At 44.7% G+C, this 49016-nt stretch carries 36 protein-coding genes and 1 tRNA gene; 10 read left to right on the forward strand and 27 right to left on the reverse strand.

Translation table 11 applies throughout. The features are described from left to right. The 8 genes from AC1MDJ_RS00795 to AC1MDJ_RS00830 all read right to left on the reverse strand — a co-directional run. Positions 1–1416: MutS-related protein (locus AC1MDJ_RS00795; RefSeq protein ID WP_479689049.1), on the reverse strand; the 1416-nt coding region annotated here is incomplete at its 3' end. 72 nt (positions 1417–1488) lie between these two features. Beyond that, positions 1489–2112, reverse strand: a complete 624-nt coding sequence (locus tag AC1MDJ_RS00800; protein ID WP_479689050.1) for a class II aldolase/adducin family protein — start codon at positions 2110–2112, stop codon at positions 1489–1491. A 5-nt stretch (positions 2113–2117) separates the two neighbouring features. Continuing rightward, a complete protein-coding gene (locus AC1MDJ_RS00805) occupies positions 2118–3122 on the reverse strand; it encodes a DHH family phosphoesterase (RefSeq protein ID WP_479689051.1) in 1005 nt (334 codons plus the stop codon). A 37-nt stretch (positions 3123–3159) separates the two neighbouring features. Continuing rightward, positions 3160–4206: a flagellin N-terminal helical domain-containing protein gene (locus AC1MDJ_RS00810; protein WP_479689052.1), complete on the reverse strand. Its 1047-nt coding sequence runs from the start codon at positions 4204–4206 to the stop codon at positions 3160–3162. Positions 4207–4622: 416 nt separating this feature from the next. Next, positions 4623–5210: a toxin-antitoxin system YwqK family antitoxin gene (locus AC1MDJ_RS00815; protein WP_479689053.1), complete on the reverse strand. Its 588-nt coding sequence runs from the start codon at positions 5208–5210 to the stop codon at positions 4623–4625. Positions 5211–5896: 686 nt separating this feature from the next. Beyond that, on the reverse strand, positions 5897–6817 hold the full coding sequence (locus tag AC1MDJ_RS00820) for an FkbM family methyltransferase (RefSeq protein ID WP_479689054.1): 921 nt from the start codon (positions 6815–6817) through the stop codon (positions 5897–5899). Between the two features lie 201 nt (positions 6818–7018). Further along, positions 7019–7681, reverse strand: coding sequence for a DedA family protein (locus AC1MDJ_RS00825; protein ID WP_479689055.1), 663 nt, complete (start codon positions 7679–7681; stop codon positions 7019–7021). Positions 7682–8254: 573 nt separating this feature from the next. Further along, complete coding sequence (locus tag AC1MDJ_RS00830; protein WP_479689056.1) at positions 8255–13213, reverse strand: type ISP restriction/modification enzyme; 4959 nt, start codon at positions 13211–13213, stop codon at positions 8255–8257. Between the two features lie 484 nt (positions 13214–13697). Between AC1MDJ_RS00830 and AC1MDJ_RS00835 the strand changes: the two genes are divergently transcribed. Next, positions 13698–14831 carry a hypothetical protein gene (locus AC1MDJ_RS00835; protein WP_479689057.1) on the forward strand — a complete coding sequence of 378 codons (1134 nt, stop codon included), beginning with the start codon at positions 13698–13700 and terminating at the stop codon, positions 14829–14831. 55 nt (positions 14832–14886) lie between these two features. Here the strand turns inward: AC1MDJ_RS00835 and AC1MDJ_RS00840 are convergent, their stop codons facing one another. From AC1MDJ_RS00840 to AC1MDJ_RS00890, 11 genes are all read right to left on the reverse strand, one after another. After that, positions 14887–16119: a M16 family metallopeptidase gene (locus AC1MDJ_RS00840; RefSeq protein WP_479689058.1), complete on the reverse strand. Its 1233-nt coding sequence runs from the start codon at positions 16117–16119 to the stop codon at positions 14887–14889. Positions 16120–16196: 77 nt separating this feature from the next. Next, complete coding sequence (locus AC1MDJ_RS00845) at positions 16197–18323, reverse strand: sulfatase-like hydrolase/transferase (protein ID WP_479689059.1); 2127 nt, start codon at positions 18321–18323, stop codon at positions 16197–16199. An 11-nt stretch (positions 18324–18334) separates the two neighbouring features. Further along, the gene (gene rpoC / locus AC1MDJ_RS00850; RefSeq protein WP_479689082.1) at positions 18335–22522 is read right to left on the reverse strand and encodes a DNA-directed RNA polymerase subunit beta'; all 4188 of its coding nucleotides are present in this window, start codon (positions 22520–22522) and stop codon (positions 18335–18337) included. A gap of 77 nt (positions 22523–22599) precedes the next feature. After that, positions 22600–26751, reverse strand: coding sequence for a DNA-directed RNA polymerase subunit beta (gene rpoB, locus AC1MDJ_RS00855; RefSeq protein ID WP_479689060.1), 4152 nt, complete (start codon positions 26749–26751; stop codon positions 22600–22602). 130 nt (positions 26752–26881) lie between these two features. Further along, positions 26882–27259 (reverse strand): 50S ribosomal protein L7/L12, encoded by a 378-nt coding sequence (rplL, locus tag AC1MDJ_RS00860; protein ID WP_479689061.1) that lies wholly within the window; start codon positions 27257–27259, stop codon positions 26882–26884. A gap of 33 nt (positions 27260–27292) precedes the next feature. Further along, positions 27293–27805 carry a 50S ribosomal protein L10 gene (gene rplJ, locus AC1MDJ_RS00865; RefSeq protein ID WP_479689062.1) on the reverse strand — a complete coding sequence of 171 codons (513 nt, stop codon included), beginning with the start codon at positions 27803–27805 and terminating at the stop codon, positions 27293–27295. A gap of 110 nt (positions 27806–27915) precedes the next feature. Continuing rightward, positions 27916–28617 (reverse strand): 50S ribosomal protein L1, encoded by a 702-nt coding sequence (gene rplA / locus AC1MDJ_RS00870; protein WP_479689063.1) that lies wholly within the window; start codon positions 28615–28617, stop codon positions 27916–27918. Between the two features lie 235 nt (positions 28618–28852). Next, positions 28853–29560, reverse strand: a complete 708-nt coding sequence (locus AC1MDJ_RS00875) for a hypothetical protein (RefSeq protein ID WP_479689064.1) — start codon at positions 29558–29560, stop codon at positions 28853–28855. 102 nt (positions 29561–29662) lie between these two features. Further along, positions 29663–31003, reverse strand: coding sequence for an urease accessory protein UreH domain-containing protein (locus AC1MDJ_RS00880; protein WP_479689065.1), 1341 nt, complete (start codon positions 31001–31003; stop codon positions 29663–29665). Between the two features lie 67 nt (positions 31004–31070). Further along, a complete protein-coding gene (locus tag AC1MDJ_RS00885) occupies positions 31071–32483 on the reverse strand; it encodes a sensor histidine kinase (RefSeq protein ID WP_479689066.1) in 1413 nt (470 codons plus the stop codon). Then, positions 32476–33174, reverse strand: coding sequence for a response regulator transcription factor (locus AC1MDJ_RS00890; protein WP_479689067.1), 699 nt, complete (start codon positions 33172–33174; stop codon positions 32476–32478). The genes AC1MDJ_RS00885 and AC1MDJ_RS00890 overlap by 8 nt, the downstream gene beginning before the upstream one ends. A gap of 144 nt (positions 33175–33318) precedes the next feature. Between AC1MDJ_RS00890 and AC1MDJ_RS00895 the strand changes: the two genes are divergently transcribed. From AC1MDJ_RS00895 to AC1MDJ_RS00910, 4 genes are all read left to right on the forward strand, one after another. Next, a complete protein-coding gene (locus AC1MDJ_RS00895; RefSeq protein WP_479689068.1) occupies positions 33319–34338 on the forward strand; it encodes an ABC transporter permease in 1020 nt (339 codons plus the stop codon). Next, the gene (locus AC1MDJ_RS00900) at positions 34332–35126 is read left to right on the forward strand and encodes an ABC transporter ATP-binding protein (protein ID WP_479689069.1); all 795 of its coding nucleotides are present in this window, start codon (positions 34332–34334) and stop codon (positions 35124–35126) included. Before AC1MDJ_RS00895 ends, AC1MDJ_RS00900 begins: the two co-directional genes overlap by 7 nt. A gap of 36 nt (positions 35127–35162) precedes the next feature. After that, the gene (locus AC1MDJ_RS00905; protein WP_479689070.1) at positions 35163–36191 is read left to right on the forward strand and encodes an ABC transporter substrate-binding protein; all 1029 of its coding nucleotides are present in this window, start codon (positions 35163–35165) and stop codon (positions 36189–36191) included. A gap of 146 nt (positions 36192–36337) precedes the next feature. Continuing rightward, positions 36338–38431: a sulfatase-like hydrolase/transferase gene (locus AC1MDJ_RS00910; RefSeq protein ID WP_479689071.1), complete on the forward strand. Its 2094-nt coding sequence runs from the start codon at positions 36338–36340 to the stop codon at positions 38429–38431. Positions 38432–38492: 61 nt separating this feature from the next. Here AC1MDJ_RS00910 and rplT read toward each other — a convergent pair whose 3' ends face one another. The 8 genes from rplT to AC1MDJ_RS00950 form a co-directional block, all read right to left on the reverse strand. Continuing rightward, entirely contained in the window at positions 38493–38837 is a 345-nt protein-coding gene (gene rplT, locus AC1MDJ_RS00915) for a 50S ribosomal protein L20 (RefSeq protein WP_479689072.1), read from the reverse strand. Between the two features lie 30 nt (positions 38838–38867). Next, entirely contained in the window at positions 38868–39077 is a 210-nt protein-coding gene (gene rpmI, locus AC1MDJ_RS00920) for a 50S ribosomal protein L35 (protein ID WP_479689073.1), read from the reverse strand. After that, the gene (gene infC / locus AC1MDJ_RS00925; RefSeq protein ID WP_479689083.1) at positions 39043–39630 is read right to left on the reverse strand and encodes a translation initiation factor IF-3; all 588 of its coding nucleotides are present in this window, start codon (positions 39628–39630) and stop codon (positions 39043–39045) included. Before infC ends, rpmI begins: the two co-directional genes overlap by 35 nt. A 3-nt stretch (positions 39631–39633) precedes the next feature. After that, the gene (thrS, locus tag AC1MDJ_RS00930) at positions 39634–41565 is read right to left on the reverse strand and encodes a threonine--tRNA ligase (protein WP_479689074.1); all 1932 of its coding nucleotides are present in this window, start codon (positions 41563–41565) and stop codon (positions 39634–39636) included. A 20-nt stretch (positions 41566–41585) separates the two neighbouring features. Continuing rightward, the gene (locus AC1MDJ_RS00935) at positions 41586–42461 is read right to left on the reverse strand and encodes a M23 family metallopeptidase (protein ID WP_479689075.1); all 876 of its coding nucleotides are present in this window, start codon (positions 42459–42461) and stop codon (positions 41586–41588) included. 33 nt (positions 42462–42494) lie between these two features. Next, positions 42495–42568, reverse strand: a tRNA-Arg gene (locus tag AC1MDJ_RS00940). 88 nt (positions 42569–42656) lie between these two features. Continuing rightward, positions 42657–43211, reverse strand: a complete 555-nt coding sequence (locus AC1MDJ_RS00945; protein ID WP_479689076.1) for a hypothetical protein — start codon at positions 43209–43211, stop codon at positions 42657–42659. A 67-nt stretch (positions 43212–43278) separates the two neighbouring features. Further along, positions 43279–44661, reverse strand: coding sequence for an anaerobic C4-dicarboxylate transporter (locus AC1MDJ_RS00950; protein WP_479689084.1), 1383 nt, complete (start codon positions 44659–44661; stop codon positions 43279–43281). A gap of 174 nt (positions 44662–44835) precedes the next feature. On the opposite strand from AC1MDJ_RS00950, the gene AC1MDJ_RS00955 reads away from it, so the two are divergent. The 5 genes from AC1MDJ_RS00955 to AC1MDJ_RS00975 form a co-directional block, all read left to right on the forward strand. Next, positions 44836–45138 carry a hypothetical protein gene (locus AC1MDJ_RS00955; RefSeq protein ID WP_479689077.1) on the forward strand — a complete coding sequence of 101 codons (303 nt, stop codon included), beginning with the start codon at positions 44836–44838 and terminating at the stop codon, positions 45136–45138. Between the two features lie 14 nt (positions 45139–45152). Further along, positions 45153–46412, forward strand: a complete 1260-nt coding sequence (gene hisS / locus AC1MDJ_RS00960) for a histidine--tRNA ligase (protein ID WP_479689078.1) — start codon at positions 45153–45155, stop codon at positions 46410–46412. Positions 46413–46419: 7 nt separating this feature from the next. Next, on the forward strand, positions 46420–48207 hold the full coding sequence (gene aspS, locus AC1MDJ_RS00965; RefSeq protein WP_479689079.1) for an aspartate--tRNA ligase: 1788 nt from the start codon (positions 46420–46422) through the stop codon (positions 48205–48207). A 22-nt stretch (positions 48208–48229) separates the two neighbouring features. Next, positions 48230–48706, forward strand: coding sequence for a hypothetical protein (locus AC1MDJ_RS00970; protein ID WP_479689080.1), 477 nt, complete (start codon positions 48230–48232; stop codon positions 48704–48706). After that, the coding region (locus AC1MDJ_RS00975; RefSeq protein WP_479689081.1) for a hypothetical protein at positions 48703–49016 on the forward strand (314 nt) is incomplete at its 3' end. The genes AC1MDJ_RS00970 and AC1MDJ_RS00975, both read left to right, overlap by 4 nt.

Consider the following 49016-nt stretch of genomic DNA (forward strand, 5'->3'; position numbering starts at 1 on the left):
ATAATCAAAATCCACAGCATATATTTTAGCGGCAGGGTGCTCTAGTGCATAGCCCTTTACTTCAGAAAAGTGTGTTGTTATAACGGCTTTTGCTCCGCCGTCTGCGATGTGCTCCAGCACAGCTTGTGCCAATGCCGCCCCCTCGCGCGGGTCTGTTCCAGTGCCAAGCTCATCGCAAAGCAACAGAGTCTTGCCCGATATACTCTCTAACATCCGCTTTATATTGGCAACATGTGCCGAAAATGTGCTCAAATCCATTATCAACGACTGATTGTCTCCGATGTCTGCTAGTAGCGTGTCTAAGTATAATAATTCCGCCTCAACTCCAAATAGCGGCAATCCGCACATACCTATGATATGATTCAGCCCTATAGATTTTAACGCCGCACTCTTGCCACCTGTGTTAGGACCGCTTATGACGATTAAATTATCGTCAATGTCCATAAATAAATCTAATGGAATGGATGCATTACTCTTTCTGATTAAAATTAGCGGGTGATGAATACTCTTAAAGCGTATTTCATCTCCGAATGTTGGGAATGTATAATCATTTAGATTATAAAACTTCTGCAGCTCAATCAACATCGCTAAATAGCTATAAGCCCCAGTGGTAGTGTGTAGCTCATGAATGTGTTCTCGTAGCTGAGCGGCGAGGGCTGCTAATATTTTTGTGATTTCTGCACTCTCGGCTAGCAGTTTATCTTGTAGCTCATTGCCTGCGGACACTGCACTGGTAGGCTCTACATATAGCGTCTGTCCGCTGGCTGAGCGGTCGTGAATATAGCCCTCTATATATTTGTTGAAATTAGCTTTGCAGGGTAGCGTGTATCTGCCGCCCCGCATAACAAGCATATATTCTTGAATGAATTTGTCAGCATTAGCACTCCTCAACACAGCTTGCAAACTGCGCTGCACCCTATCGTGGGCGACTTTTAGTGCTCTGCGAAGCTCCTTCAGTTCGCTGGTTGCACCGTCCCTAATGCTACCGTCCTCCTCAAACGTGGACTGTATGCGCAACAGCAGTTCTTCATCAGGCTTTAAGTTGTCAAGTTCAGCCGTTAATGGTGCTAAATGCCTCCTGTGGCTCTCCAAATGCCGTTTTAACGCCAGCAGACTTATTATAAAGCGAGCTATTATAAGATAGTCGCCTGCCTCTGGTGAGAATAACTTCATATTTTCTGCTGAGAGCTTGGCATAGATGGCAAAAAAATCACCATCATTTTCCAGCATGTATGCGGGAACGCTATGGTATAGCTCAAATATGGAGCGCAAGTCTTTCTGAAATGAATGTATTTCGGTCAAGCTTTGTTTCGGCTCTAGCCTATCAAACTCGCGGGCAGCGAACTTTGAGGCAAATGTGCCACAGACTTCACCCTTAAATAGCGGAAACTCAAGCGTCTGATAGTCTATATTCATATTATTCTGCGATTATTATATCATAAATCTATGCTATTGTCCCTTTCCAAAATCTCTATTCTTAATAAAACCTTACTTCCTAGCTAACAACTCTTTTAAGAATGATACTTTCTCATCGGGTATATCTTTGCCCCTGCCGAGCAGATGGGCGAGAAACTGCGTCTTGGCTGATAGTTCCAAGCTCTCCATAGTGAAATACGCCTCGTCAAGGCTAGTCCCCCAGCTGAGTGCACCATGATTAGCAAGCAATATTGCTTTGTGTCCTGCTATTAGTGGGGCAATACTAGCTGGCACCTCATCAGTTGAGGGCGTGGCATACTCTGCCAGCGGCACAACTCCCAGCGAGGTAATCGTTTCTACTAGAATATACCTGTTAAGGGCGATATGTGCTGACGCATAAGCGGTAGCGTAGGGCGGATGACTATGCACTACCGCTAACGCATTGCTTTTAGCATAGACCATAAGGTGCATCTTCAGTTCAGACGATGGGTTGTCACCAACCAGCACCTTGCCCGACAGGTCAGTGCAAACTAGCATTTCGGGTGTGAGGTATCCCTTGCACACTCCAGAGGGGGTAGTCCAAACCTCATCGCTTATACGGGCGGAGATATTGCCATCGTAGGCAACAAGCAAGCCCTTGTCGTAGAGCCGTTTGCCGATTTCACAAATTTTATCTTTTAAGTGAGTGTTTGACATAGCGACTATATAGGTTTGCCTTCACTGTTCTCTCTGCTGATACCTAGTGCTTTAAGCAAGCGTTCTTTAGTAATCAAAACTACATCTTCATAAGCCCTATCTTCTAGTATTATCTGCCCGCCAGCTGATTTAATGTGCCCGCCGCCATAGCCTATCCCAGCTACTATTTTAAGTGCAACTTTAGACAGCGGCGGTTTGATGTTCCCCGACTTAGCCCGTAACGAAAATATTGCTACTTTGTCATATACGCCAATTACAAACACATGTTTAACTTCGCGCATACGTAGCAGATAGTCGGCAAGTTCTGCCGTAATATCGGTGGTTTTAATAGCACCCATGTCGCAGAATGCTAGGCTACCTACCAAGCGCGTGCTGTCAATTGCCTTGCGCATCAAGGTGAACTGATAACGTGGCAAGTCAGGCGAACTGACCGCTGCTATCTTTCTGAGCGATACATAGGGGTAGATGAAACCGAGCATATTTTGGTCTGCTTTGTCAGAGTCGCGTCCTCTGCCGATAGCATCCGTCATAATGCCATAGCATAGAGCGGTAGCAACGCGGACATCTGGCACGACACCTAACTCTTTGTAATATTCTGTAACTATTGTACTGGTGCTACCGTAGCGAGGGCGGATGTCTGTGAGAAGCCCCTTAGTTTTAGGCAGACGTTTTCTTATATTGTGGTGGTCTATTATCAAGTTGACGGAGAAACCATAAGGGATATGTACATTACCCGCTTGCGGTTGCGTATCAACCACAACTACGTAGCTGAACGACTTGAAACGTATGTCAGTTGACTGTTTCAAATCAACCTTACACTGGCGCACAAACTCGCGGTTTTCCAGCCTGCCGAGCACACCCATATATGCAATGGTGGACTTAATCTTTTTCAGAGCAAGCAATCCTTTTAGTCCTACTGCAGCACCTATAGCATCTGGGTCTGGATTGTTGTGTGTGAGTATCAGCACACGTCTCTTGCCAGCAAGAGATTCAAAAATTTCATTTATCATCTACGCAAAGGTAGCATATATTAAAAATAATTGCAAATTAACTGTTCCTGTTCATTAACCAGTTAATTCTCACGCCCATATCGCCGCGCAGACTATTCACTGAACCTAATGCCTTGTTCAGTTTTGTAACGGCGATTTGTGCATCACTCTGCGTAACGATATATGAATCGTCTATATCAAGTGCGCTAGTGCTAAGGTCCCCCGTAAGGGCACTTTTAGCATTTTTCGCTATATTGCTATCGCCTACACCTTGTATTTGCATTATTCCAAGTTCATTGAGCAGCTGTTCTGAACCTGCAAAACGTAGTTCAGATTGCTTACCAGCAAGCCCTGATTGTATTATTATGTTGGCACCAGCCTCGCCTGTCTGAACTAGGCGGACAATATCGCTCGGTTGTTGTTCTGGCGTTCCCGTATTCAAGCCGTTAACTATAGCTTGTGATATGTTATTTATGAAGTCTTGAAGCGTGTCTTCGCCGTTTACGTACACTGATGAGCTATTGCCGTTGCCGTATATTGTCAGGTGCATAGTGTTGCCGAGCGACAGCACGGATAACTGCTCTAAATCCATTAGGCGCACCTGCGATATGTCTCCCGTCTGTGCTGTTTTGTCAACTGGGCTAAAGGTATTGCTCTTATATACTGCACTCTGCCCTGCCTCCGCTGACTGCACGTTGATATCCGCACCATCAGGCAATGTGTTAGGGTTAAATTCGTAGGCATTTGCGATGTAGTTAAGCTGATGTTTTAACTCCTCAAACTCGTGCTGTCCTAGCTCCCTGTCGTTAGCGGATGCCGTTGGGTTGCTTGCTTGTATAGCAAGCTCACGCATACGTTGTAAAATATCTCCCACAATGCCGACACTGCTTTCGGCATTGAGCAGTAACGTATCGGGACCGAGTTCGCTTTGGAGCTTGTCAGAGGCGGCGAGTTCAGCTGTATCGTTCGGCGTGCGGTTAATATGCACCTCCGTATCCGTAGGCATGTATTCAGCGGAACGAGACATGGCATTAACGCTGACAGCGGCGTCAATGTTAGCTTTCGTCGTATTGGCGAACACGTTAGTATTGATGGCTAGCGACATACTTCATCCTCCATATTTTGATGAACAGACATAAACAAAAAAGACTGGAAACCATTGCAAACGCAGAGCGAATATCGCTTACGTGTGCCCAGCCCAGCCTAAATGTCTTAGTGCTAATTAAATTGTTAGCATAATTTGTAGCATAGAAAAAATTGCTTGTCAAGCAAAAAATACAGCATACCTTTAACACCTAAATAGGGGCATTTTAACTGTGGCATTACAGAGATGCTCATAAATTTAAGATATATTACACGCAGTATAGGACAGTCTCAAAAATATCTTTAGTCTATTGCCTTATAACTCAATACCAGATAGCCTACCATTCCCCAAGCACAGGGCTTTCACTTGCCAAGTTAAAAGAACTACAAAACGATATTGTTGTATAATAAAATAGGTATAGCCCCCCATATTCTGCGTCAGTAGCATTCCACATTCAAGCCATTCATAAGATTAGTCAATTCTGCAAACGTTAAGGCTCTACCATTGGCACAAGCACCGCTTACAGCCCTATAATTTTTGTAGGTAATTTTCATAATTATTCTGCCATTCTCAGCGTAGCACGTAGACACCCCTTGTCGCTTGCCATTCACATAGGGATGTGTCCACCATAATCGTCCGTTCTCGTAATAGGTTTTCTCAGTGCCTTCTGGCACGCCGTTCTTGTAGTGAGCTTCCATATATAAACTACCGTCTTCATAATAGAATTTTTCAGTGCCTTCTAACACACCGTTCTTGAATGGAATTTCCACATATAAACTACCGCTGGGATAATATGCCCATCCAAACGTAATTAACCCATTTTTAACTTGCCATACAACCGGATAGCCATCATCCCTTACAAAACGAACAATCCCCGTTATGCGCTTGTTATCGCCATCCCTGATGATGCCTTTATCATAAAAGGCGTCTACCTCCAAGGTATATTCATTACCCTGTGCTATGGCGAATACTCCGCCACAAGCCATAAAGCACACCAACAAAAACAGGACAAAAGGCTTTTTCATATACAAACCATCCTTTTTATTTTCTCAAACTAACCAAGGTTATTTTTACACGTTTTTTACTCGTATAGCACGATTATTTTCACTTGTCAAAAGAAAACTGCAAGAACAGCCATACCTCAGCTACTCCAGCCCTGCCCGTTCACGAGGTTGCCCCCTTACCCCCTCTGCACATGCAGATACAGGGGGAAGAACGACAAGCAGTTGTCGTTCTTGGGGAGGGAGATATCCTCTCATAACTTTCTAAAAATAACCTTGGTTAAATTTACAAACTTTTTTATTGGCTTACAATCTATTGCTGGAGCATATTTGTTCTGCTTTCGTCAAGCATAATTTACTTGTTTCTAGTCCAGTTGAGTGTATAGCAATCTACTTTATCCTTGACAATATTGTAGCCTACAAGATACAATAAAGTATGTTCACAGTTGAAATGACTGACGAATTCAAGGACTGGTGGCTTGGGTTAAGGGATAAACGAGCCTCCGATGCCATAGCGCGCCACTTAAGTACGAACGTGTTATAGTGCTGTTGTGTGGCGGGGACAAGTCCACGCAAGCAGGGGATATTGAAAAGGCTAAAGAGCAGAGAGTTTTTAGAGGCGAACTCTAAGGAGCTGATAAATTATGCTGACATCAGAGTTTAGCACTGAAAGAGCACAAAGAGTGTGGTATAAAGCTAATTAAGATATATTACACGCAGTATAGGACAGTATCATAGACGTCAGCCGTATAATGGCGAATATACATTTTGTAGTCTGGAACTAAACTTAGTATATATGGCGGGATAGCTAGGCAATCATCAGGTTTGTGATATATACTTATAGCCAATTTTGGCTTATACCGCTTAATAGTAGTCTCCATACCGTATAGCGATTCTAGCTCGGCACCCTCAATATCTAGTTTTATAAAAGTAACTGGTTCCCCTGCAAGCATTTCATCAAGTGACATTACATTTATTTTGCTGTTTCCGTTATCATCTACACGAGATGACATACTGCCACGAGAATCAAATCGTAGAATCCCATTGCTACTCCATAAACCAGCATTATATATCTTACTCTTGCCAGCTAAACGTTCATCTCCGTTGGCAACATCTAAACATTTCTCATAAAAGGCATACTCAGGCTCAAATGCGTATATATGCTTATGCGTGTTGTTGCACCACCTGCAAAACTCCACACTACTATTCATATCATAACTGCCACCATCAACAAATATCTCGTCTTTGCTAGGTTTCATGATAGCATCATCAAAATATACGCCGGGCACCGTCTTGTCCAGCAACAAAACGTTAGCATCATCTCTTATAATTTTCCTAAACCGAAGAGATACCAGCCTACGTGGACTATCAGTTATAATAGTAGGGGCATGTATTTGTTCGAGTTCTTGTGCGGAGATTATTTGTGTTTGAGACGTGCTATAATCAGCCTTATCATTACTCTCTAAATATAAGCAGACATTTTCCACTTCAAACCATTTGCAAGCTTGCAATAGAAACCCCATACGCCAAAACGAACCGGGTTTAGATAGATGAAAAACAACAGTGCTTGGCGGTTTGCCATAAAACATTGATATGAAAGTTCCCCGCCATATATCTTTTGGATAACGCATCAATGACGCATAAAACGGAGCGTCATGCCCAGCAAGCAGACTTCCCAAACGTCCTAAAAACAATGTTTTTGATATATTATCTTGTAGAGCCGCTAAAATTCGCCGAATATCGGAACTGAATCCTGAAAATCCGTCCAGTATTGCATTTTCGTGGGGGGGGGGGATTTAATGGCTGTCAATTCTTTGTTTGCGTTCATAACATCAAGCTTGATTATCCTTGTTCTCTATAGGTTTGCGCCGTTGCATTAGCACATATATGATAATACCTATTACTATAACAGGTGCCATTATCAGCACGATTGTGTGTGAATACTGTTTGATTAGCTCTATATTTGTGCCGACTGCTCGCCCTATGACCAGCAGTATGGTGACCCATATCAGAGAGCCTATCGTTGTGTAGAAAGCAAATGTTCTATAGTCCATTCGGGCTAGCCCAGCAGGGAATGAAATGAATTGGCGCACCACAGGGATAAGCCTGCCGATTAGCGTGGTAATTTCCCCGTGCTTATTAAAGAAAGCATCCATTTTGGCGAGTTTTTCTGGCGGTAAGAATAGATATTTGCCATATTTTAGCAAGAAAGTTCTGCCGAGTCTAAGCCCTAAATAGTAGTTGAGCGTAGCACCTAGAACCGACCCCATGACACCACAGGTTATTACAGAATAAACGTTCATTTTATATGCCGCACCTGTAATGCTGGTTGGCAGGGTTAAATAGCCCGCAGGCGGAATAACAACCTCGCTAGGGAACGGGATAAACGAACTTTCCACTGCCATCAGCAATATAATGCCAAGATAGCCCAGCGAACCCACAACGTTCACAAGCCATGTCACAAACAAAGCGAAAAAGTTAATCAGTGTCTGCATAGGGGGCTATGCTAACATAGATTTAAGCAAAAAGCAATCATTTTTCCGGTGACCTATATACTTGACTGGACTAAAAGGCTGTAAGGCTCACATTTCATAGTTCTTTACGAAGAAACTGCTTCCAATCCTTATTGAAACCTAACCAAGAACTGGTGCAGGTCAAATATTTCTCTGCTTAGGATATTATTCACGGCACAGGGCAAAAATGCCGATAGCAAGCAAATATGATAATGGCGAAATATCCCTTGTGGAGGTCATAAAGACTGAATAAAAAGGAACTGATGTCAATCTAGCAGTTCAAATGGTGCAGATGCATTTCAGAACAAGTTTGATTGCTCAATGCTCTTTAGTAATGATAGCGATATGACGTATTCAGTTCAAATCAGTACAGAGATATGCAAAAAGCACGTTGGGCTATATATAGACAAAAAGGCTACAACAACAAAGATTTTGCAGAAGTATGCCAGCTATACTAAGCGGATAAGTCAAACTATGTTAGCCACTAATCAGCTACCAGCAACTATAAAAACATCATTTAGTCATACAATAACAAAACCAAAAAATTGGTAGTCGCTAACCCTTGCCCACCCCGAACTCCACCTTTGGCAGCCTGTTGACTATGCCCACTGTTTTCACGCTGATGGTTATCACTGCTAGCAATAAATCAACTATATAGCTTGGGTTGTTCTGCTCCGCTAGCCACAGGTTGGGGTCGTTGGTTATGCCAGTGGGTTTATCAGTGCTAACTTGCCACCTATCAATCAACCACTCTATAGCACTCCTGCCATTGAGGACGTATTCATAAGCCACCAGCGGGATGCCCGTTATAGTGATATTCTCGTTATACTTGATAACAGACTTATCTTCTTTATTAGGAAAACTCATCTTCCCTATACGATATAATGAATATAAATCTAACTTATCAGTTGTTTTCCCCTCCTTTATCTCTACTTTAACAGCGGGGTATTTGTCCGCCTGTTCGTAGTTCAGGTGCAACCCTGCAAGCTCCCTGCCCGCCTTGCTAAATACCCAGAAGTCCTCAACACTCTTTAACAGCGGTAGTCGTGCGAGCACCTTTTTCAGGTCTGCACTAAACTGCTTTATATAGTCACGTGAATGCAACAACCCGTAAACGTAGTAAAATATATCCTCTTTCTTGACACTTTTCCCATAAAGCCCCTGTGCCTCAGTTAGGATATAGTCCGTTATGCCGTCTAGCCTGTCATACTGCCCTATAACGCTTGTGCCATCATTGTTTGTGTGTTCTATATAGTAATATAACGGGAAACACTGTGAATGTCCCTGTATTTCTAAATCGGGCAGTGCATCAGTAATGATTGTGCTAAAATCTTTAGGTGTTCCTGTGCCAACAATACATATCACCACATTTTTATGCTCTGGTGTAGGGAAGAGTTTGGGCATTTGTCCTGTTCTGTGGTTCATATCCCTATGGAAATAACACCACTGCTTATTAAATGGACGATAGCTAGCAAGCACAATATTGTCCTCTGAAAATGTTATGCTTTCGCCTCGTGCAAACTTTGCAACAGTTGAACTGGGTAATGCTAATTTTGTGGCATCTTTTGTTATAAACTTCTCAACGTCAGCAACTTTCCCCTTTTGTGTCTTGTAGTCTGCTAGTTGTTCACTATAAAAGCCTATTGTCTTTTGCATATTCTTTATAAGCTCCGCCCGTGAGAAGTTGTAGCACCAAGCGTCCCTGTTAGTGTTTAACCCTAGTGAATAAATAGGTTCAAAGAATGACTGCTCACCAGTCTTTTTATTCTTTTTATCCCCTAGTGGGATAAAGGTTTGGAATAAATCGTTTCGTTGGTTTAGCCAGTCGCCCTCTTTGTTTGGGGTGATTTCCTGCCAAGCAATGTCCGCACTAGTAATATCATTTAGTTCCTTTAAGAGCTTTAATTTGTCAGCTTTCTTTAGGTAATCGTCCATTTGCTTATAATGAATAGCACATCCTTTGCTTTCGCCCGCCTGTCCACCCCGCACCAGCACCACGATAGCAACACCCGCCATTATATCAAAAACATTCTCCCCTTCCCGCTTTGCTGTGTCACCTGACTTGCCCCGAATACCACCGCGCAGGTTAAAGATATATATGGCGTTAAAGTCTTCTGTTAGGCACTTACGAAAGCCGTCCATAGATGTGCCGTCTATCCAGCCACTATTAGTGATAAAGGCAATAACGCCACCACCAGAGCCATTAGTCACAAGCCTATCAGTAGCCCAGCGAAAGGCTTTTATATAACTATCAGATAGTTTGTTTTTATTACTAGCCGTGCCACTTTTTGCATAAGTTTCTGTTATACGTGAGTCCAGTTTAGGGTATTTTTGATTTTTAGTGTCATCATTCGCACTTTTCTGTCCTACTGAGTAGGGTGGGTTGCCGATAATTACATTTATAGGGGCTTTCTGTTGCTTTGTTATGCGTTCAGAGTTCTCCTCGTTCGTTTCGTGCTTTTCATAAGTTTCCCCCATTTGGAATGTATCTGTCCAGCAGATTCCCTCAAAGGGGATATAGCGCATACCCGCATAACCTGCATAGCCTGCATTGTTATCAGCACTTCTGTCGTCACTGCCAGCCCCCCACATAGTAGCGTGAAAGGCATTTTCTATATTGATTGTTGCTATGTAGTAAGCCAGTAGCACAAGTTCATTAGCATGCAACTCCTGCTGATATTTGCGCTTTAGTGCGTCTTTGTCTATCAGCCCTGTTTGTATCAGCCTAGCTATGAATGTGCCCGTGCCTGTGAACGGGTCTAAAATATGCACCTGTTCGTCTGACAACGTCCTGCCAAAATCCCGCTCTAAAACCTTTGCCACAGAGCTATTGATAAAATCCACCACCTCTACTGGTGTATAGACTATGCCTAGTTTGTCTTGTATTTTAGGCATAGCCACCTTAAAGAACTTGTCATATAGTTCTATGATAACCTTTTGCCTATCCTCTGCACTCGTCAGCCCCGCCACACGTTGCTTGACTGATTCATAAAACCGAGTGAGCTTTATATTATCCTCATTGTCTTTATTGACATCCGCACCCTCTAACCGCTCAATCATCTTTTGTAATGACTTAGATACAGGGTTATTCTTAACAAATGCATAGTCCTCAAACAACGCCTCAAACACTGGCTTGCTGATAAGGTGCTGTGCTAACATCTCCACCAAACCTGCCTCCGTTAAAGACGGATTTATAGCGGTGCGCATATTTTCTAAAAACTTCTCAAAAGCTGCCCTGTGCTGCCCCTGCCCCGCTAGCAACTCATTTATACGCACCTTGTAGTTATCCGCTATCTTGGCAACGTCCTTTGCCCAGTCTTCCCAGTAACGTTTATTGCCAACCTTTTCCACAATGCGGGCGGTTAGATAGTCGGCAAACTTCCACTTATCTGTCACCTCGTCAGGGTCAAGGGTCGTATCCACAAGGGTCGTATCCGTTCCACCTACCGTTATATGCCCATCACGTTTGCCTAATGATAGCATGTTGACGATAGAGTCAAATCTGTCATCGTGCGCCCGCAGTGCGTTCAGGACAGTCCACACCACACGGTATCGGTTAGAGTCTTCATTCAACGCATCCTCTGGTGTTGTATCAGAGGGGAACACTACGGGGATAATTATATAGCCATATTTCTTGCCCTCTGCTTTTCTCATTACCCTACCGACTGACTGCACCACCTCTATGGGGGAGTTTTTAGCCGATAAGAATAGCACTGCGTCAAGGCTAGGCACGTCCACCCCCTCTGACAGACAGCGGACGTTGCAAACAACACGGCATTCGTCATCTTGCTCTTCCCTGAGCCAGTCTAGTTCGGAGTCACGTTCGGATGCATTCATTCCCCCGTCTATGTGGGTTGCATGCACATTCACTAGCTCGTTGTTACCACGAATTTCTTTCTTAAAATACTCATTTATCTTGTTAAATGAGTTCTGGATAGCCCTAGAAGTCTTTATATTCTGACAGAATGCCACAGCCTTACGCATAGGCTTGTTAAACTCATTAGAGTCATCATCAGTCTGCTTGTCGTCAATAAGAATATTTGTTGTAATCTTTTTAGACAATGCGCGCACACAGCCCCCTAGCTTGTCTATATCGTCAGTTGCTATTGCGCCATCACTCCCCGCCACTAGTTCACTACGTAGAGTAGCTGGCAAGTCTTTCTCATTCACAGAAAACACTAGCACCTTGTAGTCAGACAATAGCCCATTATCCACCGCCTCACCAAAACCTAGCCGATAGATTTCTTTCCCGAACAGCTTTTCATCGTCCATAGAATAGAGCACGAGGTTCTTTTCTTCTGCCTGTTTCTGCGCACCCTCTCCGTAAATGCGGGGCGTAGCAGTCATATATAGCCGTTTATGCCCTTTAATAATAGCGTTGTCATGCACCATTACAAATGCATGGCTATCGTCACCTTCCTGTTTATGCCCCGTTGTGCGGTGTGCCTCATCACAGATAATCAAATCAAAGGTTAAATCTGCTTGCTTTTGTGCCTCTGAAACAACCCCGATAGAGTGATAGGTAGAGAACACAACAGTCATCTCTTTGCCGACTGCTTTTTTAGCCTCTTTTAGTTGTTTTGCTACACTAGCGGCATCGGTATTAGCGGGGTATGCTAAATCCTCTAGCTTAAAGCCCGTGTCTTCATCGCTAAACTTCTTTTTTGACACGGTAGCGTCAGAGCATACGCAGATTGCTTTGATAGCAAGCTCTGCATCAACTTTCCATTCACGTAGCGTCTGCCCCAATAGGGCTATAGACGGCACTAAAAACAGAACAAAGCCACCATTCGGCAGTTCCTTTTCTGCTATCTTTAGCGATGTAAATGTTTTGCCCGTGCCACAAGCCATTATCAGCTTGCCTCTTTTGCCAGCACCAGTAGCATTAGCAATATTAGCAAAGTATTTGTGGGCGTTGTCAATAGCTGTCCGCTGGTGGGGGCGAGTCCCTTTTTTAGGAAGACGTGCTACAACGCCCGACTTCCCCTCTAATAAAACCTGCCAGTCCACATTGGCGTCTTGTAGCTCTCGCAGGCTTAGACGTATAAAAGCAGGCTGTTGCCCTGCTATGGCTTCATCCGCATGGGAAGAGAACTTATTAGTAGTGCTTATCCAGAAGCGCTGAGCAAAACGAACCTTAACGCCATTGTCATCGGTGAACTCTTTACCCGAAGCGGATATAAAGCTATCAACAGCCGCTTTAGTTATTTCTGTCTTTTCATCATAGCATTTACACTGAATCGCCCAGTAATCACCATCAAATGTAAGTGCGACTAAATCTATACCCGTATCAACGTTGCTAATGCTACCCCTATAAGGGAACTCGTCCCATAGCCAAATATCCTTGAACATCCCCTCATAGACGCGGTAGGTTTTAAGAAACCCCTTTATTAAAAGCTCAAAACGAGTGCCCTTGTCTCGCTCTGATAAACTAATATCCCTAAAATGCACTAGCACGTTATCAAAACTATTGAACTTTTTATGTGCCGTGCTATTACTATGAATGCTATTCATAGCGCACCTGCACTTGCGCTAGCACTGGCACTTGTGCTAGCGAAATTAAATTGTTTAGATTGTGGGAGACTACTAGCCCATAAGAAACTGACTCGTGAGAGCCTAGACTGGCATAATTCTTGCTGTGTGTGTGTGTGTGTGTGTTAGTGACATCACGTCAAATACTCCTTAAATATTATTAGTTGGGCATTGTGCAATAAAAATTAAGAGGGTGTCAAGGGGAAAGTGGAAAATGTAATTGCACAAGTTAAGGAGTCTTCCCTCCACCTTGGCGGGGGAGGAAAAACTGTCTTTGCGAGCACACAGCATTTCTCTAGTCCAGTCAAGTATATAGTCCCCATTTTTCCACCTAATCTATTTACCAGTTGTAGTGCTGTAAATATTCTACACGCCCCTCCCCTTTTTTCTGGGGAGATTCTCTTTCAAGTTGAGCAAACAGGTGAACCCCCTTGACTGTTCAATATAAAAGAAGTATAAGATATGTATGAAAAATGTATTGACATATTTACGCGGGTTAATAGGGCTATTAAGCCTACTTGCCACCCTATCACTGCTACTAGCTATCCCCTGTGGGCAGGTACTGGCACAGGAGCAGGAACAGTCCAACTATAGTTTCCCGCGCAATACCAGCCCTTACATCGCCTCACTCGTTAAGCCTAACTACAAGTACACATGGCAAGATTATGCCAAGATGTCCATCTGGGCATCGCAAACTGGCGGACGCACTATAAACGAACAAGAGATACTCGCCTACACTGCCACCATAGAAAATGCTGTGCATGAACTACTCCCCGCCCTGCCACAAAACGACCAGAAAACACAGGCAGAGTTCATACTGCGATACATACACAATAAATTCTTAAAAACTTACGAACCTAAACAAACACGCCTTGACGTGCTACTCGCCACAGGCACATACAACTGCGTATCGTCCGCTAACCTGTATATGCTGTTAACACAAGCCGCAGGCATTCAAACTGTTGGCGTCATCACAAAAGACCACGCATTTATCAGCGTCCTGGCTGGTGGACAGGCTATAGACGTGGAGACAACTAACCGATACGGATTTGACCCCGGCAGTAAAAAAGAGTTTAAGGACGAGTTTGGCTCTAGCACCGGTTTTGCCTACGTGCCACAAGGCAACTACCACGATAGGCGCGATATTAGCCCCCTAGAGCTTATATCTCTTATTATGTCCAACCGCCTTGCAGACGCTAATCAAGGTAGCCACGATGAGGTAATACCACTGGCTATTGACAGGGCAACCCTGCTAAAAGGGCGGGCAAACCCTATATCATCACCACTATTTATAGATGCTGATAACGATGCCGCTGTCCGTGTGTATAACTATGGTGTATTTCTGCTAAACAGTGGCAGAGAACGGGCAGCTATCGCATGGACAGAGCAAGCAACAAAACTATACCCCGACTACCCGCCATACAAAAAATTGCTTGATACCGCAAAACATAACATCGGCGTAGAATACCACAATAAATTCGTCAAACTATACAACAGCAGGGATTTTCTCGCTGCAAAACAGGTAGTTCAAGAAGGACTTACCGAAGTGCCACAAGACGAACAGTTGCTGAAAGACATAGAATTGTTACAGGACAAATAAAGACAATTACATAACAGCTATTTTTTGCTCAGCCACTCCATACTTAGTTTTTTCCCTACTTTTTGCTTGGGCTTAATATAAATATCGTGTGTTTTTCGCCAAATATGTTTTTGCCGACCCGCTTTATATCTGCTATCTTGGCAGCCCGCACAGCTTTAATATACGCATCGGAATAGTCAAACCCTAGCCCTAACGACTCATAGAATGCCGCAAACCATGCAGAGCGCGCATTTGCCTCCATATCCATAATACGCTCGCCAACTATATGGTTTTTCGCAGCCGCTAATTCACTTGCTTTCAATTTGTCTGCAAAGCCAGCATTCAACTGCTGCATAGTCTTAATCGCATCCTCAATATTCTCCACCTGCAAACCAATATGCCCTATCATACGCGAATCAGCCAGCCGCGACGGATACATCATCCCAACCGAATATGCATAACCCTTGTTCTTGCGCAATGTAGAGAAATACGGCGAACTCATCCCCCCGCCCAACAAATCGCTGATAATTTTAGCATAGACGTAGTCCTCACTAGACGCTGACGGCGCAGTGTATGCCAAAAAAACCTTCGCCTGCTGGATACGCGAATCGGTGCCCTCCCTGCGGGCAACCTCCACAATAGACGCATTGTCTAAACTAACATTACACTTAACACCAGCGGGAACTTGCTTAAATATAGCCTTCATCTCATTCAACTGCGCCACGCTATACCTGCCTGACACAGCTACCACCATATCAGCACCTGTTAGGATACCTTTTAAGTGCCGTTCTACATCTCCAAGTTTCAGTTTAGATACGCTCTTGGTTGTGGGGTGCAGTGCATACGGGTGGCTACCATAAGTCGTCTCCATAAATTTATCAAAGGCGACAGAGTTCGGGTCATCCTCCATAGCTTCAATAGCGCGCAATAACAAATCTTTCTCTTTATTAAACAGCTTGCTCGTAATCTCTGGCTCTAATAGTTGTTTCTTAAACTCGGGTAGCACAGACGACAGCGTATCGGTCGGCACTGATAGCAGTATTACATGGAAGTCGGGCAAACTGCTAGTTGCATCAATATGTCCGCCGATACCCTCTAACAACTCTAATAGCTTGCCACCCTTAGCCCATACGTTCATCGCCAGTGCACCTATGCCACTGTTCGCCGCTGTCTCACGGAATATGCCGCCCTTTATAAACACCGCAATAGATGTAGTCGCAGTGTAGCTACGTTGAACACTGTAAAACCGCACGCCGTTAGTAAAGCCCTCGCCATGCTCCGCTACAACCGCCGATGCAGATGCTCCCATAAAAGTCGCCCCCAATGTAAAAGACAAAACCAAGCAGATAAATGTCCGCATAATACCCAAAACTATAGATTAGCCAGTTATTGTTTCGTCAGCTTGAGCATTAACAGCATCACATACCTACCAGCATCATTACGTAACTTTATAGTCACTAGACCATCCTTGTCAGACTGGATTGGTAGCTGATATGTAAGTGGATACGGAATCCTTCCTTTTCCCATTACAGGGTCATCAGATGCCCGTTCAAACGGCTGACTTATAGACTCCAACTCAGATGACACCGTTAGAATACCAGCTCCAGTGGCACCAAACTTACTTTCACCATCAAGATAGCCCAGTACGTTTAAGGCAAGAGTCAGCGAGTACTTGGTATTAGAGGATGACACTCTAAACTTAATATATGCATCATCGTATACTGTATATACCTGCCAATTAGAGGCTACCGTTTCATATTCTAAATCTACTGGTGGCTGGTGTGTATCCCACAATTCATATTTGATGCCAGCCACAAGCGGTTTCAAGGTTCTTCCCTCAGCAATTGGATTGTCTGATATTTTTGTTGTTTTGTAATTTGCATCTGTTAAATATACCCCATTCCGTTTACCGTAAGCTGTTCCAGCATTAACTACTAACTTACGAACATCTTGACGTAATGATGTGGCAATCTGCTCACGGCTCATACTAAAACCAGACCCAACGTATTCTTTCAAGAACTTATTTACATTGATATTGCTGATAGGAGTATTATCATTTACTACGCCCCCGTCAGCACCGCGGGGCTTAAATGCTAAAAACGGGTAGCCATTAAGCTCTTCCAAGTCTCCCCTAGATTTACTTTTAATGTTCATACTATGGTCAGCAAGCATAAGTATTGTCGCATTATCATATAGTCCCCTATTCTTTAGAACCTGCAAAATATCTGCCACGCCTTTTAGTGCACAACGAGCTTGATAATAGTAATTTTCATAAGTGTATGCTTTAGGATGTTTATCATCAGCAGAACAATCAATATTTGTTATTAGCGGAACGTGTCCACCGTTGAAGTGATGATACTGAAATGTAGGCTGTTCTGACATCCCTGCCGTTTCTAGCATATAGCGAACTTCGTCTAACGTATCATTTTGCGGATATTTTCTGCTTATATTGCTGAAATCTATACCATTATCGCTATAGTCAGCATAACGCCTAGATGAGTAGTGAAGAATAGCTTTTTGCTTAAACAAATATGGTGCACGCATAACGTTTGTGAGCCTATCAAGCCTGATATTTAGAAATCCATTAGTATATAAAGACTTCTTATTGTCGGCAAAATCGTCAGACGGGTTATGGGGAGCAAAGAATAGATATAACCCCTTAGAAATAAACATCCATTTGTAATTTAGCTTATTAAAATAATTCAAAAGCGACTCGTCCTCATTTAATATGCGAGCCTTATGAATTTCAGAGTGTGGAACATCGTCAAATAATCCAGTCATTATTGACGGCACAGCATGCATCGTCCCCCCCCCCGTGCCAATATTATTCGTAAATTGTATAAACCCGCTAAACTTAGCGGCAAGCTCTGGATTTCTGCTAAACACATCTTCCGTTACCTCAGAAGATGTAGCGTCAACTAAAAACATAAATACGTTATTCTGTTTGTGCAACTTGACTTGCTTATACGCATAAGCTTGCGATACGTTCGTTACTTGCGCAACGGGCATCCGTAAAGCGACGAAAAAGGCGTCTGCAAGACAAGTCAACCCGTAGATAAATAGCCCTATAACGACATACTTAGCATACTGACATAATATTTTCCGAAAATATACAGCTCCACAAATCGCCGCTAGCCATATCAAACTATCCCAGACACGCCTTGATGGTAAAGCCCAGCTATTAAAGTCGCCGTTAAGTTCAGAAAGCCCCTTTGACAATAGACCAAGCTCCAACAAAGAAAGCAGACACAGGGCTGACAACAGAGCAAAGGTAAGCTTGCTTAGCTTTGGAAAATAAAGTAATACTGCAAATACAACAGCTAAAAATAGCAGATGATGCAGTTTATACGTCACTGCCATAAGATACGTAGCGTTGAACTGGTCAAAAAAACGCACATACGTTATCAGCTTTTCCAGTGGCGCTAGTATAACAGCAAACGCCAAGGCATACACACAAGCCTTTAACACTCTGCTCTTATCCAGTTCATCTACAAACTTATTAAACAAACTCATTTTAACTCCATTTAGTTAGTTTCTGCTAACTCTGCTGTAGCGTCCTCTGGTTTATCTTCATATACACGTTTCCTGTCATCTTGGAAACGGAAACGCTCCGCTAACAAATGCTTGCTACCAGTGCCAGCAGGTATTAGTCTGCCCATAATGACATTCTCTTTCAGCCCCCGCAGATAGTCAACCTTGCCCGAACAAGCCGCACTAGTCAACACCTTAGACGTCTCCTGAAACGATGCCGCTGAAATAAAACTTTCAGTGTTGACCGCAGCCTTCGTTATCCCCTGCACTATCAACTTGCCTCTCGGAGCTTGCTTGCCATCATGCCCTAGTTTGTTGACCTCCTCGTCAAACCGTCTCCTATAGACCTCTTCTTGCGGTAAAAATTCCTTAGATTCCCCCTCATCGTCCACACGCACCTTGCGCAACATCTGACGCACAATCACCTCAATATGCTTATCGTTAATAGGCACACCCTGCCCACGATATACCGCCTGTATCTCTTGCAACATATAATCCCACAACGCCTGTTGCCCCCGAATACGCAATATATCCACTGGGTCGTCCTGCCCATCAACCAGCGGCTCACCCGCCTTTATAATATCGCCATCACGCACATTCAAATACCTTTGCGCCGCAATTCTCTTATACTTCTGCTCGTCCTTATCACGGTCCTTAGACCTGCGCGCCGCAATCTTATACTCCTGCTTCTCGCCAAACTCATTGGCAATAGTCAGCTCATCATAGCCTTGCTTGTTCTCAATGTGAACAGCACCACTAATTTCTGCCAACATAGACGGCTCTTTCGGACGGCGCGCTTCAAATATCTCAATAACACGCGATAAGCCCGTAGTAATATCCACATTCTTCTGCGTCCTCAATATCTTCGCTAAAACATCGCCTGCCTCAACATCAGCCCCATTCTCAACCGATAGAATAGACCCCTGCGGCAACGGATAGCTACCAAGCTCATTGCCATTAGCATCTTTAACCAATATGCGCGGATTACGTTTCTTGCTACTACCGCCCTCAACACCCTTCCTATTGCGCTCCTTATTGACAGCACTAGGCATAGTAACTATCTTCTGCGTGATGTGCGTGGTCGGGTCAGTCTCCTCCTTAAAGGTTTCGCCCCACACCAAGTCACTATAGCTAACAACGCCAGCTACCTCGCTCATCATATCATCAACATACGGGTCCCACTCGGCTAACTTAACACCAACGCCTACTTTTGTGCCATCCGCTACCAATAGCTTAGAGCCACGCTTCAGACTCTGTTCGTCAACTACCTTGCCACTGGCATCCTTTATACGTATATTACCATTACGATTTAACACAACAAAATCGTCCCCACGCTTAGCTGTGCGCACATTTGCTAGCTCAACATCGCCACCAAGCTTAGCACTCAGACTTGACACCGCATTACTTGTGCTGGCAATACCACCTTGGTGGAACGTCCTCATCGTCAGCTGCGTGCCCGGCTCACCGATAGACTGTGCCGCAATAGTCCCCACCGCAACACCTACCTCTATCAACCTGCGCGTAGAAAGGTCCATTCCATAACAGTGCCTGCAAACACCAAATTCAGTATCACAAGTAAGCACCGACCGCACGCAAACCTTATCCACAGCAGCTTTCTCTATCGCATTTATCTCATCATCGCCGAGCATCACATTATCAGCCACTACCACAGCCCCAGTTTCAGGGTGCAATACATCGCCTGCAGTGAACCTGCCACGAATGCCATCCGCCAGACTAACCTCAACCTTGCCATCCTTCAACTGTGCCGTCACATCACGCCCACGTATGGTGCCGCAATCTTCTTCACTGATAATAACATCTTGCGCCACATCCACCAGCCTACGCGTTAGATAACCAGCATTCGCCGTCTTTAACGCCGTATCAATCAGCCCCTTGCGCGCACCGTGCGTGGAGTCAAAGTATTCTAGCACCGTCAGCCCCTCGCGGAAGTTTGACGTCACAGGTGCTTCAATAATATTACCACTAGGGTCTGACATTAGCCCACGCATACCTCCCAGCTGCGAAATCTGCGACTGAGAGCCACGCGCACCACTATCGGCAAACACATATATCGGATTATACCATTTATCACGCTTGCTAGTCTTAGATGCATCACCGCCACGAGCTTTAATAGTGTTCATAAGCGCAGTCGTTATCTTAGTGTTGGCAGTATTCCACTTTTCAACCAACTGATTGTGTTTCTCCTCCGCCGTCAAAGCACCCTCACGATAGCTCAATTCAATGCTATGAACATCCTTATAGGTGTCCTCAACTATCTTATCCTTATCAACAGGCACTAATACGTCATCTAAACATATAGAATAGCCCGCTTGCGTAGAATACTTAAACCCTAAATCTTTTAAGTCATCTAAAAACTGCGCGCAATCATAGCTACCCAGCTTGATACTAACAGTATTCACCAGCTTGCCTATATCTTTCTTGCCTAACACTTTATTTACTTCATGAAAACTAATGCCATCAGGCAATATCTTCCCTATAATAATCCTGCCCGGTGTCGTTTCAATAAGCTGATGCACGCCGTCAATCTCCATGCGCACCTTGATAACCGCTTGCAGTGAGAGCTTGCCATGGTCATGAGCTATCACCACCTCTTCAGGCGAACTATAACTCTTGCCCGACCCATTAGCATTCCTCATCTCCCGTGTCAGATAATACACGCCAAGCACCATATCTTGCGTAGGCACAGCCAATGCATTACCGCTCGCAGGCGATAAGATATTATAAGACGATAACATAAGCGTCCTCGCCTCTAACTGCGCCTCCATAGATAGCGGCACATGCACAGCCATCTGGTCGCCGTCAAAGTCGGCATTGAACGCAGGGCAAACCAATGGATGCAATTGTATCGCTTTCCCCTCAACTAACTGCGGTTCAAATGCTTGTATGCCAAGCCTGTGCAACGTAGGCGCACGATTCAACATAACAGGGTGCTCCTTGATAACCTCTTCCAGCACACCCCACACCTCTGGCGCACGCTCGTCAACCATACGCTTAGCCTGTTTAATCGTTTGGACTAAACCAAGCTCCTTTTCCAGTTTATAATAAACAAATGGCTTAAATAACTCCAACGCCATAGTCTTTGGTATCCCACACTGGTGCATCTTCAAATGAGGTCCCGCAACAATAACCGAACGCCCTGAATAGTCAACACGCTTGCCGAGCAAGTTCTGACGGAACCGCCCCTGCTTGCCCTTTATTATCTCAGAGAGCGATTTCAACGTGTGCCTGTCATTCGCCCTAGCCGTCTTGCCCATGCCACGCTTAGTGTTGTCAAAGAGAGAATCCACCGCACGTTGCAATATGCGTTTCTCATTGCGCAATATAATATCGGGTGTTGAGCGGTCTAGCCATTTACGCAACCTATTATTGCAATTGATAACGTTGCGGTATAAATCATTCAAATCACTCTTGGCAAAACTGCCACCATCTAGCTGCACCAACGGACGCAACTCAGGCGGTATCACAGGTAACACATCCAATATCATCCAATCAGGCTTATTGCCATTCTCAGCATCATGTAGCCTGTCGTTAGCAAGTGCATTGACTACGCGCAGACGCTTAGACAGCTTTAACTTCTTCTGCACTGATGTGGTGCTCTTAATCTCTTCCCGCAACTCAACTTCAAGCATATTGATGTCAAGGTTCTTTAACAGTTCCTTGATAGCTTCAGCACCCATACCAGCCACGAAACCTGTCAAACCAAAATCTTCCTGCGCCTTGCGGTAATTATCATCGGTCAATATCTGATGCTTTTTAAGGTCAGTCTCTTTAGGGTCTATCACAACCCAAGATTCAAAGTATATGACACGCTCTAAGTCTTTCACCGACATATCAAGCAGATAACCCATAGGAGACGGCGTGTTCTTGAAGAACCATATATGAGCCACCGGTGAAGCAAGCTCTATATGCCCCATACGCTCACGACGCACACTAGATTCAATAACTTCAACACCACACTTTTCGCAGACTACGCCACGATGCTTCATACGCTTATATTTGCCACACAAACATTCCCAGTCCTTCACAGGACCAAAAATCTTGGCGCAAAACAATCCGTCCCGCTCAGGCTTGAACGTGCGGTAGTTTATAGTTTCAGGTTTCGTAATTTCGCCATGCGACCACTTACGTATCTTATCAGGACTTGCTATCCTAATACGCATAGCCTTAAAAGCATCAGCCTGATTAGTCCTGCCCTTTTTTAGTAACTGACCTTGACCCCTAGTTGCTACAGCCATTATTATTCCCCCGCTATCGCCTTGTTGTCCTTATCTACGTCAAGCCCAAGCCCGCGTAGTTCTTTCATCAATACATTAAACGATTCCGGCATATTAGCCTCAAAACTATACGTACCATTTACTATAGCCTGAAACACATCTGTGCGCCCATCCGTATCGTCTGATTTAACAGTCAACATCTCCTGCAATACATGTGCAGCACCATAAGCATAAAGTGCCCAAACTTCCATTTCACCGAACCTTTGCCCGCCAAACTTCGCCTTGCCACCTAAAGGCTGTTGCGTTATTAGCGCATACGGACCAGTAGAACGAGCGTGCAACTTAGTATCAACAAGGTGATTCAGCTTCAACATATACATAACGCCGACCGTCACCTCTTGGTCAAACGGCTCGCCCGTGCGCCCATCATAGAGAATCGTCTGTCCATCTTCATGCAACCAACTTCCCTCGTCAGTAGCACGCGCTTCACCCATCCACGCCCTAATGTCCTCTTCTCTAGCCCCATCAAATACCTCTGTCGCCACATGCCTGCCAAGCATCTTTGAAGCAATGCCTAAATGCATCTCCAACACCTGCCCCACATTCATACGGCTAGGGATTGACAACGGGTTTAACACTATATCAACAGCTCTGCCATCTGGCAGATACGGCATATCTTCCTCAGGCAATATCCGTGAAACAACGCCCTTATTGCCATGTCTGCCTGCCATCTTATCGCCCACAGACAATTTGCGCTTTATGGCGATATGCACACGAACAGACTTCAACACTACCTTCAGCGACTTCATAGCACCCGCTATCATCTCATCGCTCTTTTCAACCTTTTCTTTCCTGTTGTCCCGCCTGTCCTCAGCACGCCTTACATCTTTCTCATAAGTATCATTCACACGTTTCATAAATGCCATAAACACTGACTTGTTATCAACATTCATAGACGACAGTTCGCTGAAACTCTTGCCACGCAACATATCAGCGGTAATAACACCCTTTTCACCTGAAAGCTTCTTGCCCACAAGCCAGCACGCAACGGCTTCGTTACGCGCATTCAAGAGCGCGCGCTTCTCCAGTACTAAATCTGCCTCTATACGTTCATATTCTTCAGCCTCTATAGCATTAGCGCGGTCATCTTTCTTATTGCGACGAGTCGTCATCACCTGAACCTTTATGACAGTCCCCTCAACGCCAATAGGCACACGCAGAGAGGCGTCCTTTACATTGCCCGCTTTATCGCCGAAGATAACCCTTAACAGCTTTTCTTCAGGTGTAGCCTGCGTCTCGCCCTTAGGCGTGACCTTGCCGACCAATATATCGCCCTCTTTAACCTTGGCTCCTATACGTATTATCCCGCCATCGTCAAGGTCGCGCAATGCATCCTCGCCGATGTTCGGTATATCACGGGTAATCTCCTCTTCGCCCAGCTTGGTGTCCCTAGCCTCTACCTCAAAAGCCTCAATGTGTATAGACGTAAAGGCGTCCTCCTTTACCACACGTTGAGAAATAAGTATTGAGTCCTCGTAGTTGTAACCCATCCATGGCATTAACGCTACAACAGTATTATGCCCCAGTGCCAGCTCACCACCATCAGTAGCAGCACCATCAGCAATAGCATCGCCTTTCTTAACCAGCTCGCCCGGTAGCACCGTAGGACGGTAGTTAATACAAGTGTCCTGATTGCTACGGCGATACTTCACTAGGTCTATAATATCTACCCCGAAACCACTCTTATCATCAGCATACCTAACAATAATCTTGTTAGCATCAACGTAATCAACTACGCCATCATGCTCACACACAACAGCAGAACCTGAATCCTTAGCAAGTTTCCCCTCAAGACCAGTTCCCACAATAGGCGCATCAGTCTTGATTAACGGCACCGCCTGACGCTGCATATTAGAACCCATAAGCGCACGATTTGCATCATCGTGTTCCAAAAATGGTATCAACGCCGCCGACACCGACACTATCTGCATAGGTGCTACGTCCATCAGCTGTATATTAGTCTTTTCGGTCACAACCGATTCGCCCATACGCCGTGCTGTTACGTGGCTGTCCATTATCTCGCCACTGCGCTTATCTATCATAGTATTGGCTTGCGCAATATACGCATCCTTACCGTCTATCTGCTCCTCTTCATCTATCGCCGTCATATATCTAGGTGGCTCGTTCGGCACTATCTTGCCATCTATGACCCTGCGATACGGCGTAGTGATAAACCCATACTCATCAGTCTTAGCATAAGCAGTGAACGAGGTAATCAGCCCAATGTTCGCACCTTCTGGCGTTTCGATAGGGCAAAGCCTGCCATAGTGCGATGTATGCACGTCACGCACTTCAAAACCTGCCCTGTCACGATTAAGCCCACCAGGACCAAGCGCAGATAGTCGCCGCTTGTGCGTAATCTCCGACAATGGATTGATTTGGTCCATAAACTGCGATAGCTGATAGCTACCAAAAAACTCACGAATCGCCCCAGATAAATGTTTAGAGTTGCTAAGCAAATCTTGCGGAGTGCCACTCCTGCTGTCATCACGCAAGCTCATCTTTTCCTTAACATTCTTTTCCATACGGAACATACCCACACGTATTGAGTTCTGCAACTGCTCACCCACCGAGCGCACACGCCTATGTCCCAAATGGTCTATATCATCAACCTTATCCTGCCCTATACGAACACGCTCCAACAGCCTGATAGTCTCCACGATATCCTTATCGCTAAGGGTGGTGAGACTTGCAGGCTCCTTCAAACCGAGCCGCTTGTTTAATTTAGTCCTGCCAATCGGCGAAATATCGTATTTCCTAGTATTACGGAATAGGTCGCCAAAATACCTGTTAGCGGACTCCTCCGTGATAGGTTCGCCCGGTCTAATCGCTTTAATAATATCTATCTTGGCAGCGGTAGCGGTCATAATCTTGCGGTCAAACTCCAGCGTCTCACGGATAGATTTGCCAGTAGTAGCCTCATCAACAATCAAAACACTGAAATCCTTGATGCTAGCCTCACGTAATTTGTCAAGCACCTCTTCAGTCACGGCAGTATTAGCCTGCGCCAAAAGCTCGCCTTTATCATCAACTATTTGAGTTGCAAAATAACTAGATACAAGGTCTTCAGTTGTCAGCGGAATGCGTTTAATAGCTGCACGTTCCAGCTTGCGAACAAGCGTCTTGGTAATAGGAGTGCCTGCTGCTACCAGCACTTCACCACTAGCCCTTAAATCAGAACTGAACTTGCGATTCAAAACAGTATCTTTATTGAAAGCAATCTCAAAACCATTCTTCGTAATTAAAATTTTCTCCGATTCATAGTATTCACCGAGAATATCCTCCTCAGTCATACCAAGCGCCTTTAATAGCCTAGTAGCTGGTATCTTACGTTTCTTATCTATGCGGATATACATCAGCGGCTTTGAATCAAACTCAAAGTCTATCCACGAGCCACGATAGGGTATTATACGCGCAGTGTATTCGTCTTTGTCAGTAATCTTGCTATGCTCAACTTCAAAGAATATGCCGGGCGAGCGATGCAACTGACTAACAACCACACGCTCAACGCCATTTATAATAAACGTGCCGTATTTCGTCATCAAAGGCAGGTCACACAGATAAATAGGCGGGTCCTCTTTAACATCCTTTTGCCGCTTCTTGCCGTCATCATCAGTATATGTAATCAAACGTGCCTTTATCTTCAAAGGTGCCGCATAAGTAACGTTATGCTCAATAGACTCATTAGGCGTATATTTAGGCTCATCTATAATATAGCCCATATACTCCAAACTATACATCTCATTGAAATCTTTTATGGGGAATACCTCTTGAAAAACCTTTTCAAGCCCCTTGCTTGCCCGCCTATCAGCAGGAACGCCATCTTGCATAAATTCCTTGAATGAATTGCGCTGTATCTCAATAAAATCGGGCAGTTCTATCGTTTTCGGAATTCTTGAAAACGAATGGCGGGTGATAGGCTCATTAGCCCTCTTAACATCAGAGTATATCGTCAAAGGAATACTAGAATAGCCGTCACTGGCACCGCCACCAGACACAGACTCTGCAACAACAGCAGACTTTGCTGTCGGCAGTGCAATATTTTTTTTAGTCGCAGGCTTCTTAACTGGTGTCTTACTAGCTACTGATTTCTTTTTATTTTTATTATCTGCCATCGTTTCACCCAAGTATTTAATACGCACGAACACACTCTAGCTGCACATAAACAATGCAACATCGCCATAAACGCACGGACACCGCCCCGCACCTAACTAGTGCAAAAGGCAGTGCCCGTAAAATATCTGGTTATTTAACTTCTACCTTGCCACCAGCTTTCTCAATTTCAGTTTTAATCTTATCAGCTTCTTCTTTCTTAACGCCAGTCTTGATAGGCTTCGGTGCCTCATCAACTACGGCTTTAGCTTCTTTCAAGCCAAGCCCAGTAGCCTCGCGGACAACCTTAATAATAGCAACCTTGTTTGCGCCTACCTCTTTTAGGACAACATCAAACTCAGTCTTTTCTTCAACAGCAGGAGCAGCCCCGCCTGCAGCAACTGCGACAGCAGCCACAGGAGCAGCAGCAGATACGCCGAAAGTTTCTTCCAGTTCTTTCACAAAATTAGCCAATTCAATAACAGGCATATTTTTAATAAACTCAACAACATCAGCTTTAGTAACAGCCATGATAATCTCCTTGTAATAACCTTAATTTTACGCTTACTTCTTGCCCTTGATAGCGTTAAGCACATTCAAGAAACTCCGCGGTATATTGGCAAGCAACGACACGAAGTTCTGATAAGGAGCCTCCATGGTAGCAAATAGCTGGGCGAGCAGCTGTTCACGTGAAGGCAGGTCGGCAATGCGGAGCACTTCCTTACCTGAAAGGAACACTCCATCCATAATGCCCGCTTTCACAGCTAAAAACGGGAAGTCCCCAGAGAACTTCTTCAACGTCTTAGCCGTAGCGGCAAAATCTTTACGAACGACTACTAGCACGGTGGATTCCACTAGAAATTCGTCCAAACTATCTATCTTACTGCTGTTCAACGCCTTCCTTAAGAGTGTGTTCTTTACAACGCGAAAATCGTTGCCTCCACCCTTAATGGCACGCCGAACAACGTCCATCTGGGGAAACGACATGCCCTTATAGCTTGCGAGCACTATCCCCTCGGCGCCTGAAATCTCTTCAACAACGCCCTTGCTAATCTCAATTTTCTCTTGTTTCTTCAAAACCAATCTCCTCAAGCAGCGGGTTGGCGTATATTTACCAGTCTAGGCAGGACTTACATCCGCTATATAGCGGAAACCTGCTTTCTACAACCTGCAACTTTCCTCTTAAATTATAGCTCGCTAATCAACTTGCTCACATCTAGCCTTATACCAGGTCCCATAGTAGTAGATATCGCCACTGAGCGGACATAAACGCCTTTACTAGATGTAGGCTTCGCCTTAACGATAACATCCATGATAGTCTTTAGGTTGTCAACGAGCTTCTTTACATCAAAACTCTTCTTCCCAAAACCAACATGCACAATACCAGCCTTTTCAACGCGAAACTCAACCATACCTGATTTAACCTGTTTCACGATATTGGCTATATCGTTCGTCACTGTGCCAACTTTCGGATTAGGCATTAACCCGCGGGGACCCAGCACACGCCCTAACTTGCCCACCTGAACCATCATATCAGGTGTGGCAACAACACTGTCAAACTCCATCCAGCCGCCTTCCACCTTAGCGACTAAATCCTCAGCTCCAACCACATCAGCCCCAGCAGCTTGTGCATCCTTCGCTTTATCGCCCCTAGCAAAAGCAAGCACACGCACAGTTTTGCCCGTGCCATGCGGCAAAACAACACTACCCCTAACCATTTGGTCAGCATGTCTAGGGTCAACACCAAGCTTGACAGCAAGCTCAAGAGTCTCGTCAAACTTGGCAAATGCGACCTTCTTCGCTAACTCAATAGCCTCAGTAGCACCATACAAAGTGTTACCATCCACTGCAGAAACCGCAACAAGAAACTTCTTGCCAGCTTTAGCCATACCAATCTCCTTTTCGCAAAACAACATTCCGCTTCAGCAAAAAATCGCTAAAGCTCCTGCGCTTTGCTCCCGATATATCTCAATACGTCATTACGTTAAAATGACGTCCACGGTGTTGCCCACATATAGCAAAGTCCAAAATAGACTTCCAATAAATATTTGGAAGTCTATAAGGATAATACAAGTATTTGCAAATTGCAAGCAGAAAGTTGCAGATTAATTAATTTAATTCATGTTATTTTAGGTTAAATGGTTTCAGTAGCTTATCAACTTCTACGGGTTTGCCATTTGCGTCATCAACTATTACCTTTGCGAACACCCAGCCTTTAACCTTGTTGGGGTTCACGCCAGCAGCAATAAATGGTGCTGGTTCTAACACAAAAACAATATCCTTGTCATTAGTGTCAATGTCTTTAGCCCATTCAAAGAGGTTTCCGTCACCGAGATTCACGCCATAATGGTCCAGTGCACTATGATAACCTACGCTAGAACGGTGCTCCTTTATTATCTGCTTATAGGCAACAGCAGGCGTTGCCCTACCGTCAAATTTTTCCTTGCCCAGTTTCGTGCCTACCATAATGCTCTGACTATTGCCCATACCAGTATCCATCACGTCCATAAATGTAATGTCTTGCGGCAATTTTGCTGGGTCTAACCCTGCTGCTACGAACGGCTCCGCATTGAAAGCTAACATCACATCGTGCTGAGGGCTTGCACTATAATCCCAGCTCCAGATAAAATTTGCCTCTCCGTCTGGTGCAGCCAACGTCCAGCCGCCGTTCATATCGTCCTTTGACACCAGCGAGTTAGCCACATCCAACAACCTATCAAAAGACTTTGTTGATTCGTCAGCTACAACGTCTAACTTTCCGCATGCACTCATAGCTAAAAGTGTTGATATAACAACAGTTAGCGTTAAAAACTTAAACACAATTCGTTTCATCTTACTTCTCCTTTGTTTTTTGCAGCCATAATCCGACCGCTATTGCCAATACAGGCACTATGCAGTGCCAATGACTCTGTAAAAATTCCATAGAAACTTCCCCTATTTCGCAACAACCGTAATAGTGCTGCGTATCATACCCATCCAGCAGGTATATGCGAAACGCCCTGCCTGTCTAGGCGTGAACTCTATAACATTTTCGCCAACCTTGAACTGGTGCTGTATCCCATACTCACGGATGAGCATCCTATAATTACAGCCGTTTATAGTCCCCTGTGGCACATCTATTATCCATCGCACGGGGATACCCGCCTTCACGGTAATAGCAGGATAGCCCCAGCCATCTAGCTTAGAACGGACTACCTGTTGTCCACCCGTATTCTCAGACTGATATGCGGCGAGTTCCACCTCGTCAGCTTGTCCAGCTACCGCTACACTGGGGATAATACTATCACCCATGCCAGATACCCCCCAGCCGTTAGAAAACATCGTCAGTCCAAGTGCTGCAACCACCACTGCACCAGCTTTCATCGCCTTTGCAGTCCACTGTCCACCTAATGCTGAGCTGAACACCCCTAGCGCAAACATTGCTGGAGTCGTTCCAAGACTAAACATAAACATTGATGCTGCCCCAGCTATAGGGTTTTCGGTGGACAAGGCGTATAATTGCATCGCCTGTAAAGGACCACAGGGCATAAACCCATTCAATAAACCTACAATTAGCGGGCTTTTGCTTGAGCTTTTAGCGGTGTTAACCCTTGCAGACAGAAATCTTGGCAGACGGAGGTTAAAACGGCGCAGGACGGTGAACATCCCTAACATATTCAACCCCATTATAACCATAAAAATACCTGCAAACATCTGCACCGCCCCCTGAAACCTGCCCGATACAGTCAAAACAGAGCCTAGCGCACCAACCAAGCCGCCGACCAACGTGTATGATACAACCCGACCTGTATTATACAATATAGCTGGCTTTAGTAGCGTGGTGCCATTTCCGTCCGCTTGCGGGATTGTTTGTGATAGATTTATTCCGCCACACATAGCAAGGCAGTGGACAGACGTAATCAAACCAATAACAAACAACACCCCGTAGCCCATCCCCGCCTCAGCCAGCGGAAACGATGTCGCTATAGGAGACACGCTGACCTGCCTAGCTAGCATATAAAGTGCAACAATGATTATCCCATAACCTATAATCTGTGAGATTGTTTTTTCTGACTTTTTAGCTTTATTAGTTATAATTTCATAGCCAAGTTTTTCTATAACAGCTTTGAGCTTTGCTGGGTTTGTCTGCCAGCCATCATAGCTGATAGTAGCTACTCCCGCAGCATAATTCACATCAGCACACTCAACGCCACCAGTGCCCTTAAGTGCTTTTTCAATCCTATTTTGGCAGTTTATACAGCTCATTCCGCCTATATTCAACGATAGTTCCCTCATAACGTACTCCTTTCCAAATACTATAGATACTTTTTCATATAAATGTGAATAAATTGTGTGCGGAGAATTATGCTCCCCTGCTTTCGTTGACACCCTCAACTATTGTAAATGTTGTTCCCCTGCCCAGTTCGCTTTCAGCCGTCAGTTTCCAGCCGTGCGCCACTACTATGGCTGATGCTATTGCCAGCCCGATGCCTGAACCACCAGTTTCACGCCCGCGCGATTTATCTACGCGATAAAACCGTTCAAATATATGTGGCAGACTTTCCTCATCAATACATATACCACTATCTGATATTCTAAATATAAACTCTGCTGAATTTTCAATGCTAATATGCCCGCTGTCAGTGTATTTCACAGCGTTTGAGACTAGGTTTATAATCACCTGTTTTATGCGGTCGTAGTCGCCATATATTAAAATACTTCTTGTTTTAATGTTTAGCGCAAGCCCTTTTTTCTTTACGGCTACGGCAAATTGCGCCGACACGTTATTTAACAGTTCTTGCATATCAAATTCACTCTTATTCAATGTAATCTTGTCCCATTCCAACCCAGTAAGCAGGCTTAAATCCTCCACCAGCTTTGACAGTCGCTTTATCTCGTCATAGCAGCTTGCTAGTAGCTCTTTTGTCGGCTCTAGCACGCCATCTGACATCGCCTCAATGCTACCTTGCAAGCAGGCAAGAGGTGTGCGCAATTCGTGGGCAACATCAGCCGTCAGCTGTTTTTGTCGCCGCTCCATCTCGGCTAGCTGTGTCGCCAGCTCGTTTATAGAATGCGATAGCTCAAAAAGCTCGTTAGTTTTATAATCTTCTCGTATACGTATATTCAGAGTCTCACGTTTAGTTCCGCCTGTGTAGAATGCCGCTATCGCTTGCGCCGCAACGCTAGCCGTGTTGATAGGGTTTGCGATACTATTCGCCAGCAGTATTGATATAGTAGCACTAAGCACGACAAGCACTGCAGTGGCAATGGCGAGCACCCTATTCAGCGATTTTAAGAACTGCTCCTCCGTCTCAGTGTAGAAATATGGTCCAAAGGTAGTAATATTCAGACTGCCGACTAATTTATCTGCTGACACGATAGGGTAGTCTATATTTTGCAGTTCCCCCTTAACGCCGTGCCCCATCTCCATTCTTTTCGTAATATTGCCCATCACATCAAGACAATGCTGCATATCCATATCGTGCGCATCCCAAATGATGTTACCCGCTACTCCCTCTAGGCGAGCGATATAGCCCTCGTGGACGAATAACATGCCGATAGCTTCTAGTGTGGCTAAATCAAACGCATTGTTCGCTGGAACATAGGCTTCACTAAATGCCCTGACAATTTCTGCGTTGCGCTGGCTAATGCTGTCTTTAACAAAACTTTCAAATAGTTTAGAGGAAAAGATGTTGATAGCCACCGTTAATATAACTAGCGACAGGCTAATAAATAGAATATATGTGATAGTAAGGCGTTTTTTCAGACTAATCATCCAGTTCCCCCGCAAATCGGTAGCCCATACCATAGACCGTCTGGATAAACTTAGGCGACTTCGGCTCATCAGCTATCTTCTGTCGCAAGTTTTTGATATGCGTATCTATAGTTCTATCAAAGCCGTCAAAATCTTCCCCCTTAATATTATCTATAATCTCATCACGGGTGAATACCTTAGCAGGGTGCGTCATAAAGAGCCGTAAAATCTCATACTCATTGCGAGTGAGTGCTAGGGACTGTCCGTCAAGTGTTGCCTGTTTATTTTCAATATCTAGGGCAAGCGAGCCTGATACCAGACGCGCGGGGATAGCTTTAGTCATACTGCTACGCCGCAAAGCTGCCTTGACGCGGGCGACAAGCTCCTTTAAGCTGAACGGCTTTGTTATATAGTCATCAGCACCAAGCGCAAGCCCGTTTATAATGCTCTCTTCATCAGCTTTAGCGGTCATCATTATTATAGGCAGAGCTGACCTCTCACGCACCTTGCGACAGATATCCTCACCCATAACATCGGGCAACATTAAATCTAGCAGCAATATATCAATAGCGTTTGATTCTATGCTTGCGAGTGCAGACTTGCCACTGGCAGCACCCAGCACCTCAAAGCCACTGCTCTCAAGATACGCCTTAACTAGGGCAAGTATCTTTAACTCATCATCAACCACTAAAACAACAGGCTTTACGTTCATATACGAAGAATATACCCTAAATATGAGCGAAATATGAAGTGTTAATTTTTCTTAAAAAAAACCTTGACACCATAAAACTAATCCTATATAACCTATTAAAATAATATGATTACTATGTAATTAAAATAAAAGGAGAGTTATTATATGGCTACATTAGCAACAAGGGCGGTTGTTAGCAGTGCACGAGTAGTTCGTGAACAGAAGAGAGGAGATGTTGCTTTTGAATGGCGGGTATTGCTACCATTAGTATCCCTTGTCATCGTATTGGGGGAGCATACATTTTTGCCCGCATATCAGGACTATGCTGTTAAGAGGCTAGCATATTTCACCAACCTGCTATACATACTGATAGGTGTTTTTAGTGTGCTTGCACTCGTCAGTGCCTTTAAGGAGCGGTTGCGAGAAAAATTGGTATTTAAGGCTGATATATACGCTGCTGGTTTCCTGCTACTGGGGCTTTATGATGTTATTACGCTTAAATTTAACGTTGTTCCTAGCCTATATTTTCCTGCTCCTGAGCGAATTATCGGCGTATTTGCCGAAGACTGGTTATTCTTGTTGCAATGCCTTGCGTATTCAATGCGTCTGCTCTTGGGTGGGTTCTTTTTAGGTACATTTCTAGGCGTCCTCACAGGCACGCTCATCGGCTGGAGCCAGCGAATCAACTACTGGGTTATGCCATTTATACGTATGGTGGGACCTATCCCCTCTACGGCGTGGATACCTATTGCGTTGGTGGTATTCTTGAAACCTACTAGCGCATCGCTGTTCCTGATTGCGCTTGGAGTGTGGTTCCCTACAACAGTCCTCACAAGCTCTGGCATTATGAACGTGCGCAAGAGCTATTTTGAAGTCGCAAGCACACTCGGTGCCAGCACGCTCCGCAGTATATTTACGGTTGCGCTACCTGCTGCTGCTCCTAGTATATTTGCGGGGATATTCAACGGTACGTCAGCTTGCTTTTTAACGCTGATGGCTGCTGAGATGATTGGTTGCAAGTTCGGTATCGGCTGGTATATTAACTGGCAACGCGAAGTGCTTGCTTATGCAAACGTCTATGCATGTCTGATAGTTATAGCTGTGACGTTCTCATTCCTAATAGGTATGCAGTTCAATATCCGCAATAAGATTTTGAGCTGGCAAAAAGGAACTATCAGATGGTAGGCGTTATTGATGTTCTGAAAGTTCGCAAAGTATTCCTGCAGAGCGACGGGAGCGAGTTCACCGTTCTAAATGACGTAGAGCTTCGCTTTGATAGCGGAGAGTTTGTGTCGCTGATAGGACCATCGGGCTGTGGCAAGTCAACGCTACTGCGAATTATTGCTGGGTTAGAACATGCAGACAGCGGCACTATTAGCTTAGACGGCGAACCGATTACCACACCCGGTTCTGAACGTGGCTTGGTATTCCAAGACCCAACGTTATTCCCGTGGATGACTATCCAAGAAAATATCGCTTACGGATTGCGGGCACGTGGCATATATGACCAAGAAAAAGACTCTATTCCTGACTTTTTCCACCTTGTAGGGTTAGAAGGCTTTGAGAGTGCCTATCCGCACCACTTATCAGGCGGTATGGCGCAACGTGCTGCCATTGCCCGTGTGCTAGTCAACAGACCAAAAGTGTTGCTGCTGGACGAACCACTCGGCGCACTGGACGCATTTACTCGTATGAATATGCAGGACGAGATATTAAAGATATGGCAACAACAGAAGATGACAACTATTTTGGTCACCCACGATGTAGATGAGGCTATATATATGGCTAATAAGGTCATAGTGATGTCTGCACGCCCTGCCAAGATAGAAAAGATTATTGATGTGGGTATCCCTAGACCGCGCAGGCGAGATAGCACAGAGTTTTTGCGACTGAGGGCAGATATTTTAGGCACGCTACACTTTGCGGGCGGGGCACAAGAAAGTGAGCTGTTTGAGCGCGGTCTTGGTGTGTGAGATAAATCGGTGTGTAATTTTCATAGGAGGCTATATATGAAAAAATTAAGTGTCATTGTATCGCTATTGCTGTTGTGCGCTAGTGCTGTGTTTGCAGCACCTGCACCAGCAAAGGGTGCAGCTAAGGGCGACTACGTCCTGAAGATAGGCTATGCAGTTCAAGGCGGACTTTGTGAAGCTCCTTTCTATATCGCTATAGCTAAGGGCTTTTATGAGGAAGAAGGACTGAAGTATGAATGGGTTAATGTGGAGCCTGGCACGGCTATGAACCTGCTAACCACCGGTCAAATTGACGTAGTAAATAACTTGCTTGCTACGTTGATTGCGCCACTAGCTAACGGGTTGGACGTGAAAATCCCGCTTGCTTTGCACACTGGTTGCGTAAAGCTACTTGTTAAGCCTAATTCGCCTATCAAATCAGCGGCTGATTTAGCACCTGTTAACGGCAAGAAAAAGAAAATCGGCGTTGCTAGCATGAATGCCAGCACGCGCGTGATTCCTGCCCGCGTCATTGCTAAGCTGGGTATTAACCCTGATACCGATGTAGAATGGGTAATCTATCCTAACGCTGAACTGCCACTTGCACTTGAAAAGGGACTAGTTGACGCTATCGGTTCTGGCGACCCTGCTGCAACGATAATTGAATCGCAAGGCAAAGCCCGTGTTGTTATTAACAATGCTGATGGTGAACTAGCTCACGAATTTTGCTGCGTGACTCCAGTGCGCTCAAAGACTCTAAAAGACCACCCAGAAGAAGTGGCTAAGTTCCTGCGCGCACTACAAAAGGCAGCTAAATGGGTTCAAGAGCACCCAGATGAAACTACGCAAATACTCTATGAAAAGAAGTATATTGCGGGCGACCCTAAACTAAACGCTAAAGTTCTAAAAACCTATAGCTATAAGGCATCAGTTTCAGAGGCTAAAACAGCGATAGAACGCAATGTTCGCGACCTGCAAAGTATCGGTATGCTAAAGAAAGACGTTGACGTAAAGAAACTTGTCAACAATACATACTATGCAGTGCCAGGTGTGCCAGATTCATTGTTCGGAAAAGGTTCTAAATAAACACTAGAGCGACGTGACTGTGCTCTCCCCAGCCATTCCAGCCTTAATGGGGTGATGGGGAGGGCACAGCTTTATACAAATTTATATTGACAGCGGAATAAATATTATTTTACAATGCCCTGTTCTACTAATTTTAGGAGCACTTGATGCAACGTCACTATAACACACACACACACACACACACACAGCAAGAACCGTGCCAATCTGAGCGCAGACAGAGACTAACCAATGCCCTAATTTATGCGGCAGTGTTTGCCGTCATATTTGTGCCGCTAGCTATGCTGACCACCTACTGGCAGTTTTCCGATTCGTTCAAGGCAACTTACTTTATGGTGTTAACTCATAAAATATCCTTTGCAATAGAGTTGTTTGTGGGCTTTTCAGTCTTATTCTTTATATCTAAAACCAAGAAAACAGCTTTTGCGGTAATCTCGGCTATATGTCTGTTGCAGTTATTAGAGGGTGGCTTACTCTCGCTAGGGCTACCAGAGCTTGACGGGAATACTGCAGCATATAATTCGCTACCTAGAAAGGTGCTTGATAGTCTGCTGTGGCTGTCTGTTATCGCAACATTTGTCTTATGCAGGGACAAAATATATAAAAACAGTAAATATATGCTTCTTGGTTTATCAATATATGCGGTAGTCTGCACTGCTGATGCGTATCGCTCAACATTAAACAAATCAAATAACTTTGATATTGGAAATGTGCAATGTGAGGCTTTATGGAAACAGCTCACATTAAATGAACAAAACAATGTCTTAATGTTGTTGCTAGATGCCACATCAGCAGAGGTAGTAAAAGATGTGTTCGGCGAGCATCCAGAACTAGCCGCAAAGTATAACGGATTTATCAATTTCACAAACAATCTAATGACAGGTGGTGGCACAACGGAAGCAATTCCTTCTATTATGACTGGATTATACTATGATACTCCACAGCTTGCAGAACATATAAATCGCATTGTGAACGCAGATTCGTCTCTACTCAACTATTTTGACAAACGAAAGTATAAAGTTGTGTTTTCTAGCATGATTGGTGTATGTCTTCAAAATATTGGCGAGTTGCAACAAGAAGAACCGTCGTTGCATACGCATGGATTTATGAGGATTAGAATTGATAGGATAGCGAGGTTAATGCGGGCACCATATATATTCAAGAGACAAATACTTATAGACGCACCATCTACAGGTAGGGGGCACTGGTCTTTTGATAACGTGTCTTACGTATATCCGCAAGATTCACGGCTAGATATGACTCGTCATTATCTAGAGGTTAATGCTGTTTCAGACATTCCAACGTTTCAGTACGTTCACTTTATGGGCGGGCACAGTCCCCTCATCGCTAATGATGACTGCTCGGCAGATATGAAACGACATAAAGACGGCAATTATTCCAACTATTATACACAGGTCTATTGTTCGCTGAAAGGAACAGCGGACATATTGCAGGTGCTAAAAGATAAAGGTGTGTATGATAACTCTACCCTAGTGTTGCTTGGTGACCATGGCTCTATAAATAAGCCAAATCGCACTCAAAAACTGGGCGACTTCTACTCTTCGCCTGTAACCCCTTTCCTTATGCTCAAGCCTAGAGGTAACAAGTCGCCTCTCAGAAACGATAGGACGCCAACTAGCAATATTATGGTGAACACGTTCCTAAAGAAATACGCTGATAGTGGCTACTCTATGGCAGAACGGGATATAGTTAAACTGCTACACCAAGATGTTCGCAAAACCGTGACTCGTGATGAACACTCTCATAGTTTTGAATCAAGTTTTGTTGATACTAACTACAAGCTACTTAATTCACAGAAAACTATTTTTGACCGCACTGCTTGGGCGGCATCATTAAAACCTGTTCGTGCCAACTACCGATATGTGCTCACTCGTCTTACTGAAGTCCCAGATTTAATGTATGACAGTGAAATTTATTGGACAGCATACAATATAAAAGACAACTCAACTCTTACCTTTAGAGTGCCAAAGAAAGAAGAATATTATACCCTAACCATTGAAATTGGACTTTCTCATATTCCTAATAGCGCAGAAACGCCAAGCGGCTTATCGTTATCGGCTTTTGCTGGCGACTACTCTGTAAGCAAAGCATACCCAGCATCTCCCAAAGATATTGTTTTAACTATTCCCGTTCGTTCAGACAATACAGGGCTTGTGAACGTGCGACTATCAAATGACACTAACAGGCTGATGTATTTGTCAACTATGGAACTTGAATATTAGAGGTTAAAAGAACAGGCGGGCAAATTGCCCGCCTGTTCTTAATATTTAATAGCAAAACTTTTTATATTACTGACTCAACGATTGCCTTGAAGTCGTCAAAGTTGCCGATAGCAAGCTCTGATAGTGACTTGCGGTCAATATCTACATTCTTTTTCTTCATTCCGCCAATCAACCTAGAATAAGATGTATCACACATCTTAGCCGCAGCAGATATCCGCACTATCCACAGCTTGCGCATATCGCGCTTTTTCGCCCGCCTGTCACGGTAGGCATAAGCCAGCGCGCGCTCCGCAAACGGACGCGCTATATTATAAACGTTCTTAGCACGTCCCCTGAAACCCTTGGCAAGGGCTAATATCTTATTTCTTCTCCTACGGGTTTTATACCCGCCTTTAGCTCTAGGCACAGTAGTCCTCCTTAATCGTTACAACTAACATTATGCATAGGGTAGCATCTTTCTAATAGTTCTAGCCATGATGCCGTCTGCCACACCAGTTTTGCGCAGGGAGCGTTTACGCTTGGCAGACTTAGTCACTAGTATGTGTCTCCTGCCTTTCCTAGCAAACAATGCCTTCCCGTTGGCAGTTATCTTGAAACGCTTTTTCGCACCCTTATGCGTCTTTACTTTTGGTTGTTTCTCCGCCATCACCTTTACTCCTTTTATTCTCAATCGTTTGCCTCGGTGTCACAACTATATTATGCTGCCTGCCGAGCAATTCAGGCTTCTTCTCAGGTGTAGCTATATCATCCACATCTTTTACTATGCGGGCAAGCAACTCTAACCCGTGATTCTGAAAAATTATCTCACGCCCTTTGTAACGTATCACAAGCTTTACCTTATCGCCATCCTCCAAAAACCTGCGCAGATGTTTCAGTTTAACCTGATAGTCATGCTCCTCAATCTTCGGGCGATATTTTAGTTCTTTTATATCAACCTGACTCTGTCGCTGCTTCTTACGCATCTCCTTGTCGCGCTTAGTCTTCTCAAACCTATATTTGCTATACTCAACTATACGGCAAACAGGCGGTTTAGCCATAGCGGAAAGCTCTAACAAATCAAGCCCTTTCTCACGAGCTATGATAAGCGCATCTGCCAACGAAACAACACCATGCTGAGAACCATCGTCTAATACAAGACGCACCTCGCTGTGCGGTATATCTTCGTTTATCCTATCCTTTTCAACTGTGGGCTGAGCTATACATTACCTCCATAAATCCAGCGTTTTTGTAGCGTCAAGAACGCCTAGTATATCAATATATTTCAAAAAATCAAGAGAATTTTTATTTTCTCCGTTTCTCAACCTAATAGACACGTTATTCGCCTCTTGCTCCGATTTGCCGACAATCACCATATGCGGCACTTTCATCAGCTGAGCCTCGCGAATCTTAAAGTTTATCTTCTCATTGCGCAAATCAGTCTCTATCCTGAAACCTTTTAGTTTTAGCTCATTAGCAATTTTCTTCGCGTATTCAGCTTGACCGTCTGTAATATTCATCACACGCACCTGCTCAGGTGCCAGCCAGAACGGGAATGCGCCTGTAAAGTGCTCTATAAGCACGCCGATAAATCTATCAATAGAGCCTAATATCGTCCTGTGCAACATAACGGGGCGTTTTTTCGCGCCATCTTCCGCTATATACGATATATCAAAGCGTTCAGGCAGGTTAAAATCGCACTGGATAGTAGAACACTGCCACGTCCTGCCGATAGCATCCTTTAACAATACATCTATCTTAGGTCCATAGAATGCACCATCCCCCTCGTTGATAGTATATGGCAAGCTACGTTTATCCATTGCGCTGATGAGTATCTTGGTCGCCAAATCCCATATTTCAGGGGTGCCAACGTATTTTTCTGGTCTGGTAGCAACTGCATGCGTGAACTCAAATCCGAACATAGTAAAAATGTCTTTAATCAGGTCTAGTATGCCGCCAATCTCTTCTTCAAGTTGGTCTTCACGGCAGAATAGGTGGGCATCGTCCTGCGTGAACGCCCGCACACGCATTAGCCCATGCAGAGCACCCGATTTCTCATGTCTATGAACGTGCCCCAACTCAAACATACGAATAGGTAGGTCGCGATAGCTGCGTAGTTCCGATTTATACATTGCTATATGGTTGACACAGTTCATTGGCTTAATACCGAACGCTGTGTTGTCAACTTCTGTAAAATACATGTTTTCGCGGTAGTTGTCGTAGTGCCCCGAACGCACCCATACGTCCTTTTTTAGCAACACCGGACCATAGACCACCTTGTAATCGCGCCGCAGATGCTCATGTCGCTCGTATTCCTCTAACGTAGCACGCAACTGACCGCCACGTGGCAGATATAGCGGGAAACCCGCACCAATCTCATCATCAAACATAAACAAGCCTAGTTGCTTGCCTAGTTTGCGGTGGTCGCGCCGCTTTGCCTCCTCAAGCATATTCAGATAAGCATCTAAATCTTCTTTCTTGAAAAATGCAGTGCCGTATATGCGTTGCAACATTTTGTTCTTTTCATCACCGCGCCAGTATGCGCCCGCAACTGATAGTAGCTTAAAATGCTTAATTTTGCCCGTTGAAGGCACATGCGGTCCGCGGCAGAGGTCAGTGAACGCCCCCTGCGTGTATAGAGACACGCTTTCAGTGCCGAAATCTCTCGCTAAATCCTCTATAAGCTCTACCTTAAAATTTTCTTCCAGCTTAGCAAACTTCGCCACAGCATCCTTTATAGGGACTTCACTGCGAACAAGCTTGTCGTCTTGGGTAGCAAGACGCACCATCTCCGCTTCAACTTTTTCTAAATCTTCAGGAGAGAATGCACCGTTGTAGTCAAAATCGTAATAAAAGCCGTCATTTATAACGGGACCAATTGTAACCTTTGCGTCCTTAAAGATATTCTGAACGGCATTTGCCATTAAGTGTGCAGTGGAGTGACGCAATATATCCAATGCGTCTGCATCAGGTTCTGCTATTATACGCACTTTGTCGCCACTCTTTAATACAGCAGACAGGTCGCGCTTTTCGCTATTCACCTCTGCGGCGATAGCCTTTTGTGCTAACCTTTTTGATATGGTTTCCGCCAAGACGTAAGCCGTAGCCCCGTCTGTCAGTTCAATATTTTTTCCGTCTGGAAGTATTATATTTACCATAGTAGTTCACTCCTTCAACGTTATTTATCGGTTTTTATGCCCAGCGGAATTGCAGGGTCAACTGCAACACCTTGCACATACAGGTGCAAGTGCAGGTGCGGTCCAGTCACCCTGCCAGTCGCGCCTACCAGTCCAACCACGTCGCCAGTTTTTAGTTTATCGCCCTTTTTTACAAGGAGTTTTGACTGGTGCATATATACCGTCATCACGCCCAAACCATGGTCAACAAATACGCACCTACCGCTGTAAAAGAAGTCTGCCGTCAACACAACCGTGCCATCCATTACTGCGTGAATCTCATCACCCTGCTTTGCCCTGAAATCAAGCCCAGAATGAATGCTGTTAGGTTTGCCATTGAATACGCGCCTTATGCCGTAGCCGTCTGATATATCCCCCTGCACTGGGCGTGCAAATGGAATAGTCCACAGCTTATCGGTGCTGAACGTTTTAATAGCCTTGCCAGCAAGCACACGCTCTTTAGCCGCGCGCTCCCTGTTTTCTTTGCTAACTTTAATAAACTTTGGGTCAACAGTTAACTCCTCATGCTCGTATTCTCTATCAGCTACATCTATATCCAGCGAACCTGATAATTTTCTGCCGTCAGTTTTTCCCGACACCTCCAAAGTGAACTTTCCATGTTCATCATACCTAGCGGGCAACAGAAATTCTGCGCTAGACTCGCCATTATCAGCTACAATGGCTGGAATATCGCGCTCAATTCCCTGCCATTTGATATGAAAGCTCTCCACTGTGATGTTGCTATTCACAGATACGAAAAATGGCTGTCCGCGTGCAGGCAGGCTAGGCACGCTGATGTCAAGCCCGCTAGCCGCAAACGTCCGCATTAGTATGCCCAGAATAAAGGCAATAGCAAATAATATTATAATCCGTTTCAATATAGCTCCTAAATAATCATTTAATTCTAAATATGCCCTTGATACGATTTGAACGTACGACCTCTGGATTAGGAATCCATTGCTCTATCCACCTGAGCTACAAGGGCTTGCGTATCTGAGGTGGCAGTATCACATAAAGTTTAGGGCTTGTCAATTGCAAACTTTATTGCCGCCTTAGCGAGCGCAAGAGTAGCGTCAATTATTTAGGGTAGTCTCTTTATTTTTCCACGTGTAATACCAGTTTTCTAAATTCCAGACTTTGCCTAACGCAAGTTCAATAGCAACAAACACCTTGCCTTTAGCTGTGATGACGTATTCGCCATCAGCAGTCTTTTCAATGAGGTTTCTGCCCGCAAGTTCGCGGTAGCGAAAGCGGTCGTAAAACTCCTCGTTGCTCAACATCTTATCTACATCGCCTTTTAATACTTTGCCACCATTATCAGCCGCGTGGAATAACATATTATAGGTCAACGAACGTTCTATATTCCACGCCGTGAACCACGAAAATGTCGCAAACGAAAAGGTATATACTAGAAATATTAAGATTGCTATGAAGTGGGTACAACCACGCATCTTTTTTAAGAATAATACCCCACCCGCAGCACCAACAAGCGCAGAGACTATGAGAGACGATGCAAGCACGGTAAGTGGCAACATAAAGGCAAAACGCCACAACACTATTAAGGTTAATGTAAGAGCTAGTGTGGCTTTTGTAAAAAACCAAAGCTGATAGGAAAAAGACACATTCATCTGAAAATCCCCCATTAAATCATGATATGGGGTGCACTAATGCACCCCCAACTAAATACAGAATATCTTACAGATAGATGATTTGTGCTAACACATAACCAACTACGCAAGACGTAAATACGCCTATCAAACCAGGTAGTATGAAACTATGGTTGATAACAAACTTGCCTATATGCGTAGTGCCACTGCGGTCAAACTGAATAGCAGCAAGGTCACTCGGATACGTAGGCAGTATGTAGTAGCCGTAGCAAGCTGCGGCAAACGCTATAATAGTCCCAACAGGAACACCTATAGATAATGCCAACGGCACAAATGCCGATATAGCAGCTGCCTGTGAATTAACGAACTTAGACACTACCAGTAGCATAACCGCATAAGTCCACGGGTGTGCCTTTATGATTTCGCCAAGCGTTGACTTCATCATTGGGATATGTGAAGAGAACATTGACTCTGCCATCCACGATATGCCGAACACGGCAACAAGTGCTATCATACCGCTACGGAATACTTCATTCTTAGAAATCTTGTTGGCGTCTACCTTAGTGAATATTATAATCAGCGCACCAGCAAGTAGCATAAACATTTGAATAACAGCAACCATACCCATCTTCGCCATCTTGCCGTTAGCACCCGCCCATTCAGGACGGAAACCCGTAATGCCAACTACACCGACTATAGCAATAACGGCTAAGAATATCCACATCGCTAGCCAGTAGCTAGATGGCAACACTTTATCTAACAGCGTAGTGCCTTCACCATACACATACTTCTTTACTTCAGGGTCCTTTATACGTTCTTGGAACTCTTCGTCCTTATCAAGGTCTTTGCCACGAAACCAGCTAAACGCACCTATAGCAAGCACACCGCAGAGCGATGACGGGAACGTTACGGCAAGCAAACTCCAGTGACTGCTGAAACCAGCAGGAGCATTGCCCGAGCTTAATATGAACGTAGCCAGAGATACGACAGCTACTGAAACCGGACTTGCGATAATACCCATCTGTGCCGATACGGTTGTTGCAGCCATAGGACGCTCTGGACGTATGCCATTATTTATAGCTACGTCGTAGACGATAGGCAGTAGCGTATAGACCACGTGCCCAGTGCCACACAGGAAAGTTAGCACAAAGGCGCACAGTGGAGCTACTATGCTGACAAAACGCGGATTCCAACGCAAAAAGCGTTCAGCTATCTGCAGCATTACGTCTAGCCCACCAGCCGCTTGCAGTGTTGCGCTGGCAACAACAACCGCTAGGATTGTAAATATAACATCCGTAGCAGGAGTGCCCGGTTTTACGTGAAATACAAAGGCTAAAACTACCAGCCCTATGCCACCAAGCAAACCTAGCGCAATGCCACCTTTGCGTGCACCGTAAAATAAGCAGGCGATAACTAGGATAACTTGAACTAACAACTGAGTTCCTTCGCTCATACTGGTGAAAAATGAGATACCATTCATATCGCACACCTCCAAAAGTATAATAAAACTATCGCATTATACAAAATTTGTCAAACGAGCAGGTAAATTATTGCCCATAGCTTACGTGTGCCAATGCTATCTCTAAAGTTTTTGTGCTGGCAAGCCGATATTGATTGTGGGTAATAGTTGCACAAGGTGGTAAAATTGGGTAAGATAGATATACTGTTTTATGGGTTAGGCTTGTTCTGCTACCTCTCTATAATGATTTCGCTTAGAGACCAATCAGAGAAGCTAGCCGAGTATGAAGAATACTTCAAAAAGAGAGCTATTTATGCTGACCGTTTGGTAGAGCAACGACGCAGGGAGGCTGAGGCGCGCAATGTGGCATCGCGCAAATCCAAGAATAGACTTAGTGCTTTCTCTAAAGAAAATGCAGCCGAAGCAGCAAATGGTGAGGCGACCAATGAGGTTGCCCCTGATGATACGACTGGCAACTCTGAATTGTAAGGGCGGTATGATAGATGGGACAAATGTTTCAACGCGTAAAGGGATTTCAAGATATACTGGGTGACGACTGCTTATACTGGCAATACGCAGAAGATACTATCAAAGCCATATTCAAACAATACTCTATATCAGAAGTTCGTCTGCCTGTGCTAGAGAGGACAGAAGTTTTTAATCGTGGCATAGGTGGCACAACAGATATTGTAGAAAAAGAGATGTTCACTATGGACGACTCCTCTGGTGGTGGCACTCTCTCGCTACGTCCGGAAGCTACGGCGGGCATTGTCCGTGCGTATATTGAAAATGGGCTATATAACCCGCCAATTTTGCATAGATTTTACTGCATAGGTCCGATGTTTCGTAAAGAGAATCCACAAAAAGGACGGTTTAGGCAGTTTGTGCAGGGTGATGTAGAGTTTCTAGGCTCGTCCTCTCCACTCACAGACGCTGATATTATCGGAATGTTGATGAGCTACTTTGATAAGCTAGGGCTTGGCAAGTTTGTCAAGCTTGAGTTAAATAGCGTGGGTTGCCCTAAATGCCGTCCATCATATCAAAAAAAACTGATAGATTATTTTAATGGACACGCTGGAGAGATGTGTGAAGACTGCAACAGGCGACTAGAGCGCAACCCCTTGCGTGTGCTTGACTGCAAGCAACAAAAGTGCAGGGAGTTTATAAAAAATGCTCCAATAATGCTTGATGAACTATGTGATGAATGCAAGGAACATTTTGACAATGTTCAGTATTATTTAGGCTTGCTGAACGTTCCGTTTGTTATAAACCCGCTAATGGTGCGCGGACTAGACTACTACGTCCGCACAGCTTTTGAGGTTGTGACCGATAAGCTAGGGGCAGCTAGTGCTGTGGGTGGCGGTGGCAGGTATGATGGACTGGTTGAGACGCTTGGCGGTCCTAGCACGCCTGGGATAGGCTTTGCTATCGGTATGGATAGAGTAGTCGCTCTGTTAAAGGAAGTTAGCACAGTGGAGAAGTTGCAACCGCTGGTATATGTAGTAACATTTGGAGATAAGAGCCTAGAAGAGGGACTGAAAGTTTTAACACGCTTGCGCTCACTGGGTATTGTGGCTGAAATAGACTACGCTCAAAAAGGGTTAAAAAATCAGATGAAAAAAGCTGACCGTAGCGGGGCAAAGTATGCTATCATAATGGGCGAGGACGAGTTGGCACGCGGTGTGGTATCCGTCCGAACTATGGCAAACTCCTCACAGGAGGAGATGAGTCTTGAAAACTTTTATAAATTGATTAAGGAGTAATTGAACTATGCTGTCAAATATGGACGACTGGAGGCGCACGCATTCGTGTAATGCACTTTCGCTAAAGAACGTGGGCACAAGCGTATTGCTCATGGGCTGGGTTCACCGTCGCCGCGACCACGGGGGCGTTATATTTGTGGATTTGCGCGATAGAGAGGGCATTACGCAAGTAGTGTTCAATGAGGCAGCACCTGAGGCGCAAAAGACAGCCGACCAGTTGCGCAGTGAATATGTTATAGCTATTAAAGGCACGGTTCGGGCGCGTCCAGACGGGATGAAAAATGAAACGCTTGCCACAGGCGAGATAGACGTGTTGGCTGATGATATACGCATATTGAATACTGCACTTACACCGCCGTTTATGCTGGACGAATATAATCAAACATCTGAGGATGTGCGGCTTAGATACCGCTATATTGACCTGCGTCGCCCGCAACTGCAAAAAAATATTATATTGCGGCACGAACTAACTAGGAGCATTAGAGAATATTTTTATGCTAACGGTTTTTTAGATATAGAAACGCCATTTCTTACTGTATCAACGCCTGAGGGAGCTAGAGACTATCTTGTGCCTAGCCGTGTAAATCCGGGCAAGTTTTACGCCCTACCCCAATCGCCACAACAATTTAAGCAGCTTTTAATGATGAGCGGATTTGAAAAATATTTTCAGATTGTCCGTTGCTTTAGGGATGAAGATTTGCGAGCAGACAGGCAACCTGAGTTCACTCAACTGGACGTGGAGATGAGTTTCATAGACAGGGTTGATATTATTGAGTTGATAGAGGGTTTAATAGTAAAGCTGTTTAAGGATATAAAAGGGGTTGCTCTATCCCGCCCATTCCCTACTATGACTTACGCAGATGCTATGGAACGATATGGACATGATGCGCCTGACACCCGTTTTGAAATGTATCTAAAGACTATCAATCATCTAGTTGCTGATTGTGGCTTTGCCGTGTTTGCCGAAGCTGCTAAGGGGGATGAAAGCACGGTTAAGGCGGTGAACGCTAAAGGGGCGGGGCTGAAATTTACCCGTAAAGATTTAGACGGATTGGCTAGCTTTGTGGAAACGCTTGGAGCAAAGGGGCTAGCATATATTAAGATAAACAATGACGGCTTGCAGTCCCCTATTATCAAGTTTTTAGGTGATGAATTGACGAAAAAAATTGTGGCAGAGATGGATGGACAGGCTGGAGATATAATATTCTTTGGTGCGGGCGATACGCACACCGTGAACCTGTCGCTATCTAAACTACGTATAAAGATGGCTGATATGCTAGGGCTTATAAAACCCGAACATTTTGCCCTCACGTGGGTATTAGACTTTCCGTTGTTAGAATGGAACGAGGATGAAAAGCGTTATGTGGCTGTCCACCACCCATTTACCGCGCCTATGGACGAAGACGTGCCACTCTTGTCTAGTGCACCCAAGAAAGCTCGTGCCAAAGCCTATGACCTAGTGCTGAATGGTAGTGAGATAGGTGGTGGCAGTATACGTATACACAGAAGTGACGTGCAGAAATCTATGTTTGAACTGATGGGGTTCAAAGATGAGGAGTTAAAACGCAGATTCGGCTATTTTGTAGATGCACTCAAATACGGCACCCCGCCACACGGCGGGATAGCTTTCGGTATAGACCGCGTTGCGGCGATATTTGCGGGGGCAGATTCAATCAGGGACGTTATAGCATTCCCGAAAACACAGAAAGCCACTGATATGATGTGCGATGCACCTAACATCGTGGACGACAAACAGCTACGTGAACTACACATAAAGACAAGTGTTATAAGTTAGTGCTTGACAAAATATAGGTTTTATGTATAATATGTTAGGTAGGTTTCAGGTGGCACTGCTCATTTCATTATTGGTTGCTGGTTTTGCGGGCATTGCTTCCGCTGACGATATGACGACTCTGAGCGAGATTGAATATGCAATTGAGCATAAGTATAGCGATGGTTGCGGTAAAAGGTTGTTTAATGAACTTATTGCTGATATTGCTAATGCTAGGGCGTTGTTTGCAGATAAGAAATATAGCAAAGCTAATAACGCCACTAATGACGTTTCTGCTCGCTACGATGAGTTGCTTGCCAAATATTTTGTTGCGGCGGGCAAGCGTGGCGGACTGATAGATAGGATATCTGTGGCGGTGGCAAACGCTACGGATGGCAGAAATGGGCAGGATATACAAAAGGCGAACATACTAGCAAGCGAAGCAAGAGTGTTGCTAGATGGGTGCGATATACTGGCTGCTACGATTAAGATTGAAGAGTTAGAAAAAGGAGCGAGTAAATGAAAAATAAAATAATGCTCAAACTGATGTATAAGTCATTGTTGCTTGCTGTTGTAATGCTGTTTGCGTTATCAGGTTGCGGGGATGAGCCTTCTACCGCTAGTTCGTCTAGGGGAAAGACTCCAAAAGGTGCGTGTGCAGATGTAGCTTTCAAAGATAGTCGCGCTACGCAGACGGCGGCAGATGAATTGCGCGCAAAGGGTGATACAGCTGGTGCGGCTAAGCTGGACACTACATATAGGAAACAATATAGTGCTGATATGAAACGCTACGATAACCTAAAGGGTGTTAACGACAAATATTCTGCCACCCT

Source organism: Candidatus Termitispirillum reticulitermitis, assembly GCF_054655775.1.

Coding starts and splice junctions, on each gene's coding strand:
- AC1MDJ_RS00800 (WP_479689050.1), bottom strand. CDS start 2,112: ATGTCAAACACTCACTTAAAAGATAAAATTTGTGAAATCGGCAAACGG.
- AC1MDJ_RS00805 (WP_479689051.1), bottom strand. CDS start 3,122: ATGATAAATGAAATTTTTGAATCTCTTGCTGGCAAGAGACGTGTGCTG.
- AC1MDJ_RS00810 (WP_479689052.1), bottom strand. CDS start 4,206: ATGTCGCTAGCCATCAATACTAACGTGTTCGCCAATACGACGAAAGCT.
- AC1MDJ_RS00815 (WP_479689053.1), bottom strand. CDS start 5,210: ATGAAAAAGCCTTTTGTCCTGTTTTTGTTGGTGTGCTTTATGGCTTGT.
- AC1MDJ_RS00820 (WP_479689054.1), bottom strand. CDS start 6,817: ATGCGTTATCCAAAAGATATATGGCGGGGAACTTTCATATCAATGTTT.
- AC1MDJ_RS00825 (WP_479689055.1), bottom strand. CDS start 7,681: ATGCAGACACTGATTAACTTTTTCGCTTTGTTTGTGACATGGCTTGTG.
- AC1MDJ_RS00830 (WP_479689056.1), bottom strand. CDS start 13,213: ATGAATAGCATTCATAGTAATAGCACGGCACATAAAAAGTTCAATAGT.
- AC1MDJ_RS00835 (WP_479689057.1), top strand. CDS start 13,698: ATGAAAAATGTATTGACATATTTACGCGGGTTAATAGGGCTATTAAGC.
- AC1MDJ_RS00840 (WP_479689058.1), bottom strand. CDS start 16,119: ATGGGAGCATCTGCATCGGCGGTTGTAGCGGAGCATGGCGAGGGCTTT.
- AC1MDJ_RS00845 (WP_479689059.1), bottom strand. CDS start 18,323: ATGAGTTTGTTTAATAAGTTTGTAGATGAACTGGATAAGAGCAGAGTG.
- rpoC (WP_479689082.1), bottom strand. CDS start 22,522: ATGCGTATTAGGATAGCAAGTCCTGATAAGATACGTAAGTGGTCGCAT.
- rpoB (WP_479689060.1), bottom strand. CDS start 26,751: ATGGCAGATAATAAAAATAAAAAGAAATCAGTAGCTAGTAAGACACCA.
- rplL (WP_479689061.1), bottom strand. CDS start 27,259: ATGGCTGTTACTAAAGCTGATGTTGTTGAGTTTATTAAAAATATGCCT.
- rplA (WP_479689063.1), bottom strand. CDS start 28,617: ATGGCTAAAGCTGGCAAGAAGTTTCTTGTTGCGGTTTCTGCAGTGGAT.
- AC1MDJ_RS00875 (WP_479689064.1), bottom strand. CDS start 29,560: ATGAAACGAATTGTGTTTAAGTTTTTAACGCTAACTGTTGTTATATCA.
- AC1MDJ_RS00880 (WP_479689065.1), bottom strand. CDS start 31,003: ATGAGGGAACTATCGTTGAATATAGGCGGAATGAGCTGTATAAACTGC.
- AC1MDJ_RS00885 (WP_479689066.1), bottom strand. CDS start 32,483: ATGATTAGTCTGAAAAAACGCCTTACTATCACATATATTCTATTTATT.
- AC1MDJ_RS00890 (WP_479689067.1), bottom strand. CDS start 33,174: ATGAACGTAAAGCCTGTTGTTTTAGTGGTTGATGATGAGTTAAAGATA.
- AC1MDJ_RS00895 (WP_479689068.1), top strand. CDS start 33,319: ATGGCTACATTAGCAACAAGGGCGGTTGTTAGCAGTGCACGAGTAGTT.
- AC1MDJ_RS00900 (WP_479689069.1), top strand. CDS start 34,332: ATGGTAGGCGTTATTGATGTTCTGAAAGTTCGCAAAGTATTCCTGCAG.
- AC1MDJ_RS00905 (WP_479689070.1), top strand. CDS start 35,163: ATGAAAAAATTAAGTGTCATTGTATCGCTATTGCTGTTGTGCGCTAGT.
- AC1MDJ_RS00910 (WP_479689071.1), top strand. CDS start 36,338: ATGCAACGTCACTATAACACACACACACACACACACACACAGCAAGAA.
- rpmI (WP_479689073.1), bottom strand. CDS start 39,077: ATGGCGGAGAAACAACCAAAAGTAAAGACGCATAAGGGTGCGAAAAAG.
- thrS (WP_479689074.1), bottom strand. CDS start 41,565: ATGGTAAATATAATACTTCCAGACGGAAAAAATATTGAACTGACAGAC.
- AC1MDJ_RS00945 (WP_479689076.1), bottom strand. CDS start 43,211: ATGAATGTGTCTTTTTCCTATCAGCTTTGGTTTTTTACAAAAGCCACA.
- hisS (WP_479689078.1), top strand. CDS start 45,153: ATGGGACAAATGTTTCAACGCGTAAAGGGATTTCAAGATATACTGGGT.
- aspS (WP_479689079.1), top strand. CDS start 46,420: ATGCTGTCAAATATGGACGACTGGAGGCGCACGCATTCGTGTAATGCA.
- AC1MDJ_RS00970 (WP_479689080.1), top strand. CDS start 48,230: ATGTATAATATGTTAGGTAGGTTTCAGGTGGCACTGCTCATTTCATTA.